The following is a 41523-nucleotide window of genomic DNA, read 5'->3' as shown; positions in this document are numbered from 1 at the left end:
CAGCGACGCCGCCAGCATGGCAAATCCGAAAACAACACCAATACGCATGGGAATCCTGTCTGAGAACATTTGGACCGACAGATTGCCGCTGTCTCCGTGTCAGAATTGCGATAATTCGCTGGTCAAACGCAAGAAACATCGTCGCGGAAAAACCGGCACGCGGATTGACGCAATACCGTTCGCGGGGGCAAACAAGCTTGCGCCGTCACAGCGGCCAGGGCCCGGAGACCAAGCGGCATGTCATTCAGCCAGCAGCGCATGGTTGCCTCTCCGAGCGGTGCCCAACTCAACCTTTTCGTCCGGCAAGCCGATGGCCGGCCACGCGCCGTGGTGCAGATCAACCATGGGCTGGCCGAGCACGCCGCGCGATACGCCCGCTTCGCTGATTTCCTCGCGCCGCGCGGTTTCCACATCTATGTCCACGACCATCGTGGCCACGGCGCGACCAAGGCACCCGACGCACCGCTTGGCAGGTTCGCCGACAAGGATGGCCCGGCCAAGGTGATCGCCGATGTCCACGCCATCCATGATCTCATCGCCAGCGAACAGCCGAACCTGCCGGTCATCCTCTTCGGCCATTCGATGGGTGCGTCGGTGGCGCTGAACTATCTTCTGCATCACGCACCGCGCGTCCATGCGGCCGCGATCTGGAACGGCAACTTCTCGGCCGGCCTGCTCGGGCAGCTAGCGCTTGGCATTCTCGCCTGGGAGCGGATGCGCCTCGGCTCCGACGTCCCATCACGCATACTGCCCCGGCTGACCTTCCAGGCCTGGGGCAAGGCGGTGCCCAATCACCGCACATTGTTCGACTGGCTGTCGCGCGACGAAGCAGAAGTGGCCAAATATATTGCCGACCCGCTGTGCGGCTGGGATGCCTCGGTGTCGATGTGGCGTGACGTGGTCTGGATGGCGCTGAACGGTGGCAGGGATGCCGCCTTTGCCGGCGTCCGGCGCGATCTACCGGTCGCCATCATCGGCGGCGAGAAGGACCCGGCTTCGGATTACGGCAAGGCTGTCGACCAGCTCGCGAAACGCATGCGCGCGATGGGTTTTTCGAATCTCGTTTCAAAGGTTTACGCCGACACCCGCCACGAAAGCCTGAACGAGGTGAATCGCGACATGATCATGGCCGATTTCGCCGCTTGGGCCGAAGCCGTGCTGAAGCGGTGAAGGCACTGGCCCATCGCAAGGGGTCGTGACAGCCGGTGCCGGGCTTGATAGAGGCTCTGCTTTCGCGGCAATCACGATGATTGCGACAATCACGGTGATTTATGACCGAACCCCCGCTGAAAGGCGTCCGCGTCGTCGAACTCGCCCGAATCCTGGCTGGACCCTGGGCGGGGCAGTTGCTGGCCGATCTCGGCGCCGACGTCATCAAGGTCGAAAGTCCCGATGGTGGCGACGACACCCGCAAATGGGGCCCGCCCTTCGTCATCGGCAAGGACGGCGAGAACCTGTCGGCCGCCTATTATCATGCCTGCAATCGCGGCAAGCGCTCCATCGCCATCGACTTTTCGACACCGGAAGGTGCCGAGACCGTGCGCCGCCTCATCGCCACCTCGGATGTGCTGATCGAGAACTTCAAGCTTGGCGGCCTGAAGAAATACGGGCTCGACTACGACAGCCTGCACAAGATCAATCCGCGCCTGATCTATTGCTCGATCACCGGCTTTGGCCAGTCCGGACCGTATGCGCCCCGCGCCGGCTATGATTTCATCATCCAGGCCATGGCCGGCATGATGTCGATCACCGGCGAGGTCGGCCGTGAGCCGCAAAAGGCCGGCGTCGCCATTTCCGACATCTTCACCGGCCTCTATTCCGTCATCGCCATCCAGGCCGCCCTGCGTCATGCCGAGAAGACCGGCGAGGGCCAGCACATCGACATGGCGCTGTTCGACACGCAGATCTCGGCGCTCGGCAACCAGAACATGAACTATCTCATCTCCGGAAAATCGCCGGTGCAGATGGGCAACGCGCACATGAACATCGCGCCCTACGAGGTGGTGCCTGTCAGGGACGGCCACATCATCCTGGCGGTCGGCAATGACGGCCAGTTCGCCAAATTCTGCGCCGCCGTCGGATTGGATCAACTGTCCGTAGATCCCAACTTTGCCACCAATCCTGCCCGGGTCGCCAACCGGGTGAAGCTGCGAGAGCATATCATCGAGGCGCTGAAGGCCTTCGATCGTGATCCGCTGCTGGCAAAGCTGGAAGCCGCCAGCGTGCCGGCGAGCCCGATCAACACGATCGGCCAGATGTTCGCCGATCCGCAGACGATCGCGCGCGGCATGCGGCTCGACCTCGACGACGGCCATGGCAATGTCCTGCCATCGGTGCGCGCGCCGATGGTCATGTCTGAAACACCGCTCGTCTATGAGCGCCCCTCGCCGCGCCTGGGCGAGCACACGCAAGAAATCCTTGCCGAACTGGAGAAGTCTGGACAATGAAGACCGGCGGACAACTGATCGTCGACGCGCTGGAAGCCAACGGCACCGACCGCGTCTATTGCGTGCCCGGCGAATCCTACCTGGCGGTTCTCGACGCGCTGCATGACTCATCGATCCGCACGATCGTCTGCCGTCAGGAAGGCGGCGCGGCGATGATGGCCGATTGTCACGGCCGCCTGACCGGCAAGCCCGGTATATGCTTCGTCACGCGCGGCCCCGGCGCCACCAACGCCTCGGCAGGCATCCACATCGCCATGCAGGATTCGATCCCGCTCATCCTGTTCATCGGCCAGGTCGCCAGCCATGCCAAGCAGCGCGAGGCCTTCCAGGAGGTCGACTACGTCAGGTTCTTCGGCGACATCGCCAAATGGGTGGTCGAGATCGACGACGCCTCGCGCATTCCGGAATTCGTCACCCGCGCCTTCGCGGTGGCGACATCGGGCCGACCCGGGCCGGTCGTCATCTCGCTGCCGGAGGATATGCTGACCGGCATCGCCGAAGCGCCCGCCGCCTTGCCGTACACGCCGGTGGAAACCCGGCCCGGCGAAGCCGAACTCGATGCATTGCAAGATCTTCTGGCCAAGGCCAGGCGGCCCTTCGTCATTCTCGGCGGCACGCGCTGGGATGCTGAAGCCGTGGCTGGCATGCGTGCCATAGCCGAAGCCTGGTCGCTGCCGGTCGGCTGTTCCTTCCGCCGCCAGATGCTGTTCGACCATCTGCACCCCAACTATGCCGGCGATGTCGGCATCGGCATCAATCCGAAGCTGGCAACAGCGATCAAGCAGGCCGATCTCGTGCTGCTCATCGGCGGCCGGATGGGCGAGATGCCGTCCTCCGACTACACGCTCTTGAAGAGCCCCTACCCCGACCAGACGCTGGTCCACGTCCATGCCGATGCCGGCGAGCTCGGCCGCGTCTACCGGCCGACGCTGGCGATCAATGCGTCGCCCTCCGCCTTCATCGAGGCCTTCGCCAGCCGCAAGCCTGCCTCGGAGCCCGTCTGGGCCGCGGAGACACCCAGGCTGCATGCCGCCTATCTCGACTGGTCGACGCCGCCTGAAAGCGGTCCCGGCCCGGTGCAGATGGGACCGATCATGAACTATCTCGAGAAGGTTCTGCCCGACGACGCCATCCTGGCCAACGGCGCCGGCAACTACGCCACCTGGGTGCATCGCTTCCATCGCTTCCGTCGCTTCGCCACGCAGGCCGCGCCGACATCGGGTTCGATGGGCTACGGCACCCCTGCCGCGGTCGCCGCAAAACAATTGTTCCCGGAGCGCACCGTGGTCGCCTTCGCCGGCGACGGCTGCTTCCTGATGAACGGGCAGGAATTCGCCACCGCCGTGCAGTACGACCTGCCGATCATCGTGGTCGTCGTCAACAATGGCATCTACGGCACGATCCGCATGCACCAGGAGCGCGAATATCCCGGCCGCGTCGTGGCCACCGACCTGAAAAACCCTGATTTCGCGGCGTTGGCCCGAGCCTATGGCGGCCATGGTGAGACGGTCGAGAAGACGGCGGACTTCGCTCCCGCCTTCGAGCGGGCCCGCGCCAGCGGCAAGCCGTCGATCGTCGAGATCAGGCTCGACCCGGAGGCGATCACGCCGACCCGGACGATGAGCCAGATCCGCGACAAGGCGTGAGGCAAGAGGCGGTCGCCCGCCCCTCGCCTCGGCGCATGGCTTACATGGCCTTTTCGATCTGTCCGCGGATTTCGCCATCCTTGTGGGCGGCGGTGTGGACGTTGACGTAATATTTGCCCGCCTCCAGGTCGGCGGCCTGGGCATCGGTGAGCGTCTCCGAGCCCTTGATCGGGCTCTTCAGTTTCTTGAACGGGATGACAGGTGCAGCGTTTTCACCCATCGCCGCCGGGCCGTGGATGTGCGCGGCCGTCGCCGGCCCGCTCAGTCCGGAATACTTGACGTTCCAGCTGAGGGTCTTCTTGACGGTATCGAACGTCAGGGTGGCCGAACCCTTGCCCTTCGTGGTCACCGGCGGGGTTTGCTGGCTGCCGTCGAGCGTCGCCTTGTACTTGACCATTTCGGCCAGTGCGGGCGAAGCAAACAGGGCAGCCGAAACGGCCAGTGCGGAAAGCACCGGCAGGAAAGTTCTAATGCGCATGGAAACCTCCGATTGGATGTTGCATGCGTCACGGCTCCCCGGCGCGCGCATGCATCAACCCAACGGCTGAACGGCCTAATGTATCCCCCCACACGCTATTGTGACTGGCCGCAATAAGAAAAGGGGCGGTCGCCCGCCCCTTTCCGTATCCGTCGAACTGAGCGGTCCTCTTACTGGACGGCCTTGTCGGTGATCGCCGTCGTGTAGGCGCCCGTGGGCTCCTTGGTGATGATCTTCTGGTCAAGCAGCGCCTTGGCGGTGCGCTCGTAGGTTGCCGGGTCGAGCTTGCCGTCGGCATTGTCGATAAGCTTGGCGACTTCGCTCATCATGCGCTTCTGATGGTTCTCGTCCTGGCCGCCGCCATCAATGACGATGCTTGCCGCCTCGTCATTGTTGTCGATGGCGTATTTCCAGCCCTTCATCGAGGCGCGCACGAAACGCACCATCTTGTCGGCGAAGGCCGGGTCCTTGAGCTTGTCTTCCGAGGCATAGAGCCCGTCCTCGAGCAGGTCGTTGCCCATCGCCGAGTAGTTGAACACGGTGAGCTGTTCCGGCTTGTAGCCGGCGTCGATGAGCTGCCAGTACTCGTTGTAGGTCATCACCGAGATGCAGTCGGCCTGCTTCTGGATCAGCGGCTGCACGTCGAAGCTCTGCTTGAGAACGGTCACGCCGTCCGGGCCACCTTCGGTCTTCAGGCCAAGCTTGTTCATCCAGGCGTAGAACGGGTACTCGTTGCCGAAGAACCAGACGCCGAGCGTATGCCCCTTGAAGTCGGCTTCGGTCTTGATAGGTCCGTCCTTCGGGCAGACCAGTTCCATGCCGGCCTTCTTGAACGGCTGTGCGATGTTGACCAGCGGCACGCCCTTTTCGCGCGCGGCCAGCGCGCCGCCCATCCAGTCGACGATGACGTCGGCGCCGCCGCCGGCGATCACCTGTTCGGGCGCGATGTCGGGACCGCCCGGCTTGATGTCGACGTCGAGCCCCTCGGCCTCATAAAAACCCTTGGCCTTGGCGACATAGTAGCCGGCGAACTGGGCCTGCGTGACCCATTTCAGCTGCAACGTCACCTTGTCGGCGGCCATCGCCTGGAAGGCGGCCAGCGACATCGCGCCGGCCAGAACGGGAATAATCAGTCTTTTCATTTTTCTACCCTCTGAAGTTAGTGCCCTGTACCCACCGCCCTATCCACCACGGACAGAGGGATGCCAAAACGTGACGGCTCTTTCGATAAGAGCCACCACGCCATAAAAGACCGAACCCGCAAGGGCTGCAACCGCGATTTCGGCCCAGACCATGTCGATGTTCATCCGCCCGACCTCCGTCGAGATGCGGAAGCCCATGCCGACGACGGGCGTGCCGAAGAACTCCGCGACGATGGCGCCGATCAGCGCCAGCGTCGAGTTGATCTTCAGCGCGTTGAAGATGAAAGGCGCCGCGGCCGGCAGCCGGAGCTTGATCAGCGTCGGCCAGTAGCCCGACGCGTAGGTGCGCATCAGGTCGCGCTCCATATGGCCTGAAGCAGCAAGCCCGGCGACCGTGTTCACCAGCATCGGGAAGAAGGTCATGATGATGACCACCGCTGCCTTTGACTGCCAGTCGAAGCCGAACCACATCACCATGATGGGCGCGACGCCGATGATCGGCAGCGCCGAGACCATGTTGCCGATCGGCAGGAGCCCGCGCCGCAGGAACGGCACGCGGTCGGCGAGGATCGCGGTGATGAAGCCGGCGCCGCTGCCGACCACATAGCCGAAGATCACCGCCTTGAAGATTGTCTGCCGGACATCAGCCCCCAGGACCGGCAGCGAACTGACAATGCGCGCGCCGATGGCGCTGGGCGGCGGCAGCAGGATGAACGGAACGCCGGCGCCGCGCGTCACCGCTTCCCAGATGATCAGGATCCAGGCGCCGAAGATGGCGGGTATGATCAGGCGCAGCGCATTCCGGGACGAACCCGACATTGGACGAAGTCCCGACAGCACCGCCACGCAACGCCAGCCAAGCAGCCAGGCAGCCGTGAGCAGCAGGAAGTACGGCGCCCGTGCCTGGCCTTCGAAGCCGGCGATGCCACCGATCAGCAGCCAGGCCGCAAGATGTGCGACGATGAAGAGCACGACGGCTTCGACGATGGCCGGTATTCTGGCCATGGAGATCAAAGCAGCGAGAAGCAGCACGCCGAAGATCAGCCAGCTTGTCGTTGCATAGGGATGGATCAACGTCCCGGCTGGCTGCGCCAGCGGGTCTACTTTTGGCGCGGCGATCGCGCCGAAGGCAAGTCCGGCCAGGCACAGCACAATGGCCAGCACCGCTTGCCAGGACGGTTTCAGCGGGTTCATGCGGGCCTCCCGCCCATGGCGCGGTCGACGATGCGGCCGGCAATGCCCACCACCATGACCAGAAGGGCCGCCACAACCGAGCCGGCGACCAGGGCTGACCAGATGTCGATCGACTGGCTGTAATAGGCGCCTGCCAGCAGCTTGGCGCCGATGCCGGCGACCGCCCCGGTCGGCAGTTCGCCGACGATGGCACCGACCAGGCTTGCCGCGACCGCCACCTTCATCGAGGTGAACAGGAACGGCACCGAGGCCGGCACGCGCAATTTCCAGAAGGTCTGCGCGCCGCTGGCATTGTAGGTGTGCATCAGGTCGAGATGCATGATCTCGGGCGAACGCAGCCCCTTCACCATGCCCACCGTCACCGGGAAGAACGACAGATAGGTCGAGATCATCGCTTTCGGGATCAGGCCGGTGATGCCGACCGCCGCCAGAACCACGATGATCATTGGCGCCACCGCCAGGATCGGGATCGTCTGCGAAGCGATAATCCACGGCATCAGGCTGCGATCAAGCGTCGTCACATGCACGATGCCGACCGCTATGATGATGCCCAGCGCGGTTCCGAAAGCAAAGCCGAGCAGGGTCGACGACAGCGTCACCCAGGCATTGTAGACGAGGCTGCGGTTCGACGTGACGGGCCGCAGGAAGGTGTTCTCGAAGAAGTTCACCGCCACCTGATGCGGCGCCGGCAGCGTCGGCTTCGGCTGCGACAGCGTCTTGCCGATGAGTTGGCTGAAAGTGGAGGTCTCGTTGGCGCGGCGGTCGAGGTCGCGCTGGAACGGCGCGTTGAGGACAACCGCCATGATATACCAGAGGATGACGACACCGACGAGGATGGAGGTGACGGGGATGAGCTTGTCGCGGAAGGTGTCCATCTAGCTGGCCTCCCCTTCTCCTCTCCCCGCCGGGGAGAGGGTGGCCGGAGCAAAGCGAAGGCCGGGTGCCTTTCTCTTCGTCATCCTAGGGCGGAGCAAGGAGCGAAGCGACGCGGCGCAGACCCTAGGATCCATTCCGTGAACTCGACGCTCCGCGACGGTGCAGAAAGCTGCGTTTCTTGCAGCGCCAGCCCAAGCGGATATTCTCGCCCGCCTGCGCCCTTCGGCCAACGTCACGGAATGGATCCTAGGGTCTCCACAGGCGGCTTCGCGCCTGCTTCGCCCTAGGATGACGAAAGAGCTTGTGGCCGCTCTCGCCGCGAACGGGTGATTACGCCGCCCCACGGCAGATGCCGATCCGCGCCTGCTGTGTGCTAGGATGACGCCTTCGTGCCTGCTCCGCCCTAGGATGACGAAGCCATGGCTAGCCGCTTGCTCCTGCACCCCCTCAATCATCATAGCTGTGCCCTGCCCGCAAGCCATCGCGCACGCGCGCGGCGATCGCCAAAAACTCCGGCGTCTCGCGGATGTCGAGCGGCCGCTCCTTCGGCAGCGTCGATTCGATGATGTCGCTGACCCGGCCGGGCCGCGGCGACATGACGACGATGCGCGTCGAGAGATACACGGCTTCCGGAATGGAGTGGGTGACGAAGCATATCGTCTTGTTGGTGCGCGCCCACAGCTCCAGCAATTGTTCGTTGAGGTGGTCGCGCACGATCTCGTCCAGCGCGCCGAACGGCTCGTCCATCAGCAGAAGGTCGGCGTCGAAGGCGAGCGCGCGGGCGATCGAGGCGCGCTGCTGCATGCCTCCCGACAGCTGCCAGGGATATTTCTTCTCGAAGCCCGAGAGGTTGACGAGGTCGAGCGTGCGCTTGATGCGCTGCGCCTGTTCGGCCCTGGACAGGCCCATGATCTCCAGCGGCAGGCCGACATTGCGCTCGATGGTGCGCCAGGGGAACAGGGCGGCGGCCTGGAAGACGTAGCCGTAGGCGCGCTTCTCGCGTGCCTGTTCGGGGGTCATGCCGTTGACCGAGATCGTTCCCGAGGTCGGTTTCTCCAGATCGGCAATGACCCGCAGCAATGTGGTCTTGCCGCAGCCGGAGGGACCGATGAAGGAAACGAACTCCCCCTTGTCGATGGTCAGGTCGACATTGGACAGCGCCTGCACGGGCCCGTCATTGGTCTGGAAGGTGAGACCCAGTTTGCTTGCCGCGACAACGGCTGGCGAAATCGCGGTCATCGGCGGTCGCCTGCCTGTTTCCGTGACCTTGGCGCCGGCCGGATACCGATTGCTTTTATCGCGATGTTGTTTTCCACTCGCCCAGTCCCATTGGTCTTGTCCCACTCAAACCGACGCCCGGAGTTCCCCGATGTCGCCCAAACCCACCTGTCATCTTATCCGCCCCGAAACCACTTATGAAGGCAAGCAGGGATTGACCTATTTCGCCGGCATCGCCAGCGAAACAGTCGGGTCCGCCGGCATCTGCATGCATGTGCTTACCATGCCGCCCGGCGCCCGCGCCAAGGCCCATCTCCATGAGAACCACGAGACGGCGATCTACGTGCTCTCCGGCGAAGTCCATACCTGGTATGGCGACCGGCTCGAGCATCATATCGTCGTCAAGGCCGGCGACCTCTTCTACATTCCCGCCGGCGTGCCGCATCTGCCGGCCAATCTGAGCAACGCGCCCTCCTCGGCCGTCATCGCCCGCACCGATCCCAACGAACAGGAAAGCGTCGTCCTGTTGCCGGACCTGGATGCGCTGGTCGCCTGAAACGGGCGCGACCGGCGTCACTTGCACCGGGAGACTTCGCCCATGACGTTGCCGTCTTCGTCGGTCACCACCAGCTTCTTCGCATTCTTTGCGCTGCGCTTGATGGTGAACTTGGTCGGCTCCTGTCCTTCCTCGCCTTCCGCCTCACATGTCGCTGTCACCACCAGCGATCCGTCGGCCTGCGCCTGCTTGTCGCTGAACGTGCAGGCGCTGGCCGCGGTGATCAGTTCCTTGTCGGTCAGGAGAAGCATCTGGTCGGCCGCGACTTCCTGGCCGTTCCTGTTGATGCAGCCATATTTGTCGCCGTAAGGCTTGCTGAGGTCGATGCCGGCCGCCGACACTTGGCTCGCAGCCAGAACCAGGACAGCCGCGAAAAGAAGTCCCCCGCGCCCCATGTCAGACACCCGTCGCCGGAATGCCGGTCCGTTCGACCTTGCGCGGCGCGGTGATGTCTTTCCACGTCGACAGCGCCCGGTTGACCGCCGCGTTCGGCTCGCGGCCGACGAACTGGCCATGACCCTGCCTGGTCTTGACCTCATTCTCCTGGATCGACAGTTCACCGCGCGAGAACACGAAGCGCGGCAGGCCGGTCACCTCGAATCCCTCGAAAACGTTGTAGTCGATGGCCGACTGCTGCGTCCCGGCGCTGATCGTCTTCTTGCGCTTCGGGTCCCACACGACGATGTCGGCGTCGGCGCCTTCGACGATGGCGCCCTTCTTTGGATACATGTTGAGGATCTTGGCGATGTTCGTCGACGTCACAGCGACGAATTCGTTCATCGTCAGGCGGCCAGTCGCGACTCCCTTCGTCCATAGCACCGAGAGCCGGTCCTCGAGCCCGCCGGTGCCGTTCGGGATCTTGGTGAAATCACTGACGCCGTTGCGCTTCTGCTTGGTGGTGAAGGCACAATGGTCGGTCGCCACCACTTGCAGCGATCCGGCCTGCAGGCCGGCCCACAGCGAATCCTGATGCAATTTGTTGCGGAAGGGCGGGCTCATCACGCGGCGCGCCGCATGATCCCAGTCCTTGTCGAAATACTCGCTCTCGTCCAGCGTCAGGTGCTGGATGAGCGGCTCGCCGAAAACGCGCATGCCCTTCTGCCGCGCCCGGCGGATCGCCTCGTGGCTCTGCTCGCAGGAGACATGCACGACATAGAGCGGCACGCCGGCCATGTCGGCGATCATGATGGCGCGATTTGTCGCTTCGCCTTCCACTTCGGGCGGGCGCGAATAGGCATGGCCCTCGGGGCCATTGTTGCCGGCGGCCAGCAGCTTCTGCGACAAAGCGGCAACCACGTCGCCATTCTCGGCATGCACCAGCGGCAGGGCGCCAAGGTCGGCGCAGCGCTGGAACGACGCGTACATCTCGTCGTCGTCGACCATCAGCGCGCCCTTGTAGGCCATGAAGTGCTTGAACGAGGTGATGCCCTTGTCGACGACGGTGGCCATCTCGTCGAACACCTGCTTGCCCCACCAGGTGATCGCCATATGGAAGGAATAGTCGCACGACGCCTTCGAGGTCTTGTTGTCCCACATCTGCAAGGCCTCGAGCAGCGATTGCTGCGGCGCCGGCAGGCAGAAATCGACCACCATCGTGGTGCCGCCGGCGAGCGCCGCCCGCGTGCCGGATTCGAAATCATCGGCCGAATAGGTGCCCATGAAAGGCATTTCGAGATGGGTATGCGGATCGATGCCGCCCGGCATCACATAGCAGCCGGTAGCGTCGTATTCATGGTCGCCATGCAGGTCCGCACCGATGGCGACGATCTTGCCGTGGCTGAACAGCACGTCGGCCTTCCAGCTGCGGTCGGCGGTGACGACGGTGCCATTCTTGATGACTTTGGTCATTTTCTCGTTCCCTGTTCTCTTCGCGCTTCTTTGTGAGCGGCGTTTGGAATGCAGATTCTGGGCTCATTCCACGATGACAGCCGTCTCCACCACCGCGTGGAACAGCACATCGGCCCCCGCCGAGGCCCATTCCTTGGTGATCTCCTCGGCCTCGTTGTGGCTGAGGCCATCGACGCAGGGACACATCACCATGGCGGTCGGCGCGACGCGGTTGATCCAGCAGGCGTCGTGGCCGGCGCCGGAGACGAGGTTGCGGTGGGAGTAGCCGAGCCGTTCGGCGGCATCGCGGATCGCCTTGACGCAGCCGGCATCGAACGTGACCGGATCGAACGCGCCGACCTGTTCTATTGTGTACTGGATGTCGAGCGCCTCGCAGATCGTGTCGATGCCTTCGCGGATGCGGCCGTCCATGGCGTCCAGCACTTCCTTTTCAGGCGAGCGGATGTCGATGGTGAAGACGGTGCGGCCGGCGATGATGTTGCGCGAGTTCGGAAACACCTCCATGTGGCCGACCGCGCCGACAGCGTCGGGCTGGTAGTCCATGGCGATCTCGTGCACCAGTTCGATGACGCGCGCCATGCCGAGGCCGGCATTGCGGCGCTTGGGCATTGGCGTCGAGCCGGTATGGGCCTCCTTGCCGGTGAGCGTCACCTGCAGCCATTTCAGCCCCTGGCCGTGGGTGACGACGCCGATGTCGATGTCCTCGTCCTCGAGGATCGGCCCCTGCTCGATATGCAGTTCGAAGAAGGCGTGGATCTTGCGATCGCCGACCTTCTCGGTGCCCTTCCAGCCGATGCGCTCCAATTCCTCGCCGAACTTCTTGCCCTGCTTGTCGGTATGCTCATAGACGTCCGCCTGGTCGAGCACGCCGGCGAACACGCCGGACGCCATCATCGCAGGGGCAAAGCGCGAGCCCTCCTCGTTGGTCCAGTTGGTGACCACGATCGGATGTTTCGTCTTGATGCCGAGGTCGTTGAGCGAGCGCACAACTTCCAGCCCGCCCAGCACGCCGAGCACGCCGTCATATTTGCCGCCGGTCGGCTGCGTATCAAGATGGCTGCCGACATAGACAGGCGGCAGGCTGGGATCGGTGCCTTCGCGGCGGGCGAACATCGTGCCCATCTCGTCGAGCCCCATCTCGAGCCCGGCCGCCTCGCACCAGCGCTTGAACAGATGCCGGCCTTCGCCATCCTCGTCGGTCACGGTCTGGCGATTGTTGCCGCCGGCAATGCCGGGGCCGATCTTCGCCATCTCCATCAGCGAATCCCACAAACGGTCTGAATTGACTCGCAGATTCTCGCCGGGCGCGGCCATTCAAAGTCCTTCCATTTAATATCTTGGGCGGGCGGCGGTTACCGCCGCCCGCCCATCCAGGCAAGCTGGCTTCTAGTCGATCGACCTCAGCACATCCCGCACGTGGTCGATCAACTCGTTGATCTGGCCCTTGGTGATGATCAGCGGCGGCGACAGCGCGATGATGTCGCCCGTGGTGCGGATCAGCGCGCCGCGCTCGAACGCCTTGACGAAGGCCGAGAAGGCCCGCTTGGTCGGTTGGCCGGCGATCGGCGCCAGCTCGATCGCGCCGATGAGGCCGATGTTCCTGATGTCGATGACGTTCGGCTCGCCCTTCAGCGAATGCAACGCATCTTCCCAATAGGGCGCCAGCTCTTCGCCACGGGTCAACAGCCCCTCTTCCTTGTAGGTGTCGAGCGTACCGAGTGCCGCCGCACAGGCGATCGGATTGCCCGAATAGGTATAGCCGTGGAAGAACTCGATCATATGATCGGGGCCGGTCATGAAGGCGTCGTGGATTTCCTTCTTGACGAACACCGCGCCCATCGGGATGACGCCGTTGGAGACGCCTTTCGCGGTCGTCATGATGTCGGGCGTGACGCCGAAATAGTCGGCGGCGAAGGGCGTGCCTAGACGGCCGAACCCGGTAATGACCTCATCGAAGATCAACAGGATGCCGTGCTTGGTGCAGATCTCGCGCAGCTTCTGCAGATAGCCCTTGGGCGGCAGGATGACGCCGGTGGAGCCGGCGACCGGCTCGACGATGACGGCGGCGATGGTCGAGGCGTCGTGCAGGGTGACGATGCGCTCGAGTTCATTGGCGAGTTCCGCGCCATATTCCGGCACGCCTTTGGTGAACGCGTTCTTTTCCGGCAGATGCGTATGCGGCATGTGGTCGACGCCGCCGAGCAGCGTGCCGAACATCTTGCGGTTGGTGACGATGCCGCCGACCGAGATGCCGCCGAAATTGACACCGTGATAGCCGCGCTCGCGGCCGATCAGGCGGGTACGCGAGCCCTCGCCTTTCACGCGGTGATAGGCGATCGCCATCTTCAGCGCGGTCTCGACCGATTCCGAACCGGAATTGGTGAAGAACACATGGTCCATGCCCTTCGGCGCCAGATCGACCAGCCGGTTGGCCAGTTCGAACACGATCGGATGGCCCATCTGGAAGGCCGGCGCGTAGTCGAGCTCTGCAGCCTGCTGCTGGATCGCCTCGGTGATCTTCGGCCGGCAGTGGCCGGCATTGACGCACCAGAGGCCCGCGGTGCCGTCCAGCACCTTGCGGCCGTCACTGGTCGTGTAATGCATGTCCTTGGCGGACACCATCATGCGCGGCGCCTGCTTGAACTGCCGGTTCGCGGTGAACGGCATCCAGAATGCGCTGAGATCGTTCGGCGTGACTTTCAGCCTGTTGGACATGACCAAGACTTCCCCTTGTAACCTGTTTCGGTGCGCCCAACGCTTGGTCTTTGTCGCGCTTTCATGCTACGCAAATTTTTGACCGATTGGACAAACGTTAGCACCGCCCTGTCGGCGGTCAAGGGATTACTAGCGGAAATGCGGCTCCTGAAGTGCGTTCCACAGGCCAGGGAAAAACTGGTCCAGAGAATTGGTCCAGATGACCCCAGAAGCGAGGGTTCGCAACGGTGACCACCGGCACCGAAGCCCCTCGCCGCACCCGCATCCAGCAGGAAAAGCGCGAACTCATCCTTGAGGCCGCGCTCGAAGTGTTCTCCGCTCATGGCTTCCGCGGCTCGACCATCGACCAGATCGCCGAAGCCGCCGGCATGTCGAAACCCAACCTGCTCTATTACTTCCGCCGCAAGGAGGACATCCACGAGACGCTGATGCAGCGCCTGCTCGACACTTGGCTGGCGCCGCTCAGGGAACTCGACGACATCGGCGATCCCATGACCGAACTCAGGAGCTACATCAGGCGCAAGCTCGAAATGGCGCGCGATTTTCCGCGCGAGAGCCGCCTCTTCGCCAATGAAATCCTGCAGGGCGCGCCGCGCATCATGCCGCTGCTGGAGGGTGAGCTGAAAACGCTGGTCGACGAGAAGGCGGCCGTCATCAGGGGCTGGATGCGCGCCGGCAAGATCACCAGGACCGATCCCTGGCACCTGATCTTCTCGATTTGGGCAACGACCCAGCACTATGCCGATTTCGACGTCCAGGTACGCGCCGTGCTGGGGCCGAACCGCGGCGGCGAAGGCCGCTTCGAGGACGCGGCAAGGTTCCTGGAGCAATTGTTTCTGGATGGCCTGAAGCCGAAGGGCTAGCGCCTCATGGTGCGCCTAAACTCGTTGGCCAGTCAGAGTTGGCTTCTCAGCCATTCCAGGGTTTCGCCAACGCCGACGAGGCCATATTGCGCCGCGGTCTGCGCCGGCGGCCTGATCCGTATCGAAATTCCCCCGGCATCATTCACGGCCTCGAAGCCGTTTTCGTCGGGCGTGTCGTCGCCCAGGAAGACCGGCCGGCGGCCCGCGAATGGCGCGATGGCCATGAAGCGCCGGATGGCGGCGCCCTTGGCGGCTTCGAGCGGCAGCAGCTCCACGCCGGCATTGCCGGGGACCACCCGGTAACCCTTCGGCAGCGAGGCCAGGGCCTGCTCGACAAGCTCAGTCGCGCGTGGGAGTAGGTGCGGAGCGGCGCGCGTGTGGATCGCCAGCACCCGTCCCTTGCGCTCGATATGCGCCTGCCCTCGGCCCAACTCGGCCTCGATCTCGTCCGCGAGGGCCGCGATGTCGGCGGGTTCTCCGGCGGCTTCGACATCGTCATCGGGCATCAGCCTGTGTTCCAGGCCATAGAGCCCGGCGGCGCGGAGCTTCAACGGCTGGAAAAGATGGTCGACGACCGCGACCGAGCGGCCCGTGATGACGGCCAATGCCCCGTCCAGTTTGCGCTCCAGGTCTTGCAGCAAGGACCGCAGCTCGGCACTGACCGATACGGCGTCCGGATGGTCGGCATGTTCCAGCAAGGTGCCGTCGATGTCGAGGAACAGCGCCCAATCGCCTGTCAGCAGGGCGGGCGGGGCTTGCAGAGCTTCACTCATCAGATTGCCATCCTTTTCCGCTCGGCGATTGAGATGACATTGTCGATGGCGGACGGCGTGGCGCCAGCGCCGGTTACCTTGTCGAGATCACCGCGCTTGCGCAGGCGCGCCGCATCCAGGAGCATGCTGCCGGCCCAGCGATAGACATTGTTGTTGCGAACGATCTCGCGCATGGGCCGCATGCGCTCGCGCTGTTCGTCCGGCGTCATGGTCAGCGCCTGCAACAGCGCCTCGCTCATCATGGCGGCGTCGTAAGGATTGACGATAAGCGCCTCCAGCAACTCCCGCGACGCGCCGGCGAACGTGCTGAGCATCAGGACGCCCTGCTCGTCGTCACGCGCGGCGACGAATTCCTTGGCCACCAGGTTCATGCCGTCATGCAGGCTGGTCACCATGCAGATGTCGGCGCCGCGATAGATCTCGTAGACCTGTTCCTGCGAGTGGTGTTCGGCCACCATGATGACCGGTTTGTAGCCCTCGCTGCCATAACGCTCATTCAGCTCCTCCGCATAGCGGTGGCATTCGTCATGCAGCAGCTGATAGGCCGGCAGCGTGCCGCGGCTGGGCGCCGCTATCTGCAGGAAGACCAGCTTTCCGATCCATTCCGGGTAGCGCTTGAACAATTCGTCCAACGCCTGGAACCGGTCGAGAATGCCCTTGGTGTAGTCCAGGCGCTCGACCCCGACGCCCAGCTTCACATCCGGCTTCAGGGAGAACCTTTCGCGCAGGCGGGCGCGGCAGTCCTCGACGTCGGGCAGTTTCGCCAGCAGCTCCGCCGGCCATTCTATGGAGATCGGATAGGCGTGCACCAGCGTCGTCTGCCCGCCATAGGAGATGGCCGCGTCGGCACGCTCTATGCGGCTTTCCAGGAAGCGATCGACGCTTTCGGTGAAATTGTTGGCATGGAACTGGGTGTGGAAGCCGATGATCGAACTGCCGAGCAGCCCCTCGAGAATGCGTTCTCGCCACGGGCAGATGCTGTACACCTCGGAGTTCGGCCATGGGATATGCCAGAAGGTGATGACGATGGCCTCGGGCAGGCGCTCGCGGATCATCCGTGGCAGAAGCGCGAAGTGGTAATCCTGAACCAGCACGATCGGCCGCTCGTTGCGGGCTTCGGCAACAACCGTATCGGCGAACTTGCGGTTGACGGCCTCATAGGCTTCCCAGTCCGACTGGCGAAAAATCGGCCGGGTGAAAGCGATATGGCAGAGCGGCCAGAGCCCCTCATTGGCGAAGCCGAGATAATAGCCCTGATATTCTTCCTCCGTGAGCCAGACCCGCCGCAGCGTGTAGGACGGATTGTCGGGCGGCACCTGCACGCGATCGTCCTTGTCCACCGTTTCACGGTCGGCGCTGCCGCCGCCATAGGCGATCCAGGTGCCGGCGCAGGCGCGCGTGATCGGCTCGAGCGCCGAAACAAGTCCGCTGGCCGGAACCAACAGTTCGATGCCGTCACCCTTGGTGTTGTGGATATAGGGTTCGCGGTTGGAGACCACGATGACCTGCGCGTCCGGCAGGTCGTCGGCCAGGATCTTGCGTAAGGTTTCGGGCGACCATGTCACCAGGGCGGAATCGACCGACTGGGCGTTCTTCTCGAACTCCCGGATCACCTTGCGCGCGGCTTCCGCGGCCACGTCTTCGCCCGACGGTCGCGCAACAATTGGAGGATGAGCGCGGCGGTGCCTGGACAGGGAGAAGAAAACGGCGAATGCGGAAAACCCAAGGCTCGCGATGATCAAAACCCAGAGGAGAGCCGCGCTATAATCGGTCATTGAATGCCAACTCGCCCGGCCGTTCGGCGGCCGCTTGCTGATGTTTCCGATTTGAAGTCCTGCCCCGGCAATCAGCTCATTGCCCAAGGCTGTGTTTTTGCAACGCACAAAACCGGGATCGGTTCCGGTAATTGCCCCTCATGTCCTGACGATGAGCGGCACCAGCCCTTCATGCCGATCGGCAAGAAAAGCCACGACACGGTCGCCGACCCGCTGGAATGTCAGGTCGACCCTGGTATCGCCAACGCCCAGATGGCGCAGCGTAAGCGTGTCGATACCGATCGGCAGACGCGGGCGGGTAACGCGGATCTCTCCATCCCACCCATCGATCTCGAGGCCAAGGCAGGCTTGCATCAGCATGAAGGCCGAACCCGCCGACCACGCCTGCGGCAGGCAGGCAACCGGGTAGGCGATCGGCGCCTCACCCGGCGCACGGGTGAAGCCGCAGAACAGTTCGGGCAGCCGCATGTTGAAGTGGACCGCCGATTCGAAGGTTCCGCTCATCAGGCGGACTACGCTTTCCCTTTCACCATAGCGCGCCAACCCCGCCCCGCAGATGGCGGTGTCGTGCGGCCATATGGAGCCATTGTGGTACGACATGGGGTTGAAGAACACGGCATCGTCGGCCAGCGTGCGCAAGCCCCAGCCGGAATGGAAAGAGGCGGACAGAAGCTGGTCGGCGACCATCTTCGCCCGTTCAGGTTCGGGTAGCCCGACAAGCAGCAGATGCCCGGCATTGGAGGTGCGCACCTTGCAGGGTTCGCCCGCACCATCGATGGCGAGGGCATAGAAACCCAAATCTTCCAACCAGAAATCGCGCTCCACCGCGACCCGCATGGCCTCCGCGCGGCTCTCCCAGTGGTCCGCCCTCTCGTTCTCGCCGCGGCGGCGGGCGAGCTTGGCCAGCCCCCGGAAGGCGGCAAAGACATAGCCTTGCACCTCGACCAGCGCGATCGGACCCTTGGGAATGCGGCCGTCGGCGTGGAAGACGGAATCGAAACTGTCCTTCCATCCCTGGTTGGCGAGCCCGGACTCGGCCGCCCGCTGATAGGTGACGAAGCCGGTCTCGCGGCCGGCCTCCTCGGTCCATTCGGCCGCGGCGCATAGCGAGGGCCACAGGCTGTCGATGAACGCCATGTCGCCGGTACGATCGGCATAGGCACAGGCAAGATGGATGTAGAGCGGCGTCGTATCGACGCCGCCATAGTAGCGGCCGAACGGAAGCTCGCGCAGCGCCACCATCTCCCCCTTGCGGGTTTCATGCATGATCTTGCCCGGCTGCGAATCGCTGAACGGCGACGTCTCCGTCGCCTGATGTTCCGCCAGGAAGGCGAGCACGCCGCGCGCCAGCCCCGGGTTGAGCCACAGCATCTGCAGCGCCGAAATGACGCCGTCGCGGCCGAACGCCGTCGAAAACCAGGGGATGCCGGCATAGGGATAAGGCCCGGTTGCAAGCTCGGTGGTGAGCAGCGCGACGTCGGCGCGGGCACGCTCGACCCAGTCGTTGAAGACGCGGCCGGAGCTGTGCACGGTCGCGCCATGCCGTCGCTTGGCCCGCATGCCAAAACGCGCACGCGCCGCGGCGGCCCGGAAACGGTCGCGGTCGGGCGCGTCCGCCGCCGCTGACCCCACTTCGATGTAGAGAACCTTGGAACTGCGCTTGCTCACCGCGAGCAGGAAGTCCGCCCGGTCGCTCGTCAACTGGTCCGGTGCTTGCGAGAACGATATCGCGGAAGCCCGGGCCACGCCGTCCAGCCCGTCGTAGCGCAGCAGCACGCTGCTCGCATTCGTCTCGGCGACATGAGCCACCCCACGCTTGGCCCGTGTCGAGCCGCGCACTTCGAACATGTCGCGGAAATCGGCGGCAAAGCTCAGCGAAACCCCGATCGTCGAGCTTTCCCGGCTGTAATTGGCAAGGGTGATTCGTTCGAACAGCCTGTCCTGCCACAGCAGCCTGACGCGTTCGACATGGATCGCGCCCTGCGGAATATCGTGTCCGCCGGCGCTCTGGATGGGCAGATTGGTCAGGTTGGTGGTGAACAGCACATTGTCCTGGCTGAGGGAAGCGCCAAGCAACGATGTCTGCCTGCCGCCGACGGTCAGCCGGAATTCCGAGAGCACTCTCGTGTCGTCGCGGAAGAAGCCGTCGCCCGCGCCGCGTATGTCGCCATAAGCGTCGGCAACGACGAAACAATCGCCCTGCTTGAGCGCGAACAGCCGGTGCGGCTCACGCGGAGCTGTCTCGTCCAGCGAGGCAAGCGCCACGGCGGGATCGAGCTGGCGCTCGTCGAGTTTTGTCATCAGTCACAAATCCCTGTCATTTCGCGTCCGCGCTGGCGCGTCGCGGTTACGATGCCTTCGCTTCGTTCGGAACGCCGATCAGCCGAGCGTAAGCGGCCAGATAGTCGCCCGCCATTCTTCTGGCGGAGAACCGTTTTTCGAAAACGGCCCTGACCTTTCGTCTGTCGAGGCGCAGCAGCTCCGGGACGGCGGCAACCGCGCCGTCCATCGTATCGGCGATAAAGCCGGTGACGCCCTGATCTATGATCTCCGGCAGCGCGCCGCAATTCCACGCGATCACCGGCGTGCCGCAGGCCATCGCCTCGATCGCGGCAAGACCGAACGGTTCCGGCCAGTCGATCGGAAACAACAACCCGGCCGCCTTGCCGAGGAATTCAGCCTTCTGGTTCTCCTCGATCTCGCCGACATAGTCGATGCGATCGCCGTCGATCAGAGGCTCGACCACTTCGTGGAAATAGGCGCGATCATCATCGCCGATCTTGGCCGCAAGCTTCAGCCTCAGGCCCGAGCGCTGCGCGATCTCGATGGCGCGGTCCGGCCGCTTGTCGCGGGAAAACCGGCCGAGGAAGACAAGATAGGGTTCCTCCGCCGCCGTCTCGAAAGTCGGCTCGTAAATGTCGGTCGGCAATCCATGGTGGATCGTCGCCAGCCAGTTGGCCTGGGAAAGCCCTGTCCTTTGGCTGTGCGAAATGGAAATCATCGGAAAGCGCGGGAACCGCTCATAGGCCGGCGCCAGGTCGACATAATCCAGCCTGCCATGCGGCGTCGTCACCGTTCGCCCGGCCATGTCCTCGAAGAACGAGAAGTGCAGGAAATGGCTGAGGTGGAAATGGATGACGTCGAACTCCCGCGCCCTGTCCCGCACCTCTGCGAGCATCGAAAGATGCGCCGCCGTCTCCGATTTCAGCGGTCGCGGATCGAGACGAAGGGCGCATTCGCGGCCCGGCACCAGTTTTGCCGACGTCCGGCTGTCGCCGCTGGCAAACAGCGTCACCTCATGTCCGAGATCGACCAGCGCTTCCGTCAGATAGGAGACGATGCGCTCGGTGCCGCCATAGAGTTTGGGCGGCACCGATTCATAAAGCGGCGCGACATGGGCGATTTTCATATGTCATCCTGGTTGCAGGGCATTCAGGGTCGAAATGCGTCAGCGCCTCGATTGGTTCCGATATCGTGATCGACGTGGCCGCGCACGGTGCAAGGCTAACGGAGCGCCGTTTCCTTGACTGGCGGCCGTTGGCACGATGATCAGGCGGCCTTGGCCGCCGGCATCGGATGGATGGCGTGGAACGGGATGCACAGCCGGTTCCAGGTGTTGATCATGCCGAGCGCCACGGACAGCTTGACCAGTTCCTCCTCCGAGAAATGCTCCAATGTACGCGCGTAGAGCTCGTCCGAAACGCCATTGTTCGCGATCAGGGTCACGGCTTCCGTCCAGGCGAAGGCGGCGCGCTCACGCTCGGAAAACAATGGCGATTCCTTCCAGGCCGCGACCAGATAGAGCCGCTGCTCGGTCTCGCCGTCGCGCCTTGCCTCGCGGCTGTGCATCTCGACGCAGTAGGAGCAGCCATTGATCTGCGAAGCCCTGAGCTTGATCAGGTGGAGCAGGCTCACCTCCAGCCCGCATTCATCGACCGCCTTGTTCAGCGCCGACACGGTCTTCATCAGATCGGGCGCCTTGGCGAAAAACTGCAGCCTCTGTTTCATCGTCTTGTCCTTTCCTGCGTGTTTTCAGGTTGCTTGGTTGAACTCGATTTCTGCGGCCGCTGGTGGCGCGCCACGAAGGCACAGCTCGCGGCGATCGATCTCGGATCGCCTTCCGCCTGGTAATCCGCCACGATGTCCGACAACCGTGTTTCGGCAAGCGCGGCGCGGTAGGCTCGCTCGGCCTTCAGCATCGCAGCGTTGATGCCGCATGGTTTCACGTAGGCGGAGGCATCGAGCTTGACCGGGCCGTTGCGGCGAATCTCGCCGCAGCGGAAAGCCGGTTCGCGCCCTTCTATGGCCAGCACGATGTCGAGCAGCGTTATCCGCTCGGCCGCCCGCGCCAGCCGGTAGCCGCCCGCCGGACCCGGCACCGATTCCAGGATTCGTGCCGCGGCCATCATGTTGAGGTGCTTCAGGAGATAGCTCGGCGACAGGCCAAACGACTCCGCGAGCGCGGCCGCCGGCATGGTGCTGTTGGGCACGACACTCGCCAGCGTGGCAGCGCAGTGGATTGCCGCTTCAACGCCCTCGCCAAGCTTCATGATGTCGTTCTCCAATTCATGGATAGATTATATCGTGGATAAGATATATCCGCAATAAGAAAATGAAGAGCCATCCGTTTTCGATGCGGGAATACGTCGGGATTTGGCAAAGTCGGCGCGGACAGCGTCTTTCTCCCCGTCCCTATACGGGGAGAAATGCCCGGCAGGGCAATGAGGGGCAGCGCCACTGCGGCACACAAGGCACCCTCGGCAAACGCTTAGGCGATTGCGCGACGTAAGTGATGAGGGGACGACAAGCCGCGCAGATTATCTCAAGAGGGAAGCGCTGCCCCTCATCCGCCTGCGGCGACACCTTCTCCCCGTATAGTGACGGGGAGAAGGAATCTGCTGCGCCCTCGGCGGTAAACTACTCCGCTGCCACCTTGGCCATCGGATTGTTCGGATGCGTGGTCCAGTTGGCGTAGATCGGCGACACCGGCTTGCCGGTGCGCTGGTCGAGCACGCCGGCCGCCAGCGGCTCCATCGTGATGCAATTCTCCACCGGGCAGACATTGACGCACAAATTGCAGCCGACACATTCGGCTTCGATCACTTCGAAATACCTGACGCCGTCGACCATGTTGGTGATCGCCTGGTGCGAGGTGTCCTCGCAGGCGATGTGGCAGCGGCCGCATTTGATGCAGGCGTCCTGGTTGATATGCGCCTTGGCGACGTAGTTGAGGTTGAGATACTGCCAGTCGGTGACGTTGGGCGTGGCGCGGCCGACCACATCGTCCAGCGTCGCATGGCCCTTCTCGTCCATCCAGTTCTCCAGGCCGGCGATCATCTCCTGCACGATCTTGAAGCCATAGGTCATCGCCGCCGTGCAGACCTGAACATTGCCGGCGCCGAGCGCCATGAATTCGGCGGCGTCGCGCCAAGTGGTGATGCCGCCGATGCCGGAGATCGGCAGCCCGCGTGTTTCCGGATCACGCGCGATCTCGGCCACCATGTTCATGGCGATCGGCTTCACCGCCGGGCCGCAATAGCCGCCATGCGAACCCTTGCCGTCGATGGTCGGCTGCGGCGCGAACGAGTCCAGGTCGACGCCGGTGATCGAGTTGATGGTGTTGATCAGCGAGACGGCATCCGTGCCGCCTGCATGCGCTGCCCGCGCCGGCTTGCGGATATCGGTGATGTTGGGCGTGAGCTTGGTGATGACGGGCATGCGCGTGTACTGCTTGCACCAGCGCACCACCATTTCGATATATTCCGGCACCTGGCCGACGGCGGCGCCCATGCCGCGCTCCGACATGCCGTGCGGACAGCCGAAATTGAGCTCGATGCCGTCGGCGCCGGTTTCCTCGACCAGCGGCAGGATGGCTTTCCAGCTTGCCTCTTCGCAAGGCACCATGATCGAGGCGACCAGAGCCCGGTCCGGCCAGTCCATCTTGACCTGCTTCATCTCGCGCAGATTGGTCTGCAGGTCGCGGTCGGTGATCAGCTCGATGTTGTTGAGGCCGAGCAGCCGCCGGTCCGCGCCCCAGATCGCGCCGTAGCGCGGGCCGTTGACGTTGACCACCGGCGGGCCTTCCTCGCCCAGCGTCTTCCACACCACGCCGCCCCAGCCGGCCTTGAAGGCACGGATGACGTTGTAGGCCTTGTCGGTCGGCGGCGCCGAGGCCAGCCAGAACGGATTGGGCGATTTGATGCCGACGAAATTGTTGCGGATATCAGCCATGCTCATGCCCTCCCGTTCGAGGTCAGTGCCCGATGGATGCTCTCGGCCGCGTCGCGGCCCTGTGCCACGGCCGAGACCGTAAGGTCATTGCCGCCGAATATGCAGTCGCCGCCGGCCCACACCTGGGCCAGCGAAGTACGCCCTTCCGCATCGACCTTGATGCGGCCGGCTTCGAGGTCGATCGCGGCACCGCTGCCGTTGAGCGCCGTCGGCACAAAGCTCTGGCCGATCGCCTTGAATACCTGGTCGGCGACGAGCGTCAGCGTCTCGCCGGTGCCGGCAAGCCTGTCGCCGTCCATGGCGGTGTATTCGACTTCGATGGCGCTGACCTTGCCGCCTTCGGCAATCACCCGCCTGGGCTGCAGCCAGTGACGGATGGTGACGCCATTGGCGGCGGCCAAATCCTGCTCGAACTCGGAAGCGTTCATGTGCTCCTGGCCGCGCCTGTAGCAGATCGTCACCTCCTCGGCGCCGAGCAGCTTCGACTGCACGGCCGCGTCGATCGCCGTCATGCCGCCGCCGATGACGACGACGCGGCGGCCGACCGGCAGGCTGGAGAGATCGCTGGCCTGGCGCAGTTCCGAGATGAACTCGACCGCATTGGTGACGCCGAAGGCGTCCTCGCCTTCGGCGCGTAGCCCGTTGACGCCGCCAAGCCCCATGCCGAGGAACACCGCGTCGTAGTTGCGGATCAGGTCGGAGAGCTGATAGTCGCGGCCGAGCGCCTTGCCATTCTGGATATCGATGCCGCCGATGGCGGTCACGTAGTCCACCTCCGCCTGAGCGAAATTGTCGACGCTCTTATAGGCGGCGATGCCGTATTCGTTGAGGCCGCCGGCCTTTGGCCGCGCTTCCAGGATGGAAACCTCATGGCCGTGACGGGCGAGACGGTGCGCGGCGGCGAGCCCGGCCGGCCCGGCGCCGACGACGGCGACCGTCTTCCCGGTCGGCGCGGCGCGTGGATAGAACTGCTTGTTCTCGCGCATCGCGGCGTCGGTGGCGTAGCGCTGCAGGCGGCCGATCTGCACCGGCTTGCCTTCGGCGATCTCGCGCACGCAGACTTCCTCGCACAGCGTCTCGGTCGGGCAGACGCGGGCGCACATGCCGCCCAGGATGTTCTGGTCGAAGATCGTCTTGGCCGAGCCGATCGGGTTGCCGGTCGAGATCTGGCGGATGAACAGCGGAATGTCGATCGAGGTCGGGCACGCGTTCATGCATGGCGCGTCGTAGCAGAAGTAACAGCGGTCGGACTCGACCAGCGCCTCATGGTGATCGAGCGGCGGGTGCAAATCGGAGAAATTGTCGGCGTACCGGTGGGGAGGGAGCCGGCCGCCGGCAATGCCTTCCCTGTTCTGGCCTTCTGGCATCGTGCGGTTCCCCATGTTTTCGTTTTGAGAAAAGCTAGCACGTTTAATTTTTTTATCAATTGGTCAATTTTTGACCCAACTCCTTGAAAAGATATGCCAAAAACATGACCCGTTTGCTCATCTTATTTGGGTGTTGCTGTTTCTGGGCAGCCCTAATCGCCACGGCCAAGCCGGGTCCTGTGAATCGCCATGATCTCATCCGCCACCAGTTCCTGCAGCCGCCACAAATTACGGTCGCGGATTCCAAACGCTTCAAGGTGGCTGACCGTGTTGTAGAGATATTCCGCACCGGAGCCGATATGCCCGCAGGCGCGGGCCAGCACGCCTGCCACGCGGTCGAGCGGCTGGTTCAGCGATGTTCCCCTGCCCTTCACGCCGACCCAGAAGCCGATCGCCCGCATCATGCCATCCGCCGTGCGCACCGGCAGCCACCTGACCGAACTGACGCTTTCATGGTCGTTGATTTCGCGCCGCAACAGCCTTTCGATCTGCGCTGGCTTCTCGCCGTCCGGCAGGCGGTAGATGACGCCGTCGCAGCGTCCGCCCCGTTCGAGCGCCATCATCAGCCCCGGCTGTTCGAGGCTGCCGCGCCAGCGTACCATGTCGAGGCAGAAGGAGCGGTGCCAGCCGAAGGCCGTGGCGAGCCGCTGCTCGACGGACTCGAATTCCGGTTTCCAGATCAGCGACCCGTAGGCGAACACCCAGAGCGGCCCCTCGTCGGCAGCGAGCGACAGCCGCACGGCAAGATCCCGGAAATCCCCGTCGGTCATCTCCGTCCAGCTCGGATCCGGCCCGGGATCGGCCTCCGGTCGATGGCATAGTGCGACAAGCTCTGGCGTGAGCGACATCCGGCGCATGAACGACACCCCGTTTGACACAGAGAAATCGAAATCCGCCGCTCAGGCAAGTCTGAAAGGCGGGCCTGCGACGATGGCCTCTTTGCACTTTGTAGGATTTTCGTCGCGCGGATCGTCCTAGGATCGGATCGAAGAGATCCATAAGCGAGCGAAGGAGACCGACAATGCCGAAATCGCCAATGCCCTTCTTCTGGTACGAGTTGATGACATCGGACATCGACGCGGCCGAGGCCTTCTACACCGCCGTCATTGGCTGGAAGGCCGAGCCTTTCAACCAGGCACCCGGCATGCCGCGCTATATCGTGGTCAACTCCGCAGAAGGCGGCGTTGGTGGGCTGATGACCATGCCCGAAGGGCCTGCAAGCGCGGGCATGCCGCCAGCCTGGCTCGGCTACATCAAGACATCCGATGCAGATGCCTCCACCGAGGCTCTTGTGGCGGCGGGCGGTGCCGTCCACCGTGAGCCCTCGGATATTCCCGGGGTCGGCCGGTTTGCCGTCGTTGCCGACCCGCAAGGCGCCACCTTCATGTTCCTGCAGCCCAATGGGCCGGACCAGCCGCCGCTTCCGGCCACGACGCCCGGGCATGTCGGCTGGCACGAACTCTACACGACCGACTGGAAGGCAGCCTTCGACTTCTATTCCAGCGAGTTCGGCTGGACCCGGGCCGGCGATTTCGACATGGGCGAGATGGGAAATTATCGCACCTTCGCCGCCGGACCCGACTTTGGCGGCGGTATGATGGACAAGCCCGCTCAGGTTCCCGTCCCCGTGTGGCAGTTCTATTTCAACGTAGCGGCCATCGACGCAGCCGCCGACCGTGTGACGGGCAACGGTGGCAGGGTGCTGATGGGCCCGATGGCGGTGCCCACAGGCCAGTGGATCATTCAGTGCCAGGACCCGCAGGGCGCGCATTTCGCCTTGCTGGCGCCTGTAAGATGAAGCGACCCTCTGGTACCCGGCCGCTGGTCACTCCGGCGTCAGCACCGCAACCTTGAGCTCGGCCTTCTTCGCGCCGCTGAACTGGACGGTGGCCGGGCCGGCGGCGAGCTTGAAGCGAATGCTCTTGCGGATATCCCTGCAGGTTTTCACGCCACTATAGCCGGCCGACCTGACGGTGTGGCCATCCTGGATGACATCAACCCAGGCTTCGCCCGAGAGACTGATCTGGATCGCTCCCTCGGGCGGCACCTCCACGCTGGCGACGGCACCGAACGTGCCCTCTGCCGGGGACCGTTCGGGCGGCAGCGTGAAACCGGCCTTCTCCGCCGGGACCAGCGCAAGGTCCGCGGCGTCACCCACCGCCAATGTCGTTCCCGACGATGCTGCCGGTGCGGCGGCGAACAGGGCCTGTTCCCGCGTCACCGGCCATTTGAAGGCTTCACAACCGGCGTCCTCGGCAGTGGCGAAACCGCTGCTTGCAAGGATTGCGAAGAGGCTGATGATGACTTTTTTCATGGCGAAGGACCCCAGCTGCTCGAAAACGTCTCCAACAGCTATACAACCATGACGGTATAAATGCAACCCTGGCGTGAGCATCATGAAGCCGAAAACTGGGACAATTTGTCACCGATTGTTGATGACGGAGGGAGGGACGTGACTGGTCCATCTTGGCGCGATGGCCTATGGCCGGGCGGGAGGGTGACATTGGAGTTCAAATGAAGCTGTTCGAAACCCTCTCCCGCTACCAGCCGCAGGCGCTCGGCGTGCTGCGCATCATGACCGCGCTGCAGTTCATCGAACACGGCACCCAGAAGCTGTTCAACTTCCCCGTCAGCGCCGCGCCGCACGCCCTCGGCGGGCTGTCGCTGACCGCCGCGATCCTCGAATTTGCCGGCGGTAGCCTGCTGGCGCTTGGCCTGTTCACCCGCCCCGTCGCCTTCGTGCTCGCCGGCGAGATGGCGGTCGCCTATTTCATGGCGCACATGCCCCGCGACTTCTTCCCGGTCAACAACAGCGGCGATGCGGCGATCTCCTTCTGCTTCATCTTCCTCTATCTTGTGTTTGCCGGCGCCGGCGCCTTCGCGCTGGACAATCGCAAGGCATGATCTTGAGCGGGGTTACCTTAACCCCGCATCCGCTCGAAATTGGCCTCGAACAGCGGCGCCGCCTGGATGCGCGCGGCGTGTCGCTTGCCCAGCAACTCGATTTCGAAGCCTTCGCTCTCGTCGGCGATCTCCTTGGGCACATTCCCGACAGCGACCGGCTGTTTCGAGTGATGCGCGTAGCACCGCCGGCCTTCGAAATCCGTCAAGGCTCGCCCTGGCCGATCGCTTCCTTGCGCCGGGCCACATAGGCCTCCAGCGCCTCGCGCACGGCGACATCCATGGCCGGTTCGACATAGTCCTCCAGCGCCTTCTTCCACAGCCGCGTCGCGCGCGCCGTGGCGTCGAGCCCGCCCGCTTCCTGCCAGGCTTCGTAATTCTGCCAGTTGGACAGCATCGGCTGGTAGAAGGCGGTGGCGTAGCGCTCCAGCGTGTGCGGCTCGCCGAAGAAATGGCCGCCGGTGGGCACCGCGCCCAGCGCCGCGACGGCAAGCTCGGCCTCGTCGACCACTATCGGGCGCAGAAACTCCATCATGTGCTGGATCATTTCGACATCGATGATGAATTTCTCGAACGACGCGGTCAGCCCGCCCTCCTGCCAGCCGGCGGCATGGTAGACGAGGTTGCCATGGCCGAGCACCGCGCCCCAAAGCGCCATCAAAGTCTCATAGGCGCCCTGCGCGTCGGCGGCGTTTGAAGCCGAACCTGGTGTCGTGCGATAGGGCAGCCCGTAGCGCCGCGCCAACTGCCCCGAGGCGACGTTGGCCTTGGTATTTTCCGGCGTGCCGAAGGCCGGCGCGCCCGACTTCATGTCGACATTGGAGGTGAAGGCGCCATACATCACCGGTGCGCCCGGGCGCACCAGTTGCGTCAGCACCACGCCGAACAGCGCCTCGGCATTCTGCTGCGCCAGCGCGCCGGCCAGTGTCACCGGGCTCATCGCCCCCATCAGCGTGAACGGGGTCACGGCCACCGACTGGCCGAACTCGGCCATGGTCATCAGCCCCTCGACCATCATCTCGTCGAAGCGGCGCGGCGAGTTGACCGAGATGATCGTGGTGACGCCCGGATCGTCGCGCATCTGGTCCAGCGTCAGCCCGCGCGCGATGGCCATCATCTCGATGCCGTCCAGCGCCCTGCCCCGGCCGATCGCCGAGACATGGAAGCTCTTGTCGGTCAGCTCCAGATTGGCGAGGTAGGTGTCGAGATGGCGCGAGTTGGCCGGCAGCTCCACCGGCGCGCAGACCTGGTTGCCCAGCATGTGGATGCAGTTGAAATGCTGCGCCAGCCGCACGAGGTCTGCATAGTCGCGCGTATTGCCGGCGCGGCGGCCGCGTTCCATGTCATGCACATTGGGCGGCCCGGCGACGAGCGTGAAGTTGATTGTATTGCCGCCGAGATGAACGGCATTGGTCGGGTTGCGTGGCGTCAGGGTGTAGTTTGACCGCGTGGTCTTCAAAGCCTCTGCGACCATGCCCCTGTCGATGCGGACATTCGCCGTCGCATGGTCAACCCTCGCGCCCGCCTTCTCGAACAGCGACAGCGCCCGCGCGCTCATCACTTCGATGCCGAAATTCTCCAATATGTGCATCGAAGCCTGGTGGATCGCCTCGACCTGGTCGGGCGCCAGCAAGGCCATCGGCGGATAAGGATTGACGACGCGCCTTGGAGGCAATTGAGGGATCGCCGACGGTCCCCTGTTGCTGGTGCGCTCGGCGCCGCGTTTGCGTCTTGGCTCGTTCATGCCAGGCATCAAAGCCCCAGCGAACCAGCCAAGCTGTCAGAAATACGTCGTTTGCGGGCGCGATTTTAGCCAAGGCGGCATCTACGAGAATGCTGTTTATGAAATCCGACGGAGTCCGTCGCAATACCAACAACCGACATCATCGGTGCGGACGCGTCTGGAGGGGTTAACGCCGGTCTCAAGATTCCTTTTATGATTTCAGCCTATTGCTCATCCAATGCGTAGTTCGAGTTTGAGTAAAATTGTTGCGGTTGGCGTTCTGCTGGCATTGTCGGCCTGCGCGACGGCGCCCAGCCATATCAACAATGTCTGCGCGGTTTTCGACCAGAATGACGGCTGGTTCGACAATTGGCAGTCGGCGGCCGAACGCACGCAGCAGAAATACGGTGTGCCGGTTCCCGTGCTGATGGCGACGGTGCGCAAGGAGTCCGGCTTCAAGAGCAATGCCCGGCCGCCCCGCACCAAACTGCTCGGCTTCATTCCGTGGAAGCACGTTTCGACGGCCACCGGCTTCTCGCAGGCGCTGGACGGCACCTGGTCGCAATATCAGCGCGAGACCGGCAACTGGGCGGCGCGGCGGACCAAATTCGCCGACGCGGTCGATTTCGTCGGCTGGTACCATTCCAAGACATCGGACACATACGGCGTCGCCCGCAACGACACCTACAATCTCTACCTCGCCTATTATCTCGGCTGGACCGCCTATGGCCGCGGCAACCGTGGCGACGCGGGCGTCCAGGGCTATGCGCGGGCAACCGACAAGATGGCGCGCGACTATGGCCAGCAACTGAGCCAGTGCGGCAACTGACTTACCGCCGTCGACCGATCAGTGCGGCTTGTCGCCGTCGACGGGCTTCGTAGCCCCTCCGGTTTCCGAGACCTCGTCGCGGACTTCGTGACGACGGGCTCGTGAGACAGCTTCGGTCTCCTCGACAGCCTCGCCTATGGCATCGGCTTCCGCGCCGCCCCGCTTGCCATGCGGCCGCTCAGGCGGTGTGCCGGCAAAGCCCGGCCCATCGGCATGCGGCGCGTCTTCCGGCACGCCCTCATTGGCTGCATGGTCCTTGTCGAACTTGATAACCGGCTCCATCGTCGCCAGGACGTCGTCCGACAGCCAGCACAGGCTCATATGGCCGTCGCCGAGATGCTTGACCGGCGGCACCTTGGTCTCGCACAGATTGTCCGGCACCAGCTTCTTGTAGCCGCACCGTGTCTGGAACGGACAGCCCGAGGGCGGGTTCATCGCCGAGGGAATGTCGCCCTCCAGCACGATGTGACGTTTGATGACGCTGGTGTCGGCGATCGGGATCGCCGACAGCAGCGCCTCGGTATAGGGGTGATAGGGCGGCGCGAAGATCTGGTCGGTCGTGCCCTGCTCGACGATATAGCCAAGATACATGACGACGACGCGGTCGGCGATGTAGCGCACGACGGACAGATCGTGGCTGATGAACAGCATCGTCGTCTTGTTCTTGCGCTGGATGTCCATCAAAAGTTCGGTCACCGCCGCCTGCACCGAAACGTCGAGCGCCGAGACCGGCTCGTCCGCCACCACGACCTTGGCGTCGCCGGCGAAGGCGCGCGCCACGCCGATGCGCTGCTTCTGGCCGCCAGAGAGCTGGCGCGGCTTGCGGGTCTCGAAGGCGCGCGGCAACTTCACCAGGTCGAGCAGTTCCAGCATGCGCTTGCGACGATCGGCGACGGTCTTGCCGACGTTGAATTTCTCCAGCGTGCGGATGATCTGCGAGCCCACCGAATGGCTGGGATTGAGCGTGTCGAACGGGTTCTGGAACACCATCTGGATCGACGATACGGTGTCGACGCTGCGCTTCTCGATGCTGGTCGACTGAATTTCCTTGTTGCCCAGCGTCACGCTGCCCGAACTTGCCGTCTCCAGCCCAAGCAGCACCTTGGCCAGGGTCGACTTTCCGCAGCCGGATTCGCCAACGATGGCGACCGTCTCGGATTCGCGCGCCATGAACGAGATCGTCTCATTGGCCTTGACGACGCGGCCTTCACTCGAGCCGAACACCTCATTGCCGCCGACCTTGTAGTATTTCCTGAGGTCCTCGATCTTGAGCACCGGCGCACCGGGCACGACACGTTCATTGACCTTCTTGGCGCCGGGCGGCAGCGCCTCCCAGTCGATCTCGTTGAAACGCACGCAGCGCGAGAAATGCCCGTCATGCCCCGCCACCTCGATCATCGGGATCTCTGCCGCGTTGCAGACGCCCTCGACGAAATGGTGGCAGCGCGGCCCGAAATTGCAGCCCACCGGCCGTTCATGCGGCAACGGCAATTGTCCTGGAATCGAGATCAGCGGCCGTGAATTCTTGTCGGCCCCAGGCAGCGGGATCGAGCGGAACAACCCTTGCGTATAGGGATGGCGCATGCGGTCGAACACGTCCTTGATCTTTCCGGTCTCGACCGCCTCGCCCGAATACATCACCGTGATGCGGTCGCAGGTCTCCAGGATCAGGCCGAGATTGTGCGAGACGAAGATCATCGAGGTGCCGAACTTCTCGCCCAGCCCCTTGACCAGTTCGACGATGCCCGCCTCCACCGTCACGTCGAGCGCCGTCGTCGGCTCGTCGAGCAGAAGCAGCGCCGGCTTCGACAGCAGCGCCATGGCGATGACGATGCGCTGCTGCTGGCCGCCGGAGAGCTGGTGCGGATAGGAGCGCATCATGCGCTCGGGATCCGGCAATTTGACGGATCGCACCATGTCGAGGGAGCGCTTGTAGGCCTCTTCCTTCGACACCTTGTCGTGGATCAGCGGCACTTCCATCAATTGCTGGCCGACCTTCATCGCCGGGTTCAGGCTGGCCATCGGCTCCTGATAGATCATCGCGATCTTGTTGCCGCGAATGGCGCGCAGCTCCTCGTCGGAAAGATCGCCCATGTCCTTGCCCTGGAACTTGATCTTGCCGCCGACGATCTTCCCGATGTTGGAGAGGTCGCGCATGATGCCCAGCGACACGGTCGACTTGCCGCAGCCGGATTCCCCGACGATGCCCATCGCCTCGCCCGGCATCACCGTGCAGGAGAAATCCATGACGGCGGGTATTTCGCCCTTGCGGGTGAAGAAGGAGATCGACAGGTTCTCGATCTCGATGATCGGCCCATCGGTTGGCTTGCCGGGATTTCGAACTGCCTCGTTCATGGGTCGCTCCAATCCAAATTTACCAGACGCGGGCCAGAGCCCGGCGATCAGTCCTTCATCGATTGCTCACGCAGAGAGTCCGCCAACAGGTTCAGACCCAGCACGAACGACATCAGCGCGATCGTCGGCGGCAGCGCCGGGTGGATGAAGGAACGCAGCAGGCGGCTGGCGTCCTTGATCGCCGTGCCCCAGTCCGGGCTTTCAGGCGCGAGACCGAGGCCGAAATAGCCCAGCGTGCCGAGCAGGATGGTTGTGTAGCCGATGCGCAGGCAGGCATCGACGATCAGCGGCCCGCGCGCATTGGGCAGGATCTCCCACAGCATGATGTACCAGGGCGATTCACCGCGCGTCTGCGCCGCCGCCACATAATCGCGCGTCTTGATGTCCATCACCAGGCCGCGCACGATGCGGAAGACGCCGGGGCTGGACGCGAACACCACCGCAACGAAGATGTTGAGCTGGTTGGGTTCGATATGGACGATGTGCAGCGGGTCCTTGTCGAACACCAGGCCAAGATAGACCCAGCCGCCGATCACCAGGGTCAGGCCCATCAGGATATAGAGCCGGTCGGGCCGGTTCTTGTAACGCGTCCAGAACAGCACGCTGAAGAAGATGATCGGAAACAGGAAGAACACGCCCGCCATGGCGTACGGAATCGGCGTGTCCATGATGCCCGGCGTCACCAGCAGGTAGAACAGCAGGATCACCGGGAAGGCCAGCACCAGGTTGGCGAGGAACGACAGCACCGTGTCGATCTTGCCGCCATAATAGCCGGCCGGCAGGCCAAGCGTGATGCCGACCATCAGCGCGAACCCCGTCGCGGCAGGCGCGATGATCAGCACGATCTGGCTGCCATAGACCATGCGCGAAAACACGTCGCGCGCCAGCTTGTCGCCGCCGAACAGATAGGCAAGTCCCGATTTCGCCTCGATGGCGCCCGGCAGCGTGTCCTTCATCTCCGGGATTTGCGCCAGCGGATCGAAGGGCGCGACAGTGGCGGCGAAGATCGCCGTGAACAGCCAGAACAGGCAAATGCCGACGCCGACGATGCCGACGCCGCTGTCGAACAGCTGGCCGTAGAGCCCCAGCTTCTTCTTGTAGGCGAAGCTCGCCCCCATGACGATGATGAGAGCGATCCAGACCGGCCAGAAGCGCGACAGCACTCCAAGCACGACACTGACGGCGCTGATATATTCGACCTGCATCCGCCTGATCTCCTACTGGACTCTGATACGCGGGTTGAGAAACGCGTAGCCGACATCGGAAATGAGCTGCGTGATCAGCACGATGAACACCGAGACCAGCGAGCAGCCGAGAAGCAGGTCGATGTCGTTGTTGCCAGCGGCCTCGACCAGCGTGTAGCCGAAGCCCTGGTAGCGGAACATCACCTCGACGATGACGACGCCGGTGAGCAGCCAGGGGAACTGCAGCATGATGACCGTGAACGGCGCGATCAGCGCGTTGCGCAGCGCATGTTTCACCACCACGCTGCCAAAGGAAAGACCCTTCAATCGGGCGGTGCGGATATATTGCTGCGTCATCACCTCGACCATCGAGGCGCGCGTCATGCGGGCGATGTAGCCTATGCCGTAGATGGCCAGCGTCATGACCGGCAGCGTGAAATTGTAGAAGGTGATGCCCTGGCTGGCGGATGCCGCCGAACCATTCAGCCAGCCGAGCCATGAGGCGAAGATGACGGTGAAGATGACGCCCGAGACATATTCGGGTGTCGCCGTCGATGCGATCGACGCCACCGACAGCACCCGATCCGTTCGCGATCCCTCGCGCATGCCGGCCAGGATGCCGATCAGCAGCGAAATCGGCACCATGACGGCCAGCACCCAGAACATGAGGATCCCGGTGGCGCCGAGCGCCGGGAACAGCTTGGCGGCCACGGTGTTCTTGAACTTGGTCGAGCAGCCGAAATCGCCCTCGAGAACGCCGGCAAAGGTCGGCACGACCGGGTCATTGCAGAACGAAAACCGCTGCGCCGGCTTGCCGGTAGCCGGGTCCGTCACCGGTTGCTTTGGCACTACGCCGAGCCACTGCCCATAGCGGACGAAGAAGTTCTGCCGGTAACCATGATTGGCCAGCCAGCTCTCGAGCTGGTCGGCCGATGTATGCATCTCGGTCTGGCTGATCGCCAGCTTCTTCAAGTTGGGTTCGAGGTTTATCAGGAAGAACACGACCATGGTCAGGCACAGCATCGTCAATGCCATGGTGCCAAGACGCCTGAGAACGAAGGAAAGCATGGCGGCCCCCTGCCGATGGGTTGGGGATTGAGCCGGCTACGAAAGCCAACCCGGCCGTGACCGGCTGGGCTGGCTGTCAAACAGGCCTTCGGATGCGATCAACTCTGTTATCTTGCATGACCTTGCCCGCGAGCCCGCGACTTTTCGAGAAGCGCGGACCAACAGGGACGGATGCCAAGAGCGGGAGAAGGGACCGGTGGCCCCTTCCCTCATCGGTCCGATCAAGCCTGGTCGAGCCAGACCTTACCGTAGTCGTGCTCGTAGGTCGGGTGCATCTTGTAGTTCTGCACCGCCTTGACCGAATGGCTGAAGAGCTTGCGCCAGTACGGCTGGATCATGATGCCGGAATCCTGCAGGATCTGCTCGATATCCTTCATCATTTCCTTGCGCTTGGCGGCATCGGCGACCGAAAGCGCGGCGTTGAGCTTGGCGTCCCAGTCCGGATTCGACCAGGCCGCCTCGTTCCAGGCCTCGCCGGTGCGGTAGGCGATGGCCAGGACCTGCACGCCGAGCGGGCGCATGTTCCAGTTGGTCATCGACAGCGGATACTTCGTCCAGTCGTTCCAGAACGTCGAGCCCGGCAGCACCGTGCGCTTCACCTTGATGCCGGCGTCGCGCAGCTGCGCCGCGATGGCGTCGCCGGTGTTCTTGTGCCAATCCTCGTCGACGGTGATGAGGTCGTGCTCGAAATCGGCCTGGCCGGCTTCCGCCATCAGCGCCTTCGCCTTGGCTGGGTCGCGCTTGATCTTCGGCAGTTCGTAATATTCCGGATGGATCGCGCAGACATGGTGGTTTTCAGCGACCGTGCCGGCATTGCCGTAACCGAGCTGAAGAACGACGTTGTTGTCGACGGCAAGCTGCAGCGACTGACGCACCTTCTGGTCGTCGTAGGGCTTGTTCTTGACGTTGGTGCGGCAAACGATGGTCGCCGCCGTCACGACTTCCGACTTCACAAGGTCCATGCCGTCAAGGATCGACACATAGTCGGCAGAGGTCTCGAAGTTGGTGTGCACTTCACCGGCTTCGAAAGCGCTGACCATGGCCGCCGGATCGGTGCCGTAGTCGATGAACTCGATGCCGTCGAGGAACACTTCGCCGTCCCACCACTTGTTGTCTTCGCGGCGCTTGTAGACCACTTTCTGGCCGACGTCGTAGGACACGAGCTCGAACGGACCGGTGCCGATCGGGCAGGCTTTGAAATCGCCGCCCTTCTCGTCAAAGCTCTTGTGAACGATGAGGCCGGGGTAGTCGCACATGTTGGGGATCAGCGCGATGTCGGGCTTGGCCAGCTTCAGCACGACCGTGTGATCGTCCTTCTTGGTGACCGCGCTCTCGTCGAGCTTATCGTCCTTGACCAGCGAGCCGAGACGGCCGGGCATGGAATTGCCCTCGGCTTTCTTGTCGCCCCAGCGCTTCAGGTTGAAGATCACGTCATCGGCGGTGAAGGCGTCGCCGTTCGACCAGGTGACGCCCTTGCGAACATGCAGCGTGTATTCGGTGGCGTCGTCGTTCACGTCCCAGCTTTCCAGCAGATAGGGACGGAACGTGTATTCGGTGGTGTATTTGACCAGCGGCTCGAGCGCCTGGCGCTCGGCATTGGCGATTTCCGACCAATCGGCCTTGCGCGGGTCCTTCGGATCCTTGATCCACTGCGCGACCTTCAGCGTGCCGCCCTTCTTGCCTTTGACTTCCTCGGCCCTGGCCGGCGTCGGGTCGGCGAGGCCGAGCATGCCGTAGGCCATCGCCGTCGACGCGCCGAAGACGCTGGCGAGCGCCAGGAATTCGCGGCGATCGACCTTGCCTGCCTTGGCTTCCTCGGCCATGGCCAGGATGTGATCCGGAACGCGGTCGCCGTTACTCTTGTAGATCGTCATGACTAACTCCCATTGTTGGCTTTCTGCCTTTTAACATTCCGCATCCAGGCCATCATGTCAAAGACCGCATGGATTGGGAACATGTTTAGAGAATGTGCAACTTTGGAAGGGGGGCGGTTCGCGTGATAACGACAGTCTTGGCGCAAAATTGCTATTGCGCCGCACTATTCGTTTGAATCTCCGAACGCCGTTAAACTGAGCCATTCGCCGGGATTGGAACAGCGCCAGCCTTCATGTCCGGTGAGGCCAGACATCGCCATCGCCTTAATATTCCTTCTCGTAGAAGATGCCGCCCTTGGCCTCGCCGCCATCATTGGCCTCGCCGCGCAATTTGACGCCGCGCCCGACATTCAGGTCGATCGTCGCCTTGCCCGAGCCCGGCTTGTCGCCCTTCTGGATCGTCACATAGGTGCGGTCGTTCAGATACTTGCCGGCCGAGACGGATGTGCCGCCCTGGTCGTCGGTGGTGACGTCGAGATCGTCGACGCCGATCGCGCTGCGCAGATTTTCGAGCAGCGAGGTCGAGCCGCCGACGCCAGCCAGCTGGCCGGCCGCTTCGGCGAGCTGGGCGATCTGCAGCGGCGACAGGTTCGACATCGAGCGCCCGAAGATCAGCTGGGCCAGCACCTCGTCCTCGGGCAATGCCGGCACCGAGGAGAAGGTGAATTTGGGGTTGTTGGCCTCGCCCGACACCACGATGGTGACGGTGGTGCTGCCGGTCGTCGTCGTCGCCGTCAGGTTGAGGTATGGCACCAGCGACCCGGAAAAGCCGACCGTGCCTTCGGTGAAGGTCAGCCGCTTGCCCAGGATCGACAGCCGCCCGCGCTGCAGCGTGAAGGTACCGACCGCCTGCGGCGACGAGGCCGGACCGGTCAGCCTCAGCGAGCCACCGAGTTCGGCGTCGACGCCCCGGCCCTGGATGAAGATCTGGTTCGGCGCGTTGACCGTGACATCGAGGGCGAGACCACTGCCGCTTTTACCGCCGCTGGTCGTCGCCGGACGCAGCGCCTTGTCCTGCGCCCTGACGGCGCTTGGCGCATTCTTGTGCTTGACGTCGAGCGCCGCCAGCGAGCCCGGCAATTTGTCAGGAACGGTGATCACGGTCTTGGCGAGATTGACGGTGCCGGCGATGACCGGCGCCGAGATAAGCGGGCCCTTGATCGTCAGGTCGCCGCCGAGATTGGCGGTCACCACCCTTCCATCCGTGTAGCGGCCGTCGACCAGCTTGATCGAGAGGTTGGCCGGAAACCCCTGCGCCGGATCGATACCGACCGTGCCGCTGGCCGACAGGCTGCCGCGCGTCGACAGGGTTCCGGTGAGCCGGTTGATCCTGGCGACGCCGCCGCCGATCGACACATCGGCCGTGAGATCGTTGACCGCGAGGCCGGAACGCGCATCGACCAGACGCGCGCCGGCGGTGCTGACGTTGCCGCCAATGACCGGCGAGGTCGCCGGACCACGCACCTGGACGTTGACTTTGGCCGTTCCAGCCAGCGACAGGCCTTGTGCGGCGAGCTTCTGGGCAAGGATGCCGAACGGCACGGAGCCGTTGAAGTCGAGCACCAGGGCCGGCGTGCCAGACGTGGTCACCGTGCCGCCGCCCTTGAGGTCCAGCCCGCCGCCGGCGCCGACAGTGGCGTTGAATGTCAGCTTGTTGGCGGCAAAGGTGCCGGAGGACGCGACGCTCACCGCGCTGATGCCAGCGCCCCGAGTCTGCGACGTCTGCACGCCTGAAGCATCGACGTTGAAAGCAACCGATGGACTGGCCGGCGCGCCGGTCACCTTGACGGTGCCCGAGATCGAGCCGGCGGCATCGAGGCCTGGCGAGAAACTGTTGGCCAGTGACATCGGCACCCGTGCAAGCGTCGCGTTGATGTCGAGCGCCGTGCCGATCTTGCCGGTCACCGTCGCCGTGCCGCCGCCAAGGTTGAGCACCAGCCTGTCGAGCGTCGTCATGCCATTGGCGATGGTGACGGTCGAGGCCTGGGCGATGGCTGCCTTGATGCCCTGGACCGTTGCCTGGCCGGAAGCGAGTTCGATGGTCGTGGTGCCGTTCACCACTCTCACGCGACCCGCGGCCTTGGCGGGAATGCCCTTGACCGTCGCTCCACCGGAGAAGCCGGTCCAGTCGCCGTCGCGTTTCAGGTCAACATCGATGCCGCTGATCACCGTGCCGCCCGAGGTAACGGTCTCGGCACGGACCTTTCCGGAGATCACCGGGGCAGCCAGATAGTTGGCGATCAGCGCATCGATGGATACAGCCTTCGCCTGCAGGTCGCCGCGCGAGATCGATGCCGTGGTGGCCTTGATCGCGACTTGCGGTCCGGTGCCGTTCTTCGAAAATGCGATCGTGCCGCGAACGTCGCCTTCGGCCTTTTCCAGCGCCAGCGCCGCCAGCGGGCCGATATCCGGCAGGTCGAGCGAGACCGTGCCTTCAGGCACGAAGTTCTCGTCCAGCGCCAGGTCGCCCGAGATCCTGTTCTTGCCCAGCGACAGCAGCAGGCCGTTGATGGCGCTCTTGCCGTCAGCCGTCGCCAGCACCGCGCTGCCCTGCAGGGGCTGGCCGGCGACATTGCCGGTAAGCTGCACATTCGCCGCCGGGTTGGCGGAATCGGCCTTGCCCGTGGCCGTCAGCTTCAGTCCGGTGATCTCGCGCGCCGCGACCAGCAGCCGGTCGCTGTTGACGGTGAGCGACAGGTCGGGCGCCGTTGCCGGACCCTGCGCGTTCAAGGCAAAGGCGATGGCGCCCTTGGCGTCTTTCGACAGCAAGGAGATATCGGTGAGCGAGCCCGAAATGTCGGCGGCCACCTTGTTGTCGGCGAGGCTCGCCTGCCCCTGCGCGGTCAGCGCACCCGACGTCAATTTCAGCCCATCGACATTCACATTTCCCGTGGCGTCGCGCTTCAGCGTCGCGCTGAGTTCGGTGCGTTCACCAAGGACGCCACGAGCGGCCGCCGGCAGCGCCGCCGACGCCGCGTCGGCTTTCAGGTTGAGGTCGATCGCTCCGTCCGCCAGGGACACCCGACCGGTGAAGCCGCTGTTCAGCGCATCGCTCGTCACCGAGCCGCTGTCGATGGTGATCGCGTCGGCGGCAAGGCTGCCGGCGACCTTCGCCGTGACCTTGCCGGCGATCAGCGGCGCGATGGTCGCATTGTCGAGGCCGATCCTGTCGGCCGAAACCGTGGCCGAGATCGGCCCGGTCCGAGCCTTGAGGTCGAACGCTTCGGAATGCAGCGCGACCGCCATGCCTTCGATCCTGGCCAGTTTGGTGGCGACGGAGGGCAGCGTCGCCGAAATGTCGAGCCGCGGCCGCGCACCTTCCCCTGCCGCCTTTACCGAAAGGGTCTGCAGTTCGAGCTTGATCGGGCTTTCCGCGCTGCCAAGCGTCAGCGGCAGGCTTGGCCCGGTGGATGCGAGGTCGAGCGTGAAGTCGCTGGCGCCGTTCGGGTTTATGGCGCCGGCGGCCTTGCCCGAAATCTTGTCTCCGCTCAGCGTCGCGTGGTCGAGAGCGACGCCACCGGCCATGGTGTAGTTGCCGGCCGCGTCGACGGCGAGCGGGCCAAGCGCGGCCTGCCGCGTCTGGCTGGTCTCGACCCCTGTCAGCTGCGCGTTGAACCGGACATCGGGCGCGGCCGGCGAGCCGGTCACGCGCGCCGTGCCGCCCAGCGTGCCAACGGCATCGAGGCCGGGCGAAAAATCATTGGCGAGCGCCGCCGGCAGTGCGGAGAATTCCGCTGCCAGGTCGAGCGTCTCGCCGGCGGTTCCAGACAGGGTCACCGAGCCGCCACCCACATCGAGCGCCAGCCTTTCGATGCTGGTCGTGCCATTGGCGATGCTCAGCGCCGAAGGTTGAGCGATTGCCGCCTTGATGCCGCGAACCGTGGCGTCCCCCGAGGCTATCTCGACGCTGGTGATGCCGTCGGCGATCCTGACCCGGCCGGCGGCCGTCGCCGGAATGCCCGCTATGGTCGCTCCGCCGGTGAAGTTGGTCCAGTTGCCGTCGCGCTTGAGGTCGACGCCGATGGCGCCGATCTGCGTGCTGCCCGAGGTGACGCTGTCGGCCTTGATCGAACCGGCGATCGCGGGCGCCTTCAGATAGTTCGCAATCAGTGCATTGACGGTGATGGCCTTGGCCGTCACTTCGCCGCGCGCGATCGACGTGCTTCGCGCATCGATGGCGACGGAGGGCGCTTCGCCCTCCTTGCCGAACTTGATGGTGCCATTGATGTCGCCTGTCACGGCTTGCCCGGCAAGGGCAGCCAGCTGGTCGATGGCTGGCGCGGCGAGCGTCAGCGTGCCCTGGGGCAGGAATTTGTCGTCCAGCGCGAGATCACCCGAAACCTTGTTGTCGCCCAGCGAAACCAGGAAACCATTGATCGAACGCTTGCCGTCGCTCGTCACCAGCGCCGCCTTGATGTCGAGTGCCTGTTCGTTGACCAGACCGGTCAGCGCGATGGTGG

Annotated in this window: 33 protein-coding genes and 1 pseudogene; 8 read left to right on the top strand and 26 right to left on the bottom strand. The window is 63.8% G+C overall.

What is annotated here, in order from left to right:
* Positions 1-237: 237 nt before the first annotated feature.
* The 3 genes from WC739_RS07420 (at position 238) to WC739_RS07410 (ending at position 4093) form a co-directional block, all read left to right on the top strand.
* Positions 238-1170, top strand: a complete 933-nt coding sequence (locus tag WC739_RS07420; RefSeq protein ID WP_372952374.1) for an alpha/beta fold hydrolase — start codon at positions 238-240, stop codon at positions 1168-1170.
* A gap of 101 nt (positions 1171-1271) precedes the next feature.
* Positions 1272-2447 carry a CaiB/BaiF CoA transferase family protein gene (locus WC739_RS07415; protein WP_372952373.1) on the top strand — a complete coding sequence of 392 codons (1176 nt, stop codon included), beginning with the start codon at positions 1272-1274 and terminating at the stop codon, positions 2445-2447.
* Positions 2444-4093: a thiamine pyrophosphate-binding protein gene (locus tag WC739_RS07410; RefSeq protein WP_372952372.1), complete on the top strand. Its 1650-nt coding sequence runs from the start codon at positions 2444-2446 to the stop codon at positions 4091-4093. The genes WC739_RS07415 and WC739_RS07410 overlap by 4 nt, the downstream gene beginning before the upstream one ends.
* A 40-nt stretch (positions 4094-4133) precedes the next feature.
* Here the strand turns inward: WC739_RS07410 and WC739_RS07405 are convergent, their stop codons facing one another.
* From WC739_RS07405 to WC739_RS07385, 5 genes are all read right to left on the bottom strand, one after another.
* Positions 4134-4571, bottom strand: coding sequence for a CHRD domain-containing protein (locus WC739_RS07405; protein WP_372952371.1), 438 nt, complete (start codon positions 4569-4571; stop codon positions 4134-4136).
* A gap of 170 nt (positions 4572-4741) precedes the next feature.
* The gene (locus tag WC739_RS07400) at positions 4742-5713 is read right to left on the bottom strand and encodes an ABC transporter substrate-binding protein (protein ID WP_372952370.1); all 972 of its coding nucleotides are present in this window, start codon (positions 5711-5713) and stop codon (positions 4742-4744) included.
* A 39-nt stretch (positions 5714-5752) separates the two neighbouring features.
* Positions 5753-6907, bottom strand: a complete 1155-nt coding sequence (locus WC739_RS07395; protein WP_372952369.1) for an ABC transporter permease — start codon at positions 6905-6907, stop codon at positions 5753-5755.
* Entirely contained in the window at positions 6904-7782 is an 879-nt protein-coding gene (locus WC739_RS07390) for an ABC transporter permease (protein WP_372952368.1), read from the bottom strand. The genes WC739_RS07395 and WC739_RS07390 overlap by 4 nt, the downstream gene beginning before the upstream one ends.
* Positions 7783-8230: 448 nt before the next feature.
* Positions 8231-9022, bottom strand: coding sequence for an ABC transporter ATP-binding protein (locus WC739_RS07385; RefSeq protein WP_372952367.1), 792 nt, complete (start codon positions 9020-9022; stop codon positions 8231-8233).
* Between the two features lie 130 nt (positions 9023-9152).
* Between WC739_RS07385 and WC739_RS07380 the strand changes: the two genes are divergently transcribed.
* A complete protein-coding gene (locus WC739_RS07380; RefSeq protein WP_372952366.1) occupies positions 9153-9557 on the top strand; it encodes a cupin domain-containing protein in 405 nt (134 codons plus the stop codon).
* 17 nt (positions 9558-9574) lie between these two features.
* On the opposite strand, the gene WC739_RS07375 is transcribed toward WC739_RS07380, so the two are convergent.
* From WC739_RS07375 to WC739_RS07360, 4 genes are all read right to left on the bottom strand, one after another.
* Positions 9575-9952 (bottom strand): hypothetical protein, encoded by a 378-nt coding sequence (locus WC739_RS07375; protein ID WP_372952365.1) that lies wholly within the window; start codon positions 9950-9952, stop codon positions 9575-9577.
* Between the two features lies 1 nt (position 9953).
* The gene (hydA, locus tag WC739_RS07370; protein ID WP_372952364.1) at positions 9954-11405 is read right to left on the bottom strand and encodes a dihydropyrimidinase; all 1452 of its coding nucleotides are present in this window, start codon (positions 11403-11405) and stop codon (positions 9954-9956) included.
* A 63-nt stretch (positions 11406-11468) separates the two neighbouring features.
* Entirely contained in the window at positions 11469-12719 is a 1251-nt protein-coding gene (locus tag WC739_RS07365) for a Zn-dependent hydrolase (RefSeq protein ID WP_372952363.1), read from the bottom strand.
* Positions 12720-12791: 72 nt separating this feature from the next.
* A complete protein-coding gene (locus WC739_RS07360; RefSeq protein ID WP_372952362.1) occupies positions 12792-14120 on the bottom strand; it encodes an aspartate aminotransferase family protein in 1329 nt (442 codons plus the stop codon).
* A 227-nt stretch (positions 14121-14347) separates the two neighbouring features.
* Here WC739_RS07360 and WC739_RS07355 point away from each other — a divergent pair, with 227 nt between their 5' ends.
* Positions 14348-14983, top strand: coding sequence for a TetR family transcriptional regulator C-terminal domain-containing protein (locus WC739_RS07355; RefSeq protein ID WP_372952361.1), 636 nt, complete (start codon positions 14348-14350; stop codon positions 14981-14983).
* A gap of 32 nt (positions 14984-15015) precedes the next feature.
* Here WC739_RS07355 and otsB read toward each other — a convergent pair whose 3' ends face one another.
* The 9 genes from otsB to WC739_RS07310 all read right to left on the bottom strand — a co-directional run bounded on the left by otsB (position 15016) and on the right by WC739_RS07310 (position 25986).
* The gene (gene otsB / locus WC739_RS07350) at positions 15016-15756 is read right to left on the bottom strand and encodes a trehalose-phosphatase (RefSeq protein WP_372952360.1); all 741 of its coding nucleotides are present in this window, start codon (positions 15754-15756) and stop codon (positions 15016-15018) included.
* A complete protein-coding gene (locus WC739_RS07345) occupies positions 15756-17531 on the bottom strand; it encodes a trehalose-6-phosphate synthase (protein WP_372952359.1) in 1776 nt (591 codons plus the stop codon). The genes otsB and WC739_RS07345 overlap by 1 nt, the downstream gene beginning before the upstream one ends.
* A 138-nt stretch (positions 17532-17669) precedes the next feature.
* Positions 17670-19832 (bottom strand): glycogen debranching N-terminal domain-containing protein, encoded by a 2163-nt coding sequence (locus tag WC739_RS07340; protein WP_372952358.1) that lies wholly within the window; start codon positions 19830-19832, stop codon positions 17670-17672.
* A 46-nt stretch (positions 19833-19878) separates the two neighbouring features.
* Entirely contained in the window at positions 19879-20940 is a 1062-nt protein-coding gene (locus WC739_RS07335; RefSeq protein ID WP_372952357.1) for a glycosyltransferase family 4 protein, read from the bottom strand.
* 140 nt (positions 20941-21080) lie between these two features.
* Positions 21081-21539, bottom strand: coding sequence for a carboxymuconolactone decarboxylase family protein (locus tag WC739_RS07330; RefSeq protein WP_372952356.1), 459 nt, complete (start codon positions 21537-21539; stop codon positions 21081-21083).
* Entirely contained in the window at positions 21536-22081 is a 546-nt protein-coding gene (locus WC739_RS07325) for an Rrf2 family transcriptional regulator (protein WP_372952355.1), read from the bottom strand. Before WC739_RS07325 ends, WC739_RS07330 begins: the two co-directional genes overlap by 4 nt.
* Before the next feature lie 367 nt (positions 22082-22448).
* A complete protein-coding gene (preA, locus tag WC739_RS07320; RefSeq protein ID WP_372952354.1) occupies positions 22449-23762 on the bottom strand; it encodes an NAD-dependent dihydropyrimidine dehydrogenase subunit PreA in 1314 nt (437 codons plus the stop codon).
* Between the two features lie 2 nt (positions 23763-23764).
* Positions 23765-25129 carry an NAD(P)-dependent oxidoreductase gene (locus WC739_RS07315; RefSeq protein ID WP_372952353.1) on the bottom strand — a complete coding sequence of 455 codons (1365 nt, stop codon included), beginning with the start codon at positions 25127-25129 and terminating at the stop codon, positions 23765-23767.
* A gap of 152 nt (positions 25130-25281) precedes the next feature.
* Entirely contained in the window at positions 25282-25986 is a 705-nt protein-coding gene (locus tag WC739_RS07310) for a gamma-glutamylcyclotransferase (protein WP_372952352.1), read from the bottom strand.
* A gap of 164 nt (positions 25987-26150) precedes the next feature.
* On the opposite strand from WC739_RS07310, the gene WC739_RS07305 reads away from it, so the two are divergent.
* Positions 26151-26927, top strand: a complete 777-nt coding sequence (locus WC739_RS07305) for a VOC family protein (RefSeq protein ID WP_372952351.1) — start codon at positions 26151-26153, stop codon at positions 26925-26927.
* Positions 26928-26954: 27 nt separating this feature from the next.
* Here WC739_RS07305 and WC739_RS07300 read toward each other — a convergent pair whose 3' ends face one another.
* Positions 26955-27443 (bottom strand): hypothetical protein, encoded by a 489-nt coding sequence (locus tag WC739_RS07300; protein ID WP_372952350.1) that lies wholly within the window; start codon positions 27441-27443, stop codon positions 26955-26957.
* A gap of 200 nt (positions 27444-27643) precedes the next feature.
* Here WC739_RS07300 and WC739_RS07295 point away from each other — a divergent pair, with 200 nt between their 5' ends.
* Positions 27644-28033: a DoxX family protein gene (locus WC739_RS07295; RefSeq protein WP_372952349.1), complete on the top strand. Its 390-nt coding sequence runs from the start codon at positions 27644-27646 to the stop codon at positions 28031-28033.
* 17 nt (positions 28034-28050) lie between these two features.
* On the opposite strand, the pseudogene WC739_RS07290 reads toward WC739_RS07295, so the two are convergent.
* A pseudogene (locus WC739_RS07290) lies at positions 28051-28212 on the bottom strand (glycine cleavage T C-terminal barrel domain-containing protein); the annotation flags it as partial.
* Between the two features lie 23 nt (positions 28213-28235).
* Positions 28236-29774, bottom strand: a complete 1539-nt coding sequence (locus WC739_RS07285; protein ID WP_372952348.1) for a trimethylamine methyltransferase family protein — start codon at positions 29772-29774, stop codon at positions 28236-28238.
* 217 nt (positions 29775-29991) lie between these two features.
* Between WC739_RS07285 and WC739_RS07280 the strand changes: the two genes are divergently transcribed.
* Complete coding sequence (locus tag WC739_RS07280) at positions 29992-30582, top strand: transglycosylase SLT domain-containing protein (protein ID WP_372952347.1); 591 nt, start codon at positions 29992-29994, stop codon at positions 30580-30582.
* An 18-nt stretch (positions 30583-30600) separates the two neighbouring features.
* Here the strand turns inward: WC739_RS07280 and WC739_RS07275 are convergent, their stop codons facing one another.
* The 5 genes from WC739_RS07275 to WC739_RS07255 form a co-directional block, all read right to left on the bottom strand.
* Positions 30601-32937: a dipeptide ABC transporter ATP-binding protein gene (locus WC739_RS07275; RefSeq protein ID WP_372952346.1), complete on the bottom strand. Its 2337-nt coding sequence runs from the start codon at positions 32935-32937 to the stop codon at positions 30601-30603.
* Positions 32938-32984: 47 nt separating this feature from the next.
* Positions 32985-34142, bottom strand: a complete 1158-nt coding sequence (locus WC739_RS07270; protein WP_372952345.1) for an ABC transporter permease — start codon at positions 34140-34142, stop codon at positions 32985-32987.
* Between the two features lie 12 nt (positions 34143-34154).
* The gene (locus WC739_RS07265; protein ID WP_372952344.1) at positions 34155-35189 is read right to left on the bottom strand and encodes an ABC transporter permease; all 1035 of its coding nucleotides are present in this window, start codon (positions 35187-35189) and stop codon (positions 34155-34157) included.
* Between the two features lie 221 nt (positions 35190-35410).
* The gene (locus tag WC739_RS07260; RefSeq protein ID WP_372952343.1) at positions 35411-37063 is read right to left on the bottom strand and encodes an ABC transporter substrate-binding protein; all 1653 of its coding nucleotides are present in this window, start codon (positions 37061-37063) and stop codon (positions 35411-35413) included.
* Positions 37064-37327: 264 nt separating this feature from the next.
* Positions 37328-41523: translocation/assembly module TamB domain-containing protein (locus tag WC739_RS07255; protein ID WP_372952342.1), on the bottom strand; the 4196-nt coding region annotated here is incomplete at its 5' end.

The organism is Mesorhizobium sp., from assembly GCF_041661565.1.
Classification (GTDB): Bacteria; Pseudomonadota; Alphaproteobacteria; order Rhizobiales; family Rhizobiaceae; genus Mesorhizobium.
The sequence above is the reverse complement of the archived record's forward strand: the minus strand, read 5'-3'. Positions and strand labels throughout refer to the sequence as shown.

Excerpts from the sequence above, each read along its gene's own strand:
- WC739_RS07315 (WP_372952353.1), bottom strand. The coding sequence starts at position 25,129 with ATGCCAGAAGGCCAGAACAGGGAAGGCATTGCCGGCGGCCGGCTCCCT.
- WC739_RS07270 (WP_372952345.1), bottom strand. The coding sequence starts at position 34,142 with ATGCAGGTCGAATATATCAGCGCCGTCAGTGTCGTGCTTGGAGTGCTG.
- WC739_RS07380 (WP_372952366.1), top strand. The coding sequence starts at position 9,153 with ATGTCGCCCAAACCCACCTGTCATCTTATCCGCCCCGAAACCACTTAT.
- WC739_RS07345 (WP_372952359.1), bottom strand. The coding sequence starts at position 17,531 with ATGACCGATTATAGCGCGGCTCTCCTCTGGGTTTTGATCATCGCGAGC.
- WC739_RS07340 (WP_372952358.1), bottom strand. The coding sequence starts at position 19,832 with ATGACAAAACTCGACGAGCGCCAGCTCGATCCCGCCGTGGCGCTTGCC.
- WC739_RS07400 (WP_372952370.1), bottom strand. The coding sequence starts at position 5,713 with ATGAAAAGACTGATTATTCCCGTTCTGGCCGGCGCGATGTCGCTGGCC.
- WC739_RS07310 (WP_372952352.1), bottom strand. The coding sequence starts at position 25,986 with ATGCGCCGGATGTCGCTCACGCCAGAGCTTGTCGCACTATGCCATCGA.
- WC739_RS07325 (WP_372952355.1), bottom strand. The coding sequence starts at position 22,081 with ATGAAGCTTGGCGAGGGCGTTGAAGCGGCAATCCACTGCGCTGCCACG.
- WC739_RS07285 (WP_372952348.1), bottom strand. The coding sequence starts at position 29,774 with ATGAACGAGCCAAGACGCAAACGCGGCGCCGAGCGCACCAGCAACAGG.
- WC739_RS07395 (WP_372952369.1), bottom strand. The coding sequence starts at position 6,907 with ATGAACCCGCTGAAACCGTCCTGGCAAGCGGTGCTGGCCATTGTGCTG.
- WC739_RS07415 (WP_372952373.1), top strand. The coding sequence starts at position 1,272 with ATGACCGAACCCCCGCTGAAAGGCGTCCGCGTCGTCGAACTCGCCCGA.
- WC739_RS07275 (WP_372952346.1), bottom strand. The coding sequence starts at position 32,937 with ATGAACGAGGCAGTTCGAAATCCCGGCAAGCCAACCGATGGGCCGATC.
- WC739_RS07405 (WP_372952371.1), bottom strand. The coding sequence starts at position 4,571 with ATGCGCATTAGAACTTTCCTGCCGGTGCTTTCCGCACTGGCCGTTTCG.
- WC739_RS07265 (WP_372952344.1), bottom strand. The coding sequence starts at position 35,189 with ATGCTTTCCTTCGTTCTCAGGCGTCTTGGCACCATGGCATTGACGATG.
- hydA (WP_372952364.1), bottom strand. The coding sequence starts at position 11,405 with ATGACCAAAGTCATCAAGAATGGCACCGTCGTCACCGCCGACCGCAGC.
- WC739_RS07280 (WP_372952347.1), top strand. The coding sequence starts at position 29,992 with ATGCGTAGTTCGAGTTTGAGTAAAATTGTTGCGGTTGGCGTTCTGCTG.
- WC739_RS07410 (WP_372952372.1), top strand. The coding sequence starts at position 2,444 with ATGAAGACCGGCGGACAACTGATCGTCGACGCGCTGGAAGCCAACGGC.
- WC739_RS07365 (WP_372952363.1), bottom strand. The coding sequence starts at position 12,719 with ATGGCCGCGCCCGGCGAGAATCTGCGAGTCAATTCAGACCGTTTGTGG.
- WC739_RS07295 (WP_372952349.1), top strand. The coding sequence starts at position 27,644 with ATGAAGCTGTTCGAAACCCTCTCCCGCTACCAGCCGCAGGCGCTCGGC.
- WC739_RS07375 (WP_372952365.1), bottom strand. The coding sequence starts at position 9,952 with ATGGGGCGCGGGGGACTTCTTTTCGCGGCTGTCCTGGTTCTGGCTGCG.
- WC739_RS07300 (WP_372952350.1), bottom strand. The coding sequence starts at position 27,443 with ATGAAAAAAGTCATCATCAGCCTCTTCGCAATCCTTGCAAGCAGCGGT.
- preA (WP_372952354.1), bottom strand. The coding sequence starts at position 23,762 with ATGGCTGATATCCGCAACAATTTCGTCGGCATCAAATCGCCCAATCCG.
- WC739_RS07390 (WP_372952368.1), bottom strand. The coding sequence starts at position 7,782 with ATGGACACCTTCCGCGACAAGCTCATCCCCGTCACCTCCATCCTCGTC.
- WC739_RS07360 (WP_372952362.1), bottom strand. The coding sequence starts at position 14,120 with ATGTCCAACAGGCTGAAAGTCACGCCGAACGATCTCAGCGCATTCTGG.
- WC739_RS07260 (WP_372952343.1), bottom strand. The coding sequence starts at position 37,063 with ATGACGATCTACAAGAGTAACGGCGACCGCGTTCCGGATCACATCCTG.
- WC739_RS07330 (WP_372952356.1), bottom strand. The coding sequence starts at position 21,539 with ATGAAACAGAGGCTGCAGTTTTTCGCCAAGGCGCCCGATCTGATGAAG.
- WC739_RS07385 (WP_372952367.1), bottom strand. The coding sequence starts at position 9,022 with ATGACCGCGATTTCGCCAGCCGTTGTCGCGGCAAGCAAACTGGGTCTC.
- otsB (WP_372952360.1), bottom strand. The coding sequence starts at position 15,756 with ATGAGTGAAGCTCTGCAAGCCCCGCCCGCCCTGCTGACAGGCGATTGG.
- WC739_RS07305 (WP_372952351.1), top strand. The coding sequence starts at position 26,151 with ATGCCGAAATCGCCAATGCCCTTCTTCTGGTACGAGTTGATGACATCG.
- WC739_RS07335 (WP_372952357.1), bottom strand. The coding sequence starts at position 20,940 with ATGAAAATCGCCCATGTCGCGCCGCTTTATGAATCGGTGCCGCCCAAA.
- WC739_RS07420 (WP_372952374.1), top strand. The coding sequence starts at position 238 with ATGTCATTCAGCCAGCAGCGCATGGTTGCCTCTCCGAGCGGTGCCCAA.